Raw genomic sequence first — 51999 nt, forward strand, 5'->3', positions numbered from 1 at the left:
CCCAGCCCGACCAGTTCGCGAACAGTCATGCCTTCGGCCGGTGGGGTGAATTGCGGCATGTAGGCAACGGAACGCGCGAAGTCGCGGTCGCCATAGGCCGACAGGTCCTTGCCAAGGAGATGGATGCCGCCCGATGTAGGGCGCTGCTGCCTGGCCAGCATCTTGACCAGCGTGCTCTTTCCCGACCCGTTCGATCCGACAAGACCGTAGATGCGACCCGGCTCGAGGCGGAGGTCGAGCGGATGCAGAATCTGCTTGCCCGAGGCGGAAAAGCCGACACCTGCCAATTGAAAAAGAGATTCAGCCACTGCTTCCCTAGACGTCAAAACGGGGGCGGCTGGGCCGCCCCCTTCTGAAGAAGTTCTGTTTCCAGATGCCCTGGTCACCACTTTGCGTAGGCTTTGAGGGTGAAGGTTCGGCCAGCACCGTAGCCGCACGAGCCTATGCCCTGGCAGGTCGATACATATTCCTTGTCGAAGAGGTTGGACACATTGAGGGCCACCCCCCAGTTGTCGTGGTCGTAGCGGATGGCCGCGTCGATCAAGGCCACGTCCGGCACCTCAAGCGTATTGGTGCGGTCCGCCCACGATTCGCCCACATATCGGACGCCAGCACCCACGCCGAGACCTTCGAGCGCGCCACTCCTGACCGTGTAGTCCAGCCAGAGCGAGGCCGTAAGGTCTGGAATCTGGATCGGCGTCAGGCCAACTGCCACGGCATCCCAGGTACCAACCGCCTTCGTTACCTCGGCATCGAGATAGGTCAAGCCGCCGAGCACCTTCCAGCCATCCGTCAGATTTGCCTGCACGCCAAGCTCTATGCCGCGCACATTGACTTCGCCGATTGCCTGGGTGACCAACGGATTGCTAGGCGAAGTCGAGGCGACGTTCTGTCTGGTCAGGTCGAAAACAGCCAAGGAAAACAGGCCATCGAAACCAGTGGGAGCGCATTTTATGCCGGCCTCCCATTGCTGCGCCGTTTCTGGATCCACCAGTCCGCCCAGGCCGTCCGGTGTCAGCGTTGGGCTGAACGAGGTCGAGTAGCTCAGATAGGGTGTCAGGCCATTGTCGAATTCGTAGGCGATGCCGGCACGGCCGGAAAACTTGCCCGCGTCGGCCTTCGTCTCGGTGCTGGCGATGCGATTGTCGAGGTTGGTCGAGGCGATATCGTAGCGGCCATTCAGTGTCGCGATCCAGCCATCGCCGAACCGGATCTGATCCTGTGCATAGATGCCAACCTGATTGAGTGTAAGGTCGCTGTCAGACCACAGCGGAGCTGGCGCCTGCGGAACGCCGTAGACCGGATTGAGTACATCGATATCTGTACCGCCTCCGAACGTCTGGACTTCGTCGATATTGTAGTACCTGTAGTCGAGGCCCAGTATCAGCGTGTGGTCGAGCCCGCCTGTTTGGAAACCGCCCTCGAGCTGATTGTCTACGGTGAACGTATTGACCGTGGTGTCATGGCCGAACCGGTACCGCGGCAGCAGTGAGCCGGTAAGGCTTCCGCTCCACGCGTTGCCATACATGCCGTCTTCATCGAGTGAGACGGTCGCGTAACGCAGATTTTGGCGTACGGTCCAGCCGTTGTCGAACGTATGGGAGAATTCGTAACCGATCATTGCCTGCGTGCGGTCGTAGAGTTCCACATCCTTCTCACCGTAGAAGAAGTCGCGCGGAATCCTTATGCCGCCGGGCGCATCAACGACCGTTCCATAGTATGGCAGGAAGCCGGTGCTTGTGTGTGTGAGATCGGTTTTGCCGAACGACGCCAGAACGGTCAGGCTGGTGGCGTCATCGGGCTGCCACTTGAAGCTCGGCGCGATCATGCCGCGCAGGTCCTTCGACTGGTCGGTTTCCCAGGAGCCGCCTGAAATCTTTCCGTTCACGCGGTAGCTGAAAACACCGTCGGGGCTTGCCTCGTCGCCGATGTCGAAGCCGACATAGCCGTTGCCGAAGCTGTTCACGCCGGTTTCAACATAGCGATGCCGTTCGCCGGGGCGCTTGCTGACATAGTTTACGAAGCCGCCTGGATTGCCACCGCCGTAGAGAGCCGAGGAGGGGCCTTTGACGACCTCGATGCGCTCAAGGAAGAACGGGTCCATCAGGAAGGTGCCGAAGCCTGTCTGGTAGAACGACAGGCCGTCCAGGAAGATGCCCGTCTGGTCGGCCTGGAAGCCGCGTACGAATAGCCAGTCCGTATCGGCGTCCGTGCCGAAGGTCGAAGGGTTGACGCCCGGCACGTAGCGGAGCGCCTCATCGACCTTCTGCGGGCTTTGCAGGTACATCTGCTCCTTGCCTACCACCGAAACAGACTGCGGGATTTCTTTCAGCTCTGTCGCGGTTTTAGAGCCGGTGCGGGTCTTCTTGGCGACAACGCCTTTGACCGTGCCAACGCCCGTGCCGTTCTCGGTTCCACCGGCCTGGCCTTCGACGACAACCTCGCCGAGTTCGACGGTCCCGCCTTGTTGTGCGTTTGCCATTACCGGCTGCAGCAATGCCGCTGCCGCCACGCTGCCGGCCAAAAATGCCCGGAACCCGCCAACTCCAATCATCGTGTACACCCCTGCTTGTCCCCTGCGTCCCGGCATGAAGCGATGGGTCGCGTATAACATGACCGGTTACATCAAGTTTTAAAGCGGGGATTGCATGTTTCTTCGCGCAATTGCGCGTTTTTGGCGGTTTGGCTGCGTTCCAACTAATTTGATGCAGAAATGTCACGCACCGCGCGCGTAGTCGCGGCGCCAATCAGCAGGTGTCAGGCCAACCACCTTTTTGAACACCCTGGTGAAATGCGCCTGGTCCGAGAAGCCCGCTACAGAAGCGATCTCGGTTAGTGTCAGGGTGTCGAGCGTCAACATCTGCTGGACCTTGCGAATGCGCGCCTGCATTTGCCAACGGTGCGGCGGCACGCCGGTCGAGGATTTGAAGGCGTGGCTGAAATATGTTTCCGACAGGTCGGCGAGCGCTGCCAGATCGCGCAGCCGGATCGGCTCCAGGCAGTGCGTTTCCATATAGTCGGTGACGATTTTCAACTGGCGGCGCGAGAGTGCAGGCCTGCGATTGCCGCTGTCTTGTCTGATGTCGAACAGAAGCGCGAAGAGGGCGGTTACCAGGTTTTCTCCGTAGAGATCGTGAAGCGGATTCGGATTGGTGCATTCGTCGGCTATGGCCGTGGTAAGCGCGCTCATCTGGCTATCGAGGAAATTTAGCTTCGGATCGAGCAACCGGTCGCGAGAAAGCGCCTTGCCGAACTTCCGCGTCAGGGCGGACTCCGAGAAATGGAGATCGAGGTGCTTGATACGCTTCAAGTTGAGCGCCTTGCCGTCCACGGCAACGGAAGCAGGCACAAAGCTCATGGAAAGCGGCGTCCGGTGTCTGGCGACGGTTGTGGTGTCGACGATACCTATTTCGAAGGCGGCGCCTTCGTCCAGTTCAAGCGCTACGAACAACCTCGGATCGGGGGAGACATAGTAGCCATGGGCATCGTGGGCGCATTTCACAGTCCAGACATCCGCGACGATGTCGTTCCATATGCGTCCGTTCAGGGGTTCAGCGAGCGCGAAGCCGTGGATCCGGCTCTGCATCCTTGGGCTGAAATTCACGCTGAAACTCCTTTGCCGATTTCCCGCGTTCGTTCCGCGTGAATGGGTCCGGCTAGATCAAGCGTGGCTGCCCAGTGTCAAATCTTTCTATTAGAAAAGTATCATCTTCAAACAAGTTTTCAACCCGGCCGCCCCATCAACTGTAACGACTTGAAATCAATGACCGGAAACCAGCCGGGTAGTGGTCGATGGCCGTCATCAAGATATTTGGCTCGGATGTCGGTTTGATTTGGTGGAGTGTCGAACTCTCCGTTCAGCCCGCGTACAGCGCGGCGAATTCCTCGCGCAGCGCATTTTTCTGGATTTTTCCCATGGCGTTGCGGGGCAGAGCGTCCTTGACCAGAACGCGCTTCGGGATCTTGAACTTGGCCAGCACGCTTTCGAGTTCGCCGCGAATTGCAGCCTCGTCGATGGTGCGGCCGGGGCGTGCCGTAACCACCGCCGTCACCGCCTCACCGAAATCGGCATGCGGAAGGCCGATCACCGCTGACTCTCCGATCGATGCAAGCGCGTCGAGCGCGTTCTCGACCTCGGCTGGATAGACATTGAAGCCGCCCGAGATGATCAGGTCCTTGGCGCGGCCGGAGATGGTGAAATAGCCGTCAGGGTCGATGTAGCCGAGATCGCCGGTGATGAAGAAGCCGTCGGGGCGGAATTCCTGCGCCGTCTTCTCCGGCATGCGCCAATAGCCGGAAAAGACGTTCGGTCCCTTGAGCTCGATGACGCCGACCTCGCCCTGCGGCAGCGGCGTCCCGGTCTCCGGATCGGCGATGCGCACAGTGATACCCGGCAGGGCGAAGCCGACAGCGCCCGGCCGGCGTTCTCCGTCATAGGGGTTGGAAGTGATCATGTTGGTCTCGGTCATGCCGTAGCGTTCGAGGATGGCGTGGCCGGTCAGCGCAGTGAAGGCGCGATGCGTCTCCGCCGACAAGGGCGCCGAGCCCGACACGAACAGCCGCATGTGGCTGGCGGCCGCGCGGTCGAACCGGCTGTCGGCAAGCAACCTCGTGTAGAAGGTCGGCACACCCATCATCGTGGTGGCGCGCGGCAGGGCCGACATCACCGCGTCGATGTCGAACTTCGGCAGGTAGATCATCGACGCACCCGACAGCATCACTGTGTTGATGGCGACGAACAGTCCGTGCGTGTGAAAGATCGGCAGCGCGTGCAGGAGAACGTCGCGGGCGCTGAAGCGCCAGCTCTCGACGAGGGCGAGCGCGTTGGAGCGCAGGTTCTCGTGAGTGATCATCGCGCCCTTCGAGCGGCCCGTCGTGCCGGAGGTATAGAGGATCGCGGCGAGATCATCCGAACGGGTCTCGACGGTGGCGAAGTTCGTAGGCATGTCGCCGGCAAGCTGTTGCAGCGTGCCGGTGCCGGCCGCGTCCAGCGTCTCGATGCGCCCCACCGCCGCGCCAAGTGCGGCGCGCAGCGTGGTGAGGCTGGCCGGCTCGCACACCAACAGCGCAGGCTCGGCGTCGCCGACGAAGTAGCTTACCTCGGCCGGTGTGTAGGCCGGATTGAGCGGCAGGTAGACAGCGCCTGCCCGCAGGCAGCCGAGATAGAGCCAGATGCTGTCGACATGCTTGCCGGTCTGCACCGCCACCCGATCGCCCGGCTTCACGCCCAGCGAAGCCAGAAGATTGGCATAGCGCGCCGAGGCCGCCAGCATGTCCGCGTAAGACAGCGACTTGCGGCCATCGGCCTGCATGAACGGCCGCGCCGGATCGGCGATCGCGGCCTCCATGGTGGCGAACAGGTTGCCGTTCATGACTTCATCCCCTCGATAATCGCTGATTCGACCAGCCGCCCGCCGGTCGTTGCAAGCCGGCGCACCGCGGCTGACACGGCGACCGGCTGACCCGAAGCATAGGCCTCATGATTGCGCTCTATCTCGTCAAGTTTGTAAAGATAGTTGACCATGATCCCGTGCGACGAAGCCATGCCGGCATTGCCGGTGTTGGCCAGGAAATTGATGCGCTCCAGCCGTGCGCCGTTGCCGAGATGGAAGCGGGCGACCGGATCTGGCAGGCGGCCCGAAGCGTCGCGCGGGCCGGTGAGATACCAAGCGGCCAGCGGCGCAAGCTTCTCCTCCAGTGCTGCAGCGGTCTCCGGGCTTTTCCACCAGCCGGGCCGCGCAGCCGCCTCGATGCCAAGCCGGCCGGCGTCCTGTCTGGCCAGCCAGCGGGTGAAAAGCGGCACCGGCGACAGCGTGACGAAGCGGGTGAGTTGCGGCAGTTCGTTGCGCAGTTCCTCGACCACTTGCTTGATGAGGAAGTTGCCGAAGGAAATGCCGCGCAAGCCGGGCTGGCAATCCGAGATCGAGTAGAACACGGCCGTGTCGGCCTGCGCGGCCTGGATCACCTTGCGGTCTGGACTTAGGATGGCGTCGATTGACGAGGCTGCGGTCTTGGCCAGCGCCACTTCAACAAAGATCAGCGGCTCGTCGCGCAGGCGGGGGTGGAAGAAAGCGTAAAGCCGCCGGTCGGGCGGGTCGATGCGCCGGCGCAGATCGTGCCAGTCCTCGATCTCGTGCACCGCCTCGTAGCGGATGATGCGTTCGAGGATCGCCGCCGGCGTATCCCAGTCGATGCGGCGCAGTTCCAGGAAGCCACGATTGAACCAGGATCGGAACAGGTGCTGGAAATCCTTGTCGACCGGATCGAGGTCGCGGTTGTCGGGCAACAGCGCCAGCAGGTCTGCCCGCATGCCGATGAGCTCGGCCGTGCCGCGCGAAGTCTGGTTGAGCAGGCGGAAGAGATTCTGCCGGCGCGGCTCCGACAGATGGTGCAGAGCTTCGGCCGCGCGCTCGTCGGGAGCGGAGGCGAAGCGCCGTGCTGCTGCGATCAGCGGCTCCATGTCGGGGCCGAATTCGTCGAGCAATATCCGGAAGAACGCCGGCCGCATGGCTGCGTCCATGTCGCGGTACCGTCCAAGGATCTCGGCTGCCCTGGCCAACGCACCGGCTTCACCGCGTGATGAGAGGAGGCTCGCGCACAGCGCGGTCATCTGCTCGATCGGTGTTGCCGCCTGTGGGATGGCGTTGAAATCGACCAGCGCCTTGCCACGTTCGGTGATGGCAGCCAGCATGTCGCCGAGAAAAGACATCAGGATCCCGCTTGCCAGATCGTTGCGTTGACGGCCGTAAGCATTTTACCGGTCTTTATATCCATATAATGAACTCTATATCCAAATTATGACTGTACGCAAGCAGGACGCTTGGTGGAGTTGGAAGGCGATGGCCCGCTTCGGATAATGGCGCTGGTAGCCCTCTGTTCTACTTGGTTGATTGCGGCACGCGAGAGGCGGGACGCCGGCACACCAGCTTATGTCATGCAGCGCCGTCCTCGTTCGACCGACCTGTCCACGCTGGCGAACAGGCGACACCTTTCATTGCCCCCGATAAGCGAATGTCAGAGTTTGCCGTCAGATGCCGACGCAATCAGGGCAAGCCTTTGTTCATCGGGAAAGCAAAGCGATGCATTCCTGAGAGGGAAGAATTCAGGTCTGGTCTTCGCTGGTTTCCGCCACTCCGTCCCATCGTTGAAATGTCGCGACAGGGAGCCCGATTCCCGCTTGCGGGCAGGGTAGGCACGTGTTACTTTTTAGGATATAGTATCCGTATAGTGGATATAGACCCCGGTCGGTATCCAGATAAAAACGAGGGGAGATACGAGGTTCATGGCCACGCAGGGCGCTATCCTTTCGATCGCTGGCCTGTCGGTGTCCTACGGCACGGTGCATGCCGTGCGGCAGCTCGATATGGAGATCTCGGAAGGCGAAACCGTCGTTCTCCTCGGCGCCAACGGAGCCGGCAAGTCGAGCACGCTCAATGCCATCGTCGGGCTCGCGCCGCGCAGTGGCGGCCGGCTGGTCTTCGCCGGCGAGGACATCACGCGCAAGCCGACCGAGGCGATCATCCGTTCCGGCCTTGCGCTGGTGCCGGAAGGCAGGCGGCTGTTCTCCAACATGACCGTGCGCGAGAACCTGCGGCTCGGCGCGGCTGCGCTGTCCACCGCCGAGTTCGACCGGGAGAGGCAGGCGCTGGAGGACATGTTTCCGATCACCCGCCGCCGCGCCCACGAGCAGGCGGGGCTGCTGTCGGGTGGCGAGCAGCAGCAGGTTGCAATCGCGCGCGCCCTTCTGGCCCGACCGAAGCTTTTGCTGCTCGACGAGCCGTCGCTCGGCCTCGCGCCCATCATCGTCAACACCATCTTCGAGATCATCGCCGAACTGAAGCGGCGCAAGGTCACCATCCTGCTGGTCGAGCAGAACGCCGAGCGGGCCCTGTCGATCGCGGACCGCGCCTATGTGCTGGCCCAGGGCAGGCTCGAGCTTTCGGGCGCCGCCGGCACCATCAACGCAACCACACTCGAGAAAGCCTATCTCGGCGAGCGGGAGCACGCCTAATGCAGCTTGCCTTTCAGCAATTCATCAACGCCCTGTCGCTTGGGTCGATTTATGCCCTGGTGGCGCTCGGCGTCGCCATCCTGTTCAGCATCCTGCGCCTGGCGAACTTCGCCCATGGCGAGCTGATGACGACGGCCGGCTTTACACTCTACATGACGCTTGCCTCCGGCTGGAACTGGGTGCTGGCGGTGATCGCGGCAATCGCGGCGTCCGTTGTCGCAGCATTGATCCTCGAACGCGTCGCCTACCGGCGACTTCGAAACGCACAGCCGCTGACGCTGTTGATGACCTCCTTTGCCGTCTCGGTGGCGCTGCAGAGCATTTTCCTGCTCACCTTCGGCGCAAGGCCGAAGGGCATCGAGCTGCCCGCCTTCGTCGATGCCTCGTTTCGCATCGGCGGCATGCGGGTGCAGTGGCTGGACATCGCTATCATCCTCATCACCGCGACGATCGTGTTCGGCCTGACGCTGTTCCTGCGCAAGACCGTCATCGGCCTCGCGCTGCGCTCCGCCGCCGACGATTTCCAGACGACGCGGCTGATGGGTGTGAAGGCCAACGCTCTGTTCGTCGGCGCTTTCGTGCTGTCGGGCATGCTGGCAGGCATCGCGGCGCTGTTCTACTTCGCGACCGTACCAAACGTCGTGCCGAGTTCGGGCTTCGAGCCGATGCTGAAGGGCTTCATCGCCTGCGTAATCGGCGGTCTTGGCAGCCTGCCTGCGGCGATCGTCGGCGGCTTCTTGCTGGCCTTCCTCGAGGTCGGTTCGGACGCGCTCCTGTCGGACAATTTCAGCCCTTATCTCGACGCCATCGTCTTCCTTATCGCCATCGTCATCCTGCGCTGGCGCCCGGGCGGAATTTTCGGCGTGCGTCTGACTGCGGAGCAGCGGGTATGAACATGCTTTCCGGAAAATGGTGGAAGCAGTCACTCGTCGGCTCGGCGCTGCTGCTGGCCATCTTGCTGGCGATCGTCGCGATCGTGGCGCTGGCCGGTTCGACGACCGACATGCGCATCCTGATGGTGTTCCTTATCAACGTCATCGCCGCGATCTCGCTGCAGACCTATGCCGGCAATTCCGGCAACATTTCCTTCGGCCATGTCGGCTTCATGGCGCTCGGCGCCTACGGGTCGGCACTGTTTACCGCCGACCCGGCAATCAAGGCGATCGGTATTCCGGATGCGCCGGCCTTTATCCGCGAAGCCCAGATCAGCTTCCTGCCGGCGATGCTGATCGGCACGGTGATCGCGGTGGCTGTTGCTGCCGCGATCGGGCGTGTCTTCGTGCGGTTGAGCGGGGCGGCCGCGGCGGTGGCGACGCTCGGCTTCATGGTCATCGTCTATACGCTGCTGTCGAATGCCGAGCAGTTGACCCGCGGCTCGAAAGCTTTCAGCGGCATTCCCGAATACACGACGCTTGGCTGGTGCGTGGCGCTGCTGGCGCTGACCATAGTCGTGGCCCGTCTGCTGCGTGATTCCAACACCGGGCTCGGGCTGCGCGCCTGCGCCGACGACCCCATCGCGGGCCAGGCCGCCGGCGTCGACATCCTCAACAGCCGCTATGTGATGTGGGTAGCCAGCGCCGCAGGTGCGGCAATCGCGGGCGCTCTCTATGCGCACTACATCGGCGCCATCCTGCCCAAGGCATTCCATTTCGAGTTGACGTTCGTGCTGGTCACCATGGTCATCGTCGGCGGCAGATCGATCACCGGCGCGGTGGCTGGCGCCGCGCTCATCACCATCCTGACGGAGGTGCTGCGCCGCTTGGAGAACGGCTTTTCGATCGGCAGCATCAATCTCAGCGAGGCACCGGGGCTTACCACGGCTGTGCTTGCGCTGATGATCGTCGCAACGCTGACGATCAGGCCCCAGGGACTGGTTAGCCGCTGGGAGATCGAGGAACTGCTCCAGCGCTGGCAGCTTCGGCAGAAACCGCAGGCGTCCGCTCGCACGGAGGAGAACCACGCCTGAAGAGCAAGTGCATTCATTCGTCCACATAAAAACGCAAGGGGAACCGACAATGAAGAACAGCACCGCATCCATAATCAAACGAGCCGGCATCGGGCTCGCCGCAGCAACAGCCATGATGGCGTGGTCGCTCGCCGCCCACGCCGCAGACACCTACAAGATTGGCTGGGCGTCCGATAAATCCAACTACCTGTCCTTCGTCGACGAGCCGCTGGCCAAAGGCATGGAAGTCGCCATCGACGAGATCAACGGCAAGGGCGGCATCGGCGGCAAGATGAAGATCGAGCTCGACCGGCGCGACATGAAGTCGGACCCGATGCTCGGCGCAACCGTCGTCCAGGAGCTGATCGCCGCCGGCGCCAATTTCATCGTCACCACCTGCGACACCGACGTCTCGCTGCCGGGCGCGCAGATGGCGGCCAAGGCCTCGCTGCCGGTGATGAGCAGTTGCGGCGCGGACGCCGCCGGGCCGAGCCAGGTGCCGGACGGCTACGGCTTCCTCAATGTGCCGGGCAGCCTGACGCAGGGTGCTTTCCTTGCCGAATACGCCGCCGCACAGGGCTACAAGAAGGCTTTCACGCTGAAGTCCAAGAGCGAGGGCTACACCCACACGCTCGCCAACGCCTTCGAGGAACGCTTCAAGGAACTCGGCGGCGAGATTGTCGGCCAGGCCTTCTATACGCTCGGCGACAGCTCCTATCGTGTCACCGCGACGAAGATGGTCGATTCCGATGCCGACGTCATCATGTCCAACGCCTTCCCGTCGGACAGCACGGCCTTCCTCAAGGACATGGAGCGGCTGGGCAACACCAAGCCGCTGCTTTTGGTCGATGGCAACGACACGCCGGTGATCTTCGACGCGGGCAAGCAACTCGCCCTGTCGGTGATGGCAACCTATGGCGGCGACCGTTCGCCTGGCTCGACCTTCTCGAAGTTCGAGGAGGAATATCGTGCGAAGTTCGGTGCCGATCCGGACTCGCTGCAGACCGCGCTCGGCTACGATCTGGTGATTGCAGTCGCCGCAGCAGTGGAAGCGGCTGGTAGCACGGACGGGCCTGCGGTTCGCGATGCGCTGCACAATCTGGACAACGTCCACGGGGCCACCGGCCTGATTACCTACAAGGACAGCCCGATCGGCAAAGGCATCCCGAAGAAGGACTACGCGCTGGTGAAGTTCGACCTCGACAACAAGAAGTTCATCACCCTGTCGACCGGCTTCCCGGAAAAGTTTCCTCCGGTGAAGTGACGCATTGCGGGCGAGGGCCTTCGCAGCTCCATCGTCCGCTATCCCACTTCGGGCATTGCCGGAATACCTAACCGCCGGCAATGCTCCAGTTTCGCATTTCACGCAGTTCGCCGGGTTTTCCCGCCGGAACTGCCCGGGTCCAACGGTATCATAAAAGATGCATCTTCAAGCCAATGACGTCGTCATGAAGTTCAAGGGGGTGACAGCCCTCGACGGTGTCGACATGGAACTCCGCAAGGGTGAGATCGTCGGCCTGATCGGGCCGAACGGCTCGGGCAAGACGACGTTCCTGAACGTCCTGTCGGGCGTGTTCACGCCGACGAATGGCAATTTTCGCATGGGTGACCGGCAATGGTCGAAGGTGTCGCTGCGCGAAGCCGCGCGGCTCGGCATCCGCCGCACCTTCCAGAACATCCGCCTGTTCCCGTCCTTCACGGTCATGGAGACGGTCGAAGTCGCCTCGGCCTGGCTGGACAAGGGCGACCGGCGGGAGAATGCGCAGATCGCGCTCGACGCGCTGAATTTCGGCCAGTATCGCGACCGCATCGCCTCGGAGCTGTCCTACGGCATGCAGCGACGGCTGGAGATCGCCCGGGCAATCGCCGGCAGGCTGGAGTTCCTGCTGGTCGATGAGCCGACAGCGGGGCTGAACCACGGCGAATCGCAGGACATCGTCGAGGTGCTGCAGCGAATCCGCGACCAACGCGGCTGCGGCATCGTGCTCATCGATCACGACCTCAATGTCATCATGAATGTGTGTGACCGCGTGATCGTGCTGGCAGAGGGCAAGATCATCTCGTCGGGAACGCCGCAGCAGGTGCGCAGCGATCCAAAAGTGATCGCCGCCTATCTCGGGTCGTGAAATGAACGGAGTGACTTCAATGAGCGACCAATCGCAACCCGGCGGACCCGCGCTGCTCGACCTGCTTGTCACCGATGCCCGCCTGCTCGACCGAGAAGGGCGCTTCGACATCGGCATCGCGGGCGGCAGAATCGTCGAGATCGGCAAGGTGTCCGCCTCCTCGGCTGCGCGCCGCATCGATGCGAAGGGCGGGCTGGTGACGACGAGCTTCGTCGATCCGCATTTCCACCTCGATAAGGTTCTGTCGCGCGATTATGTCGGCGCGCTGACCTATAGCGAGGCATTCGCCCGGGCGCGCGAGGCAAAGGCCAATTTCACCGTCGCCGACGTCGAGGCGCGCGTCTGTAAAGCCCTCGACCTCGCGGTGGCGCAAGGGCTGGGCGCGATCCGCTCTCAGGTGGACGTCGATTTCGCCACCGGTCTGGTCTCACTGGAAGGCGTGATGCGGGCACGCGAGCGCTTCAGCGGCCTGATCGACGTCGAGATCGTCGCATTCCCGCAGGAAGGCATTGTCACCGATCCCAAGGCGCCGGATCTTCTCAGGGAAGCGCTGCGCATGGGTATTAGGCTGGTCGGCGGCCTGCCGGAGTTCGAGGCCAATGTCGAGGACCAGAAGACCCATGTCCGGACGATCCTCGACATTGCCGAGGAATTCGACGCGAACGTCGACATGCATTGCGACTACACCGACCTGCCGCATTTCAAGACGCTGGAGATGCTGGCCGACATGGTGATCGAGCGCGGCATGCAGGGGCGTGCGACGGCCGATCACTGCTGCGCACTGGCGGTCTATCCCGACGACGAGGCGGCACGCGTCATCGACAAGGTCGTGCAAGCGGGCATCAGCGTCATTATCCTTCCGATCGCCAACCTGCAGATGCTCGGCGGCAACGGCGTCACCCCGGTCAATCGCGGCTCTTCGCGCGCAAGGGAGTTGCTGGCGGCCGGCGTCAACGTCAGCGCCGGCGCCGACAACATGTACGACATCTGGTTCCGCTTCAATCGCATGGACCCAGTGGACACCGCCTATATGACGTGCCTTAGCACCGGCATGCGTACCGACACGGACGTGCGCGAAGCCTTCGACATGACGACCTCTCGGCCGGCTCGCTTGCTTGGCATCGAGGGCCATGGCGTCGATGTCGGCTGCCGCGCCGACCTGGTGGTGCACAGCGCGGCCAACCTCGTCGACATGTTCCGCAACGTGCCCGGCAGGCGCTGCCACATCAAGGGCGGCAGACTGGTCGGCGGCGTGGAGGGAAGTACATGGACAGCGCGGTGACGGGCATTGCCCCGCGGGGCTGGGAGCTGGAAATTGCGTAACTCCATCCGTTTCCTGCTCGGCAGGGAAATGCGGGAACTCGCAGGCTTTGCGCCGACGACCACCGTGCTCGACTATCTGCGCGGCACGGAACGGCGTTGCGGCACCAAGGAGGGCTGCGCCGAGGGCGACTGCGGTGCCTGCACGGTGGTGGTGGGCGAGTTGCAGGACGGCGCCATGCGCTACCGCGCGGTCAATTCCTGCATCCAGTTCCTTGGAACTCTGGACGGCAAGCAGCTCATCACTGTCGAGGATCTCGCCCAGGGCGGCGAGTTGCACCCGGTGCAGGAGGCCATCGCAACGTCGAACGGTTCGCAATGCGGCTTCTGCACGCCTGGCTTCGTCATGTCGCTGTTTTCGGCCTGGGCCAACGGCCAGCAGCTCACGCGCGTGGCGCTGGACGACACGCTGTCGGGCAATCTGTGCCGCTGCACCGGCTACGGCACCATCGTTGAGGCCGCATCCAGCCTGACCGGCCGCGACCGCAACGACCGCTTTGCGCAGGACAGTGCCGTCACCGTGGAACGGCTTTCAGGTCTGGACGACGGGCAGGACGTGGCGATCGAGCACGGCGGCATGCGGTTCTTCGCGCCTGCGACTACCGAACGGTTGGCGCAGTTGCTTATGGAGCATCCCGACGCGACCATCCTGGCCGGCGGCACCGACGTCGGTCTGTGGGTCACCAAGCAGCACCGCAAGCTGCCGGTCATCATCTCCGTGCTGGGCATCGAGGCGTTGCGTGCCACCAAGCTTGCTGACGGCGTGCTGGCGTTCGGTGCCGGCGTCTCGCTGAATGCTGCGGCGCTCGCTTTGTCTCGGCACATACCGGAGCTGGGCCTTTTGATGCGCCGCTTCGCCTCTGCGCAGATCCGCAACACAGGCACGCTGTGCGGCAACATCGCCAACGGCTCGCCGATTGGCGACCTGCCGCCGGCCCTTATCGCGCTTGGTGCCGAGATCGTCCTGCGCAAAGGCGACCGGCAGCGCGTGATTGCCTTGCAGGACTATTTCCTCGCCTACCAGAAGCAGGACCGTGAGCCCGGCGAATTCGTGGAGGCAGTCCGTGTTCCGCTGCCGCCTGCCGGTGCGCTGTTTCGCGTGCACAAGGTGTCGAAGCGGCGCGACGAGGATATCTCGGCGGTCTGCGCTGCCCACTATGTCGAAGTCGAGGACGGCCGGGTAGCAGCGGTGCGGCTGGCCTATGGCGGCATGGCCGCCACGCCGAAGCGGGCGACGGCCACCGAGCAGAGCCTGCTCGGTCAAGTCTGGGGCGAGCCGGCAATCCGCATGGCGCAGGATGCGATGGCGGAAGATTTCGCGCCGATCAGCGACATGCGCGCCAGCGCAGCCTACCGCATGACGGTAGCGACCAATCTTTTGTGGCGCAGCTTCCTGGAGATGGGGGGAGCCGGCGACACGCAGATCCCTGACGAATGGTGTCTGGCCCATGCCTGAGGTGCTCGAAAAATCTCCAACCGACGAGACGATCAGGGGAGGCGTGCACCAGCGCATCATCCACGATTCGGCGTTCAAGCATGTCACCGGCCTGGCGCAGTATGTCGACGACCTGCCCGAGCCGCGCGATCTGCTCCACGTCTTCATCGCGCAGAGCCAGCGCGCCCATGCGCGGCTCGTGAAGCTCGACGTCGAAGCTGTGCGCCGCGCGCCCGGTGTGTCGGTGGTGCTGACGGCTGCGGACGTGCCCGGCGATAACGATTTCGGCCATGCGCATTGCGGCGACGAGCCGGTGTTCGCTGTCGATACGGTGGTCTATTTCGGCCAGCCGATCTTCGCGGTGGCGGCCGATACCGTCGCCAATGCGCGCGAGGCAGCCCGGTTGGCCGTGGTCGAGTACGAGGACCTGGAGCCCATCCTTACCGTTCGGCAGGCAATGGAGCACAGCTCGTTCCTGGGTGAGCCGATGCGACTGGTGCAGGGCGACTGGGAGGCTGCGCTGGCAGCCGCGCCGCATCGCGCCAAGGGCAGCATCGAAGTTGGCGGGCAAGAACACTTCTACCTCGAGGGGCAGGCAAGCCTCGCCCTGATCCGCGAGGACGGCGACGTCTACATCCATTGCGCCACGCAGGACCCCTCTGCCGTGCAGCACATGGTCGCCCGCGTGCTAGGCCGCGACGCTAATGCGGTGACGATCGAGGTACGACGCATGGGTGGTGCGTTCGGTGGCAAGGAGACCGGCGCGACCCAGTTCGCGGCAATCGCTGCCATTGTGGCGGTCAGGACGCGGCGACCGGCGAAGGTGCGGCTCGATCGCGACGACGACATGGTGATGACCGGCAAGCGGCATGATTTCTGCTTCGACTACGATGTCGGCTTTGACGGCGACGGCCGCATCCTCGGCATCGATATCGTTGCCATGCAGCGCGCCGGCTATTCGCATGACCAATCGCGCCCGGTGCTGCAGCGCACGATCTACAACTGCGACAACGCTTATTTTCTGCCGGCCGCGCGCCTGACGGGCTATGCCTGCCGCACCAACACGCAGTCGAATACAGCCTTTCGCGGCTTCGGCTCGCCGCAGGGCAATCTGGTGATCGAGCGGGTGATGGACGAGATCGCCTATGCGCTCGACAAGCAGCCTTTCGATGTCCGCATGGCCAATCTCTATGGCGAAAGCGAGCGCAACGTCACCCCTTATGACTGGGTCCTCAAGGACAATATCCTGCCGCGCATTGTCGACGAGGCGCTGGAAGTCTCGGATTTCGCCGCCCGCCGGCAGGCAGTTGTCGCGTTCAACCGGGAAAGCCGCATCATCAAGCGCGGCATCGCGCTGATGCCGCTCAAATATCCGGTCGGCTTCTCGGCCCGATTCCTCAACCAGGCCGGCGCACTGGTGCACATCTACCAGGACGGCAGCATCCATCTCAACCATGGCGGGACCGAGATGGGGCAGGGGCTGTTCATCAAGGTGGCGCAAGTCGTCGCCGAGGAATTCCAGGTCGACGTCGATCGGATCAAGATCACCGCCACGGTAACCGACAAGGTGCCGAACACCACGGCGACCGCCGCCTCGTCGGGCACCGACATGAATGGCGCCGCTGCCCAGATCGCGGCGCGGGCGATCAAGACGCGGCTGATCGACTTCGCCGCCGAGCACTACAAGGTCGGCGAGGAGCAGATCGTTTTCGAGCCTAACAGGGTGCGCGTCGGAAACCAGCTGATCCCGTTCGATGCATTGGTGAAACAGGCCTACGAGAACCTGATCTCATTGTCGGCATTCGGATACTACCGCAATCCCGACATCGCCGTCGATCCGGTGACGATGAAGGGTCGGGCCTATCACTACTGCTGCTATGGCACCGCCGTGGTAGAAGTGGCGATTGATACGCTGACAGGCGAGAACCGGGTGTTGCGCGTCGACATCGTCCATGACGTCGGCAAGTCGCTCAATCCTGCCATCGACATGGGCCAGCTCGAGGGAGGATTCGTCCAGGGCATGGGTTGGGTCACCAGCGAGGAGCTGGTCTGGGACGACCGCGGTCGGTTGAGGACCCACGCACCCTCGACCTACAAGATCCCGGTGTGCAGCGACCGGCCGAAGGAGCTGAACATGCGCCTGGTCGACTGGAGCCGTAATCGCGAGAACACGGTCTACCGTTCGAAGGCGATCGGCGAGCCGCCGTTCAACCTGGCGATCAGCGTTTTCAACGCGCTGACCGACGCGGTGGCCAGTGTCGGGGACTATCGCTTCTGCCCCGATCTCGACGCGCCTGCGACACCGGAACGGATCCTGATGGCGTGCGACGGGCTGCGCAGGCGCCTGGCGCAAGAGGGCTGATTTTCGTCGCGGCGCGCGAATAGCGTCATGGATCAGACAGGATGGCGACAAGCGCAAATCCTTTGAAGGATTTTCTCGACCGGGCGGGCGAAGCCGTGATGGTCGAGGTCGTCGGCGTCGCCGGCTCCACGCCGCGCGAGACGGGTGCCTATATGCTCGTCGCGAGGGACGCTGTGCACGGAACCATCGGCGGCGGACACCTGGAATATATTGCGATGGACAAGGCCCGCGAGATGCTGCGCCGGCCTTTCGCCTCGTCTGCCCCCGTCGAACTTGATCTGGCGCTGGGGCCTGAGATCGGACAGTGCTGCGGCGGGCGGGTCCGCATCGCGTTACGCCCTGCCGGCCACGCACTCGCAGCCCGCCTCGTCGATCAGGCCGAGGCGCTGGATAGCCGCATGCCGCACGTCTATCTCTTTGGCGGCGGACATGTCGGCAACGCCATGGCCCGAACACTGGCGCTGCTGCCGGTGCGAGTGACCATCGTGGAGACGCGTGCCTCGGCGCTCGAAGACATCCCGATGGGCGTTGCGTCGGCGCTCACGCCGGTTCCGGAGGCGGTCGTCCGCGAGGCGCCGGCCGGTGCCGCCTTCGTCATCCTGACGCACGACCACGCTTTGGATTTCCTGATTGCAGCAGAGGCGCTCAAGCACGGCGAAGCCGCCTATGTCGGCATGATCGGCTCGAAGACCAAGCGGGCAACCTTTCGGAGCTGGTTCCTGAAAAGCGGCGGCGGCACCGAAGCCGGTTTCCGCCGCCTCGTCTCCCCGATTGGTGGCGACGCGGTGAAGGACAAGCGGCCTGCTGTCATCGCTGCCCTTGCTGCCGCGGAAGTGATGGTCGCGCTCGACATGTGGGAGCGCCGACCCGCGCTCCAGCCGGCGGCGCTGTAACGCTTTCCAAGCGACTTTTTCATGCATCGGAGGCCAGTTCCGAACGCCCGTGGCAGGCCTCTGTAGCGCAGGGGCGACCAACGAACCGGATTGTCTTTGGCCGATCCAAAAAACCGCTTGCCACGCGAATATGATATGCGGTAAATGAATGTCGTATCCGTATAGTGGATATTTGGAGAGCGCAATGAATGTCAGGGTAGCCATCGACACGGGCGGGACGTTCACCGATGTGGTGGCGATCGACCAACGCACAGGAACGATCACTGCGATCAAGACGCCATCGACACCGAGCGACCCGAGCGTCGGCCTGCTCGACGGCGTCCGCAAGGTTTTGGAGAAGGTCGGCGCTGAGCCGAAAGACCTCGCCATGCTGCTGCATGGCTCGACGGTTGCGACCAATGCCGTGCTCGAGCACAAGTTCGCCGGTCTCGGCCTGCTGGTGACACGCGGTTTCCGCCACATGATCGAGATCGCGCGCCAGTCGGTGCCCGATGGCTACGGCAACTCCTTCTTCTGGGTGAAGCCGCCGCGGCTGGTGCCGCTGCACCTGGTGCGCGAAGTGCCCGGCCGGATGAAGTTCGACGGCAGCGAGATCGAGCCGATCGACGAGGAAGAGACGCTGAAGGCGGTGCGCGAGCTCGTCGAGGACGGTGTCAAGTGCATCGGCGTGTGCCTGCTGCACTCCTATGCCAATGATGAGCACGAACGGCGCATCGGTGCGCTGATCGAGAAGCATTTCCCGGGCGTCTTCGTATCGCTCTCCTCGATCGTGTTGCCGGAGTACCGCGAATACGAGCGCGCCATGACCACGCTGGTCGACGTGCTCGTGAAGCCCTATTGCAAGACCTACCTGCAAAGCGCGGCCGACCGGCTGCGCTCCCAGTCCGGCGATATCCCCTTCCTCATCATGCAGTCGAACGGCGGCGTGGTGAAGCACTCGACGGCCGGTGAGAAGCCTGTGACCATGCTTCTCTCAGGTCCGGCCGCCGGCATTCTCGGCGCCATCCACATGGCGACGCTGGCCGGCTACGACAACATCCTCACCTCCGACGTCGGCGGCACCTCGACAGATATCTCCATCATCGAGAAGCAGATGCCGATGTACACGTCGGAATCGATGATCGAGCACTATCCGGTCAAGACGCCGATGCTCGACATCGTAACCGTCGGCTCGGGCGGCGGCTCGATCGCCTGGACGGACCCCTATGGCAGCCTGAAGGTTGGCCCGCAGAGTGCGGGTGCCGATCCGGGGCCGATCTGCTACGGTCGCGGCGGCACGCAGCCGACCGTTACCGACGCGGCGATCGTGCTCGGCCGCCTGCCTACCGCGCTGATCGGCGGCGAGATCCAGCTCGACCTCGCATCGGCAAAGAAGGCCTATGAGGCGCTCGGCCGCCATCACAACATGAGCGCGGAAGAGGTTGCCGCCGGCGTACTGGAGATTGCCGCGGTCAACCAGGTGTTCGGTATCCGCAAGGTCACCACCTCACGCGGCCGCGATCCCGGCAACTACGCCATGGTCGCCTTCGGTGGCGCCGGTGGCCTGTTCGCAACCGAGGTAGCCGATTTCCTCGGCATGCAGACCGTCATCTCGCCGCCCGATCCGGGCAATCTCTGCGCGCTCGGCTTGCATGTCTCCGACGTGCGCCGCGACTACATCCGCACCATGGTGCGGCGGCAGTCGTCGGCCGATGTTGCCGAGATCGTCTCGGCCTGGAATGCGCTCGCCGATGAGGGCCGACGCGATATCCGTGCCGAAGGCATTGCCGATGCCGACATCAAGATCGAGTACGTCGCCGACGTGCGCTATTTCGGCGAGGGCCACGAGGTGCAGGTCACCGCTCCGGAAGCCGTTTCTGGCGAGGCTGCGGTGGCGCACATATGGAAGGACTTCCATCGCGTCCACGACGAGTCGTTCGGCTTCCACTATGAGGGCGAACAGGACGTCGAACTGGTGAACCTGCGGGTTCGCGCCGTCGGCGTGCAGAACCGCCCGCAGATCAATGCCAGCGAGAAGTCTGGGCAGGTGGCGAAGCCGTTCGGTTCGCGCAAGGTCTACTGGAAGGGTGCTGGCTGGGTGGACAGCCCACTTTACGAGCGCACGGAACTCGTCGCCGGCCAGGCGATCCCGGGACCTGCCATCGTCCAGGAATACGGGTCGACCGTCGTCGTCCCCGGCGGCTGGACCTGCACGGCCGACCGCTACCGCAACCTCATTCTCACCGCCAGGGAGACGCAGTCGTGAGCAGCCAGAAGAAAGCGAAGCTCGGCCCGATTGAGCTGGAAGTCATCCACGGAACCATCCGTGCTGCCGAATTGGAGATCGAGGCGGCAGTGGAGCGCACCGCGCGCTCGCCGATGATCCGCGATCAGCACGACTATCGGGTCGCGCTGTTCGATGCGAAAGGCCGCAAACTGACCGGCCGATCCTATTCGGCGATCGTCGAGCCGGTGTTCGAGTATTTCGGCGAGGACAAAATCTTCCCCGGCGACGTGTTCTTCTGGAATGACCCTTATAATTCCTGTGGCGGCATTGGCCATGTGCCGGATCTGTGCACCACAGTGCCGATCTTCCACGAGGACAGGCTCATCGGCTTCAGCCAGGTGTTTGGCCATCACGACGACATCGGCGGTGCTGTGCCGGGCAGCTTGCCGGTGCACGCCACCGATAGCTGGATGGAGGGCGTGCTGATTCCGCCGATCAAGCTCTATGAGCGCGGCGTGCTCAACGAGGCCGCCTTCCGCATCATCACCCGCAATTCGCGCCTGGAGGATCACCTTGCCGGCGACCTCGACGCCGAGATCGGTGCCTGCAAGCTTGGTTCGCGCCGCATCGTCTCGCTGGCCGAGCGCTATGGTGTCGAAACGCTGGAAGCCGCCTTCGAGCAGATCCTGAAGAACGCGGCCGAAATCTTCAGGCGCGAAATTCTGCCTAAGATCAAGGATGGCGTCTATCACTACGAGGATTATATCGAGGCTGACGGCGTCGAGGACGGCAAGATCCACGCGCTCCGCCTCACCATGACCAAGACCGCCGACAAGATCGTGCTCGACTTCAACGGCACCGATCCGGAGGCCAAGGGACCGATCAACTGGTCGCTGGACGAGGTCGAAGGCCGCTATTTCCGCAAGTGGCTCGCGCCGGTGCTGCGCTCGCTGGCGGCTTCGCCGGAGCGTGCCGCCGAGATCGATTCCAACGAAGGCGTGCTGGACGTCATCGATGTGGTGTTCCCGCAGAAGGGCACGCTGATCACGCCGACCTTCGGCAAGCCGACGGGCATGCGCTTCTTCCTGATGCTGCGCTCGCTCGGCGTGTTCGCCGCGTGTCTTTCGAAGGCAACGGACGGGCGTATGCCGGCCGACCACGAGACGATCCGTATCTGGGGCCTGACCGGCGGACGGAACCGCGACGACTTCTTCCTGTTCCGCGAGGTTCTCGGTGGCGGTGGCCCGGGGCGGCCGTGGGCCGACGGTTCGGACGTCGTCCACATCGTGCCGAACTCACGCAACCTGCCGGCCGAGTTCTCCGAGACGCGATACCCGATCATGGTCGAGCAGCTTGCGCTCAAGGAGGATTCCGGCGGGGCCGGCTTCCGCCGCGGTGGCTTCGGCTACGACAAGAAGATCCGCGCGCTGGACGAATGCCGGCTGATCTCCAATGCCGACCGCTCGATCCTTGGCTGCTACGGTGTCAACGGCGGCCAGACCGGTCAGATCTACCAGGTGTCGGTGATCGAGAACGGCGACGAAACGATCCATCCCGGCATGTCCGATACGGTCGTGGTCAAGCCCGGCGCCTCGGTGCGTGTTGTTACCACCGGCGGCGGCGGTTGGGGCGACCCGCTGGCGCGCGAGGCCGACAAGGTGGTCTATGACCTGCAATGCGGCCTGATCTCTGAGCAGAGTGCACGCGACAACTACGGCGTCGTCGTCACGCTCAAGGGCCGTCAGTGGACCCACGACGCCGCCCAGACCCAGGCGCGGCGCGAGAAGCTGCGCAAGGAGCGCGGCATTCCGCCGATGTTCGACCGTGGCGAAACTTTCCGCGCCATGAAGGCCAAGGGCATGGTCCGCTATCCGGACAACTGGACGGACCCGGACGAGGGCTGGAACGCCGTCGGCGAGGGGGCATCCTTCCCCCAGGCTGCGGAGTAGGCGAGGGACGGACGACGAGGGCGCTTCCCGATGGAGGCGCCTTCGACACGAAAGCAAGCCGACAAAGGCGCAGAGCGCCATAGTGCCAGGGAGACGATCATGGAACGCCGTATGTCCTACATGACCCAGATGGAGATCGCAGACGCGATCGCCGCCGGCAGAGCCGTGATCGTGCCGACCGGCGCTACCGAGGCGCACGGCCCGCACATGCCCGTCGACACCGACACGCACCAGGTCGACCACATCGCCGTGTTGCTCGCCAAGCGCATCGACGCGATCGTGGCGCCGCCGGTCGCCTATGGCGTGTCGATGACTTTCGAGCATTTCCCCGGGACGATCTCGTTGTCGATCCCGACCTACCAACTCATGTTGTTTGAGATCGGTGCGGCCTTGGTCAAACAGGGCTTCAACCACATCATCCTGCTCAACGGCAACCGCCCGAGCGGCACCGCCAACGACCAGGTGGCGCGCCACATGATCGACCAGCTCGATGGCGACCACGACTTCAAGGTCTCGGCCGTCAGCTACTGGGAACCAGCGGCCGACAAGATCCATGCGCTGCGCAAGTCGGTCGTCGGCGGCATGGGTCATGGCTGCGAGCTGGAAGCGTCCTTCCAGCTGGCGACACGGCCCGAATTGGTGAAGATGGACCGGCTGAAGGGCGCGAAATACGGCCCCGTCGGCTGGGATCTCGTCGCACCGACCAACCCGACGCGCACCTATGCGCGGCGGCCGCGCCCGGGTGCCGGCCATGCGGCGATATTCGGCGACCCGACGGTGGCTACGGCCGAGATGGGTCAGAAATCGATCGCAATCATCGTCGACGTGCTGGAGCAGACCTTCACGAACTTGCAGGGCTCGTATCAGGACCGCAAGGATCGACCGGCCTGAAGCGGCCGGTCAGGGATGCCAGCCGAGCTCGATCGAGAGCGTGTGCGTCATCAGCAGCAGCGCTTCCTTGAGCCCGTCCATCAGGGCCTGATCGCGCGCCACCTTCTTGAGATAGACGAAGCTAATGCAGCCCACCACCGTGCCCTTGCTGCCGAAGACCGGCGCAGCGATGGAGCCGGTGAAGCTCTGCACGTCGCCCTCGGTCTGCGCAAATCCGGCCTTGCGCACCTCGTCGAGGCGCTGGCGCAGCACGGCAGGGTCGGTGATGGTCAGCGTCGTGAGCGGTTCGAGCGGCTCGGCGCAATAGGCGGCAACGAATTCGGGCGTCTCATGTGCCAGCAGCACCAGACCTTTCGAACCGGCGTGGAGCGGGATGTGGTAGCCGTACTGCGCCTTCGATATCTCCTGCAGTTGTCGCTTCTCGGCATGGATGACGACGGAGAAGCTGCCGATGCGCTCGACCACCTGCACGTCGACGCCACGGATGTCGCGGTCGCGGGCGAGGTAGGAGATTGCCGATTTCAGCATCTTGTTGTTGGCAAGATAGGCCGAGCCCAGATGCCACATGCGCGGCCCGATCTCGTAGTGGGAGGTCTCGGGGTTGAGCATCAGGAACTGCGCTTTCTCGAGCTTCTTCACGGTGCGGTGCGCCGTCGCCCAGGGAAGGTTCATGTCGCGCATGACGTCGACCACGCGGCACGGTCGCGCCGCTATCAGGTCGAGCACCGCGAAGGAGCGCTCAAGCCCCTGCTTGGCTTCGGACGAGCGTGCATCCATCGCCGTCGGCTTTTCTACGCCGTAGTCGATTGCCTGCAGGGTTTCCGTCCGTTCTTCAGTCGCTGTCTTCTTGGCCATGGAAACCGTCTGCCGATTGTTCGTCCTGTAGACAAGCTATCCACTAAATCGATGATTTACCAGCCAGCACCGGCACGATGAAGGAGCATTGAGATGGGGCAGCCGCTTTGGGCCGAAGACGCGGTCACCATGGCAAGCCTGTTGCGCGCGGGCGAGATCAGCCCCTTCGATCTGCTCACCGCAACGCAGGAGCGGGTGGCGGCGGTGAACCCGGTGGTCAACGCCCTTCCGACCCTCTGTTTCGACCGCGCTCGCCGGCGGCTCGGCGAGGCCGGCGACCTGTCTGGATCGACGCTTGGCGGACTGCCGTTGCCAATCAAGGATTCCTACGCGGTTGCCGGCGTGCGCACCACCTTCGGCTCGCGCGTCTATGCCGACGCGGTGCCAGACCGGTCGGATTTCCTCGTCGAGGCGCTGGAGGCTTCGGGCGGCGTCGTCTTCGCCAAGTCGAACACGCCCGAATTCGAGGCCGGTGCCAACACCTTCAACGATGTGTTCGGTGTGACCCGCAACCCGTGGGACACCCGCCTGTCGCCCGCCGGTTCGTCGGGCGGGGCGGCGGTGGCGGTGGCTACCGGCATGGCGGCGATTGCGCAGGGCTCCGACTTCGCCTGTTCTGTGCGCTATCCGGCTGCCTTCTGCGGCATTGTCGGCCTGCGGCCGAGTCCCGGCATCGTGCCGCAGGGGCCGGGCGGCGTGCCGGGGCAGACGCTGTCGGTGATCGGCCCGCTAGCGCGCAGCGTCGCTGATGCCGGCCTTGGGCTCCAGGCGATGACCCGCTTCGATGCGCGCGACCCGCTGTCGCGACCGTTGGCGGCGACCGATTTCGCCGCTGCGGCACGGCAGCCGCGCAAGCCGCAGCGTGTCGCCTTCTCGGTTGACCTCGGCGTTGCCGACATCGAGCCGGAGATTGCTGGGGTGGTCATCGAAGCTGTGCGCCGGTTGGAACATTTGGGTGCAACCGTCGCCGAAGCCGCGCCCGATCTTTCGGCTGCGGAGAATGCGTTCCGCACGCTTCGTGCCCACCAGTTCGCATCTGCTCGGGGTGAACTGATCAACGGACCCGAGCGGGGCCAACTCAAGCCTGAGGTGATCTGGAACATCGAGCAGGGCCTGAAGCTTACCAGTGCCGACATCGCCGCCGCAGTGCGCGGTCAGGCGCACAGCCGCGCTGCTCTGCTCGGCCTGCTCGAGCAGCACGGCTTCCTCATCGCAGCGGCGGCACCGGTCGCCGCCTTCCCCGTCGAGGAGCGTTATGTTGGGCGCATCGCCGGTCGCGATCTGGCGAGTTATCTCGACTGGCTCGTGCTCGGCTACGCCATCACCATCACCGGCTGTCCGTCGATCGCCATCCCCTGCGGCTTCACAGCGGCTGGCCTGCCGGTTGGGCTGCAGATCGTCGCGCCGCCTTATCGCGAGGCCGAACTGCTGTCGGTCGCAGCTTGGTGTGAAGACGCGCTCGGGTGCCGCATGATCCGGCCGATCGATCCGCGTGTCCCCGTAGCCGATTGATGAAAGCGGGGTCGGCTCGGAAGGGACAAGGTTGCTTCCGCAATCGTGATAGTGGGAGCGCTTATAGGCTGCGGCAACTTCCTTTGCCTGCAACGGCTGATCAGCTATCGGCCAGTTTCTCCAGCCGCTCGGCTTCGGACAAATCCTCGACCGTGTTGGCGTTGAAGAACGGATCGACCGGTTCCGCCGGCCAGGTCACGGTTGCAAGTTTGTAGCGGGCGGCCCACTGGCTCACCTTGCGCATGCCTTCCTCGACTAGCGCATGCCGAAGCTCATCGCGCAAGGCAACGCTCCAAAGACCGATCACCGGATGAGAGCGGCCTGCCGAGGCCGCTACGACGAGTTGGGCATCGTCCTTCAACCGGGCACCGTGGAAGCGTGCGACCAGATCCCGCGGCAGAAACGGACAATCGCCGGCAACGCTCGCCACCCACTGGATTTGTGGCTGGTTTGCCGCGGCCCAGTCCAGTGCAGCGAGAACGCCCGCCAGCGGCCCCGGATAGTCCGCAATCGTATCGGCCACGACTGGAAAACCGAAAGAAGCAAAGCGGGCTGGATCGCCATTGGCGTTCAGGATCAGGCGGTCGCATTGCGGTGAAAACCGCTCGATGACGTGATCGAGTATGGAGCGCCCGCCAATCTCACGCATCGGCTTGTCGCCGCCGCCCATGCGACGCGCCAGTCCACCAGCCAATATGACGCCCAGCGTCTGCAAAGGGTCAGTGGTCATGTTCGGCGTCCTTGCGCGTGGGTCGCCACGGTGCGTTTTCGGCGCTCCAAGCATACCGGTCGAAAATGATCCGCCTTTCGCCAGAAGGCGTGACGAGCCGCTTGCCCTGGGCACGCCCGCCAAGCATCAATTCACTCTGCCGGACCGGCGTTCGAGACGGCGTGTTGCGGGGGGTCGAAAACAGGGTGAACCGCATAACGCATCGCGTGTGTCGTGCCTCTTCCCGTCGTCCCTAGCGCTTTGGCCTGTGCTTGGGAAGCGGTTTGAAAATCCTGCGAAATTTTTCTAAGTACCCAACATCGGCAGGAGCCGGGTGATTGTACTTGGCGCTCCTCCAGAGCAAAGAATATTTTCCAGCCATGATAACGACCAAGCTTGATCTCACCGGGTTGAAATGCCCACTACCGGCTTTAAAGACCCGCAAAGCCTTGAACGCTGTCGCCCCGGGCGACCGGTTGGAAGTTCATTGTACGGACCCGCTGGCAATCATTGATATTCCCAATCTCGTCAACGAGACCGGGGACCGCATCGAAAGCACCGAGCGCGACGGAAACCTGGTCGTTTTCTTGATTGAGAGGCGACCGGACGGCTCGGCCAATCCGGCGCGATGATGGCAAGTCCGGTCGGGCGGCCGCTTACTTGATCTTGATGTGGGAATGTGGGGTTTCTCCGTCGTGATCATGCATCTCGGCCTCGAGTTCGGCCGGGATCATGATGAGACGTCCATGGCGCACGCCTCTTTCGGCAATGATCTGATTTGCGACTGCCTGGACCTGAGCGGATTTGCCCTTCAGGACAGTCGCTTCCATGCAATGATCGTGATCCAGATGGACGTGAAGTGTCGAAAGGACAAGCTGGTGGTTGTCGTGGAACGTCCCCACGAGCCGCTTCGACAGGTCACGTGCGGAATGGTCGAAAACATAGACAACGGCCGCGACGCAATCCTCCGCGCCGGATGCATCCAGTATCGCTTCCTTCAAGCCGGAGCGGGTCAGGTCGCGAATGGCCTCCGAGCGGTTCTGGTAACCTCTGGTCCGGATGATCTCGTCAATTTCGGCCACCAGATCATCGTCCAGGGTTACGGTAATGCGCTGCACATGTTCCTCCAGATCGTGATTGGTACCAGCCATTTCGAAAACGGCGCTTGCCTCAGTGAAGGCGTTCGATGCGTTCAGTTCAAGTGCCTCGGACGGAATATTCCGGATCCGGCATCGCGTGGAACGGCTTTCGTGCGCGCAGCGTGAATAGATCGGCGGCATTTGTTGTCGGATAGACGGCCACTGCAGCAACCGCCGCTTTGACACGGTGTCAATGTTTTCACCCGGAACCTACCCGTTCGGGGTATGACGATATTTCAAAAATATCATACTATGGCCTGGGTTGCGTTTCTGACTTTTGGGAGGGAGTGGAATGCGAGTATCCCGATATTTCTGGGCAGCGGCAGCTGTGGCTTGCCTCACGATCAACGGCGCGTTTGCCGATACGCTCAAGTTCTCATGGCCTTCCAATGTCGGTCCGCTCAACCCGCATCTGTACAGCCCGAACCAGATGTTCGCGCAAGCGATGGTCTATGAGCCGTTGGTCAAATACCAGGCCAACGGAACGGTCATTCCATGGCTGGCTGCGTCATGGGAGGCTTCGGACGATGGCCGTATCTATACGTTTGCGTTGCGCCCGAATGTCAAATTCTCCAATGGCGACCCCTTCAATGCCGCGGCCGTCGTTGCCAACGTAAACGCTGTGCTGGCCAACCGGGCCCAGCACGATTGGCTGGAACTCGCAAACCAGATCGTCTCTGCGGAGGTGGTGGACGACCTTCATGTGCGGCTGACGCTCAACGACCCGTACTATCCGCTGTTGCAGGAACTCTCGCTTGCCCGACCGTTCCGTTTCGTCGCGCCCTCTCAGTTTGAAAATGGGGGAACCAAGGACGGCATTAACGCGCCGATCGGTACCGGTCCCTGGAAACGGGTCGAGACGCGCTTGGGTGAGAAGGATGTCTTTGCCCAGAACGAGAATTATTGGGGCGAAAAACCGGCTTACGACGAGATCGAGGTCAAGCTCATTCCCGACCCGAATACCCGCGCCATCGCCTTCGAGACCGGCGAGATCGACCTGATCTACGGCGTTGGCGGACAGATATCTCCAGATACGTTCCACCGCTTCAAGGAGATGGGCACGCTCACGGCGGAGTTGTCCAACCCGATGGAGACAAATGCGCTAGCCCTGAACACCAATCGTGAGCCCACCAAAGACCTGGCCGTTCGCCAGGCCATAAACCATGCCGTCGACAAGGATACGATGATTGCCACGGTTCTTTATGGAACGGAAAAGCGCGCAGACACCTTGTTTGCGCCGAACGTGCCCTATGCCGATATCGGCCTGAAGCCTTATTCGTATGATCCGGCGTTGGCAGCCGAATTGCTGGAAAAGGCCGGTTGGAAACTGGAGTCGGGGGCCACCGTGCGTAGCCGTGACGGTCAGCGCCTTTCGATCGAGCTTTGCTATGTCGGGACCGATGCCGTGTCGAAATCGATGGCCGAGATCGTTCAGGCCGACCTCGCAAAAGTGGGTATTGAGGTCGCTCTCGTTGGCGAGGAAGAAAGCAGCATCGACGCGCGCCAGAATGACGGGCGCTTCGGCATGATCTTCAATCGCACCTGGGGTGCTCCGTACGATCCCCATGCGTTTGTCAGTTCGATGCGTGTTCCCTCCCATGCCGATTACCAGGCGCAGCTTGGCCTGCCGGACAAGGCCGAGATCGATGCGATGATTGGCAAGGTGCTGGTCTCCACCGATGAAAAGCAAAGGCAGGACATGTATCGGGGCATCATGACGCGGCTGCATGACGAGGCGGTCTATCTGCCGCTTACCTATGTAACGGCCATCGCAGTCGCCCGGCCGGAACTTGGTCCAATCCCGTTCGGGGCCATGTCCAGCGAAATTCCGTTCGAGAAAATCCACCCCAAGGGGATGTAACCAATGTTGGCGTTCACACTGCGCCGGCTCATCCTTCTGGTGCCGCTGCTGCTTGCCGCTTCGCTGGTGATATTCCTGCTTCTCAGGCTTGGCCCCAGCGACCCCGCGATGGACTACCTGCGCCTTTCGCGCGTTCCTCCGACGCCACAAGCTTTGGAGGAGGCCCGGCGGATGCTGGGCCTCGACCAGCCCATCGCAGCCCAGTACCTGGATTGGCTGTGGCGGGCACTTCATCTGGACTTCGGAAATTCATACGCTACCCAGCGGCCGGTGCTGCCGGACCTTCTCTACTATCTCCCTGCGACGCTCCAGTTGGCAGGCGTTGCGTTGGTCCTGACACTGGGCATTTCCTTCCCGCTTGGAATGTGGGCTGCTCGCTACCGTGATCGTTTTCCCGATCAAGCCGTTCGCCTGTTGGCCTTTTTCGGTGTCTCGATGCCGAACTTCTGGCTGGGATTCCTGCTTGTTCTTGTGTTCTCGGTCTATCTGGGCTGGCTGCCTCCGATGGGCATGGGTGGTTGGACCCACATCGTGATGCCGGCATTTGCGATCTCGTTGATGTCGCTGTGCATCAATGCACGGTTGCTGCGGGCCAGCATGCTGGAGGTCAAGGGGCAGCGACACGTGACTTATGCTCGTCTTAGAGGGCTTTCCGAGATCTCCGTCGAACGCTCGCATGTGCTTCGAAATGCACTTTTGCCGATCATCACCGCGACCGGGATGCACATTGGCGAACTGATCGGCGGCACGCTCATCATCGAGAGCATTTTTGGATGGCCCGGTGTCGGGCGCTTCGCCGTGTCGGCAATTTTCAATCGCGACTATCCGGTTATCCAGTGTTTCACATTGTTGATGGTGGGCATATTCGTGATCTGCAACCTCATCGTCGACATCGTCTATGCCTGGGCTGACCCGCGCATCCGGCTTTCCGCGGAGGGTGTCCAATGAGTGATCTGGCTATTGAACGCACAATTGCCCCGCAATGGCTTGGGGTGAAGCTGAACTGGCCGACGAAGGTCGCTCTCGGCATTATCGCGGTTCTCGTGATCTGTGCCGTCGCAGGGCATTGGTTGGCTCCGTACGACCCCAACGCCACGAACCTCGTCGGTCGTCTTCAATCGCCGAATGCGGAACATTGGCTGGGCACCGACCACCTTGGCCGCGACATCCTTTCGCGTCTCATCGTAGGCTCCCGCGTTTCCCTGGGTTCAGTGGCACTATGTCTGGTCCTGATACTGGGGCTTGGGATACTGGTTGGCGGTGCGTCGGGTTTTATCGGCGGGCGGACCGATCAGATCATCATGCGTTTCACGGATGTTTTCCTGACATTCCCGACGCTGGTCCTCGCGCTGTTCATGGTCGGCATGCTGGGAACCGGTCTTGTGAACGTCATCGTGGCAATCGCGCTGTCACACTGGGCATGGTACGCGCGCATTGTTCGCGGCATCGTGCTGTCGCTGAAGCATCGCGATTTCATCCTCGCATCGAGGCTTGCCGGCGCAACCCGTGTGCAGGTGTTTATCAAGCACCTGTTGCCGGCAACACTGTCGCAATTGCTGGTGCTGGCGACGCTCGATATCGGCCACATGATGCTGCATGTGTCGGGCCTGTCGTTCCTTGGACTGGGCGTGACCGCGCCAACTCCGGAATGGGGCGTGATGATCAGCGATGCCCGCCAGTATGTCTGGACCGAGCCGCTGCTCGTATTCTGGCCCGGGCTGGCACTATTTTTCAGTGTGATGGCATTCAACATACTTGGTGACGCCATCCGCGACAGACTCGATCCTCATCTATGCGCGGAGCACGGACATTGACCAGTTCGACGCTTGCAATCGAAGGAATCTCCGTTGAAACCACGCGGCATGGCTCGCCATTGGTGCTGGTGGACAATGTGTCATTCACGCTGAGCACTGGCGAGGTGCTGGCATTGATCGGCGCGAGCGGATCGGGAAAGTCCCTGACCTGCGCCGCAAGTCTGGATGTCCTGCCGCCCGGCACCCGGATGATAGCCGGTTCGGTATCGATCGATGGTTCGGTTTTGCAGCGCTCCAAGTTGCGGGCGAGACACATTGCAACGATCATGCAGAACCCGCGCAGCGCCTTCAATCCGGTGCGAACCATGCAGGAGCATGCGCGGGAAACCCTTTCGGCGCTTGGCATCTCAACGGCGGAAGGGGACCAGCGTATCTTGCGCGCAATGAAAGCGTCCGGCCTTGATGAGCCGGAACGGCTGCTTCGCCTGCATTCTTTCGAAATGAGCGGGGGCATGCTCCAGCGCATGATGATTGCGTTGGCGCTTGCGACAGAAGCCCCGTTTCTCTTTGCCGACGAGCCCACCACCGATCTCGATCTCATCGTGCAGCGGGAAATTCTCGACCTTCTCGATCATCTGAAACGGGAGCGGCGTCTCGGCATTCTCCTCGTAACCCACGATATGGGGGTCGTGGCGAGGTTGGCCGACAGGGTGGCGGTGATGGATGGCGGGCGCATAGTCGAGACCGCGCCGGTCACAGACATTTTCCTGCGGCCCCGCCACGTCATAACGCAAAGGCTCGTTGAAGCTCACCTTTCCCTCTACAACCGGAGCGAGGTCGCGGCATGAACCTGCTTGAAGCACGCGGGATCTCCAAGGCCTACCGGACGTTTTCGCTGGTGGGCGCCACCAAGGCAAAGCCGGTTCTCGACGACATTTCGATAGAGATAGCGGCCGGCGAAACCGTTGCCCTGCTTGGGCGCAGCGGATGCGGCAAAAGCACGCTTGCGAGGCTGCTCGTCGGATTGGAACGGCCGGACAGGGGCGACATCCTATTTGGCGGACGCTCTTTGACCTCCCTCGACAAGGCCGGATGGCAGAACCTGCGCAAAACCGTCCAGATGGTTTTCCAGGACCCGCTCGGTGCGGTCAATGCGCGTTCTACCGTGAAGGATATCGTAGCCGAGCCGCTGAACTACCTCTGCGGCCTGACGGGGCAAGCGGCGGCCGAAAGGGTCCGAGATCTGCTTTCATCGGTCGGACTGAATTGGGCCGAGGCGAACAAGTTTCCTCACCAGTTGAGCGGCGGCCAGTTGCAGCGCGTGTGCATCGCCCGGGCTCTGGCTCCTGATCCGAAGCTCATCGTCCTCGACGAAGCGGTGTCGAACCTCGACCTGCATCTGCAAATCCAGATGCTCGATCTCTTCGAGGAACTGAGGCGCACCAAGAATGTCTCCTACCTCTTTGTCACCCATGATCTGCGGCTGGTCGAGAAATTCCGCGCGCGGGTGCTGGTGATGGACCAGGGCCGCATCGTCGAAGAAACGCCGGTTTCGGGCAGCCTTGGATTCTCTTCGTCCGAGGGGCGGGCGTTGAGCGCGGCCGTTTTGCCACCGATGCCTAGGCAGTTGCTTGCGGTAGACGGCTAGGCGAGGTTCTCGCGACGCACCGATTTGCGCGCCGGAAGCCGTGTTGGCCGGCAATTCTGACCAAGCTCTCTACTCCCCCTTTCAGGGTATAACCCTCGATATCGCTTTGCCGTAGCCTGCATTCTTAGCCAGCGACGAACTGTTTTCGCCAAACAAGACTTCGCGAAAATTGTGCTTGCCGTTTCGCTTCTGTGTCGTCGCAAAAGGACCGGCAAAGTCCTCGGTGACGGATTGCTACGCCCGAATTCGCAATTCGCCGTGCCTTGCAAGAAGTGCCAGCCGGAGATTTGCCGTCAAAACCGAAGCGGAGAGGCCAATGACGGCACTCCAGCATCCGACTGTTGCAGACCAGTGAGGCCCCCGATGGATACGGAGACCCGTCTCAAGATCGCAACGCCGCCAGAAGCCATGCCCACGGCCACGGCCGACACCGGACACAGGCAACGCCGCCGACCCGATGCCCGCATCGATACATTGGGCCTCGGTGGCGGAGATGAGCGATCAGCATCCACTGGCCGCTTCGACAAAGATGCCATGCTGCAAGTCGCCATCGGGCGGGCTGTACGCGATCACAGGCGGCGCTACGAACTCAATGGAGTTGACCTCGCCAAAGCCGCCGGCATTTCGCTCGGGATGTTGTCACGTATCGAGAACGGAACGGTCTCTCCGTCACTGGCGACTCTCAATGCTCTTGCTTCCAGTCTTGGAATTTCCATGACCGACCTGCTTTGCGGATATCGGGAGCAGAGGGAGGCGGTTTTCTTTCCGGCTGCTTCCGGTGGGGTCGACGCGTTCCAGGGGTCCTCTTCATTTGGCCTGAAGTGGGATTGCCAGACGACCAACATTTCGTTTGTCCACCTGACCGAACCATCTGAACGAATGCCGATGCCGCAGCACCAGGGGCTGCGCTTCCTGTACGCGCTGGAAGGGGAGCTTATCTATCGGCACGGCCCCAAACGCTTTCGAATGGCATGTGGTGACAGCCTGCTCTGCGATGCGGCGCTGCCCCAGGAAATCGAGCGCCTGAGCGCAACTCCGGTGCGTGCCATTTCGCTTGTTTCATTTCGATGACCGCTTGAGCCGGAGGACGCGCTTTCCGCGGCCATCCTACCCGGACTGGTAGATATACAGCCTTATGCCCGGTGGCATTATTGGCCGAACGAAGATCCAAGCCTGAACTTAACATGCGGAAGGACAGCCAATCATGCATCTGACTCTGCGAGAGGAGGAACGGATTCAAATCTGGGGGGCAGCGGAAATGGCGCGCCGCCGTTTGGATAAGGGACTTCGGCTGAATTATCCCGAGGCTGTTGCGCTGATTTCAGACGAAATTCTGGAGCGCGCACGCGAGGGCGTAATCCCCATGCTGACGGACATGATGGAGTACGGAGCAACCATCCTGAAACGCGAGCATGTCATGGAAGGCGTGCCCGAAATGCTGACTATCCTGCAGGTCGAAGCTCTTTTCCCCGACGGGACCAAGCTCGTCACCGTCATGAACCCGGTTCGTGACTGACGACAAGCCGTCATCGAGTCGCTCTCGTTTGCCAACTAGATTTCCTGGAGTGTTTAATCATGACAGCCAAGTGGTCACGTCCTCCGCTGCCGAAATCCGTCATTGCCGCAGAATCATTCGATGTCGGTGAGCCGTCAAAGGTCGGCCTGATCGAATTTGCGGATGGCGATATCGAGATCAATGCCGGTCGGCGCACCATCGAACTGGTGATGGTCAACACAGGCGATCGCCCGATCCAGATCGGTGCCCACTATCATATCGCGGAATGCAACCGCGCCATGGCCTTCGACCGCGAAGCGGCATTTGGCATGCATCTCGATATTGCAAGCGGCACTGCGGTGCGCTTCGAACCCGGCCAGAGCCGCAAGGTCCAGCTAACGACCTATGCCGGACGAGAGGTAGCTTACGGCATGAACAACATGACGAATGGCACGGTTCGCTCGGACATCATCAAGCAGCAAACGGTCCGGCGTCTCAAGGAACATGGCTATTGCTTTGAAGGTGAAAGATTTCCCGTCAACACACCGCCAGATGCTCGCTTTGCGAAGTCATCCAAGAAAGCCACGAAGTAGAGCAAACGGGACGATACGGGAGATCAATCATGAGCATCAAGCTATCGAGACCTGAATACGCGGTCCAATATGGTCCGACCAAAGGCGACAAGATCCATCTCGCCGACACCGGGTTGGTTGCGGAGATCGAGCACGACTACACCACCTATGGCGACGAATTGGTGTTCGGCGGCGGCAAGACCATCCGCGACGGCATGGGCCAGGCTTCCAAGTGGAAGGCCAGCGACGGCGCACTCGACCTTGTGGTCACCAATGCGGTCATCATCGATCCTGTGCTGGGCGTCGTAAAAGGCGACATCGGCATCAAGGACGGACTGATCGTCGGCGTCGGCAAATCCGGTAATCCGGACACGATGAACATCACTCCGGGCCTGATCGTTTCGCCGAACACCGATATCCTGTCGGTCGAGGGAATGATCGTCACGCCGGGCTTCATCGACATCCATCCGCACTTCGATTCGGTCCAGCAGCTTTACGAATACCAGGCCGCGGGCTTCACGACAGTGATCGGTGGCGGTTCCGGACCCAAGACGGTGGGCATCGAATGCCCCGGTGTGTTCAACCTGCATCGAATGCTGGAAGCGATGGCGGATATTCCGCTGAACTTCGGTAACTTCGGCAAGGGCAATTCCGCGACCAAGGGTTCCATCGAGGAACAGGTCATCATCGGCGGCGCGACGGGCTTGAAGATCCACGAAGACTGGTCGTCGTCGCCTGCGTCGATCGAGGCCTGCATGGACCTAGCCGATGAACTCGATTTCCAAGTCCAGGTTCACGCCGATACTCTCAACGAGACTGGGTACTACGAAGACACACTGGCGGCCATCAACGGCCGCGTCATGCACATCTACCACGCGGAAGGCGCAGGCGGCGGCAACGCTCCCGACATCATGCGCTGCGTCATGGAACCGAACTGCCTGCCCAGCTCAACCAACCCGACCAATCCGTTCTCGATCAACACATACGATGAAGAAATCGACATGTTGATCACCTGCCACAACCTCAACAAGCAGGTGCCGACGGACATGGCCTTCATCCAGGGCCGTGCACGTGCCGAAACCATGCGTGCCGAAGACGTGCTGCACGATCTCGGTGCCATCAGCATGATCGGCTCCGACAGCCAGGGCGTCGGCCGCGCCGCGGAAAGCGCACAGCGCGCCTTCCAGCTTGCCGCAGTCAACAAGGTGCGCTTCGGGCGCTTGCCTGAAGATGGCGTGGGCAACGACAACTTTCGCATCAAGCGCTATCTGGCGAAGGTAACGATCAATCCTGCGATCACCTTCGGCGTGGACAGCTATGTCGGTTCGATTGCACCCGGCAAGCTGGCTGATCTTGTGCTGTGGCGTCCGAAAATGTTCATCGCCAAGCCAGAGACATCCGTGAAGGGCGGCTTCATCTCGCACGCCGTGATGGGTGATCCGGCCGGTTCGCTGATGACCTGCCAGCCACTCAAGTATCGTCCGCAATACGGCTCGCTTGGGGCCAACCCGTCGCGGACCAGCTACTCTTTCGTCACGAAGGCAGCGATCGATGCGGGTCTGGAGGGTCGTCTGCGCAGCCACCAGACGCTGATGCCGGTAAGGCGGACCCGCACGATCTCGAAGCGGGACATGATCCACAACAACTACATGCCCAACATCGAGATCGATCCCGAAACATACAACGTCTATGTCGATGGCCAGCGGATCACCGTCAAACCGGCCAAGACCCTGCCGTTGACGCAGCTGTACTATTTCAGGTGATGCCATGACCATCATTACCAGCGTGATCGGGCACGTATCGGAACTCAAGGCATCGAAGGAGATCGATCCGCTGGAATTAACCTCGGATGAACGTGCGTCGCCACACTTTGCGGCGACCACGCGCTCCGGGCGGGAAATCCGCATATCCTTGCCTCGCGGAACGGAGCTTCAGGACGGAGACGTGCTGGGCTTTGACGATGACACAGCCATCGTCGTCAAGGCGAAGGACGAAGACCTCCTGTTCATCAAGCCCGGGTCCGATGCCATTTCATGGTGGGCCGCTTGCTACCAGCTCGGCAATTTCCATCGGCCGGCGCGGTTTCGTGAAGATGGCGTGCTGACCCCGAATGACCCGCTTGCAGCGCAGATGCTGCAACGGCTGGGGATAGCGGTCGAGCGCATTCACGCACCGTTCGTCGGTCGCCGGTTTGGCGCTGCAGGCGCCCATCACCATCACAGCCATCATCATGAAGCGGACGGCCATCATGCGGACCGCCACCATAACCACTAAGGACGCGGTGCAAACCGAAGGCTCGAACAGTAACGGCGGCGATCGGCTACTGGCACTTTTGCAAGTGACGAACGCCGCCTTTCCTACAGGAGCTTTTACGCATTCCTACGGCTTCGAAACCTGGTTGCATGACGGCACCATTTTGAAGGCCGCAGATGCGGAGCAGCGCTGCACCGACTGGCTCCGTTTCAATCTGGCAACTGGCGATGCTGCAGCTGTGGCGCTCGCCTATCGTTGTTGCGTCTTCGACAAGATGGAAGGCATCGAGGCAATCGACCGCCAGGTGGGCGCGATCAAACTCAGCCGGGAAACGCGCGCCGCGTCGGTCATGACCGGTGCTGCCCTGGTTGCATCCGGTAAGGATATTTTCGATCTGCCGCAGATCAGCCAGCTTGCCGAAAAAATCGCGGCAGGCGAGTGCGAGGGGCATCACGCCATCGTCTACGGTGCACTGGCATGCGGGCTGGGCTTCAGCGAGAAGGAAGCGGTGACAAGCTTCCTTTGGGCGAGCTTTTCCAGCCTGGTCGGTGTTGTCCAGCGACTGGTGCCGCTTGGGCAGACCGAGGCGCAGCGCATGGTCGCGAACGCGGCCGCGCTGGTCGAGCATTGTTCGGAAATCGCCCGCACCCGTGAGCTGCGCCATCTCTCGTCATCATTCGTCACTCTCGACATCGCGTCGATGCGCCATGAACGGCTGCAAACCCGGTTATGCATCTCGTAGAAGTGTGAAAGGATCAGCCTATGCGCAAACCTGTCCGTCTTGGCATTGCCGGCCCCGTCGGTTCTGGCAAGACCACGCTTCTCATCCAGCTCTGTCGAGAGATGGGCAAGCGCTATTCGATGGCGGTCATCACCAACGACATATTCACCCAGGAAGATGCGGAGATTGTCGCGCGCAGCGGGGCGATCGACCTGGAACGCATCGTAGGCGTGGAAACGGGTGGCTGTCCCCACACTGCCATTCGCGAAGACGTCTCAATGAATCTGGTGGCGGTCAACAATCTGGTCAAACGCTTTCCTGATCTTGACCTGATCCTGATCGAAAGCGGTGGCGACAATCTCGCCGCGACGTTCAGCCCCGAGCTTGCAGACAGCCACATATATGTGATTGACGTCGGTGAGGGCGAAAAGATCCCGCGCAAGGGTGGACCTGGAATAACCCGCTCGCCGCTGCTGCTGATCAACAAGATGGATATCGCGCCTTACGTCGGTGCGGATCTGTCGGTCATGGACCGGGATGCCCGTAAGATGCGCGGCAGCAAACCGTACATCTTCACCAACATGAAGTCAGGCGCCGGGCTTGAAGCCGTCATTACCTGGGTCGAGCACAGCGTGCTCATGTCTGAAGTCGCTTGAGGTCTTATCATCATGCAAATCGTTTATCCCGACAGCAACTGGGCCATTGGCAAGCATGCCTTGATGAACTTGCATGTCATCAAGCGTAACGGCCGGACTGAAATCGACCCGAAGAGCTGGCGCATACCTTACCAATGGCAAGGCTGCCACTATCAGGACAACGACGACCAGCCGTTTCTGCTCACCATAAACAGCGGTGGCGGCTTCGTTGAAGGCGACTCGGCCCAGCTCTACGCAACGATGGAAGAATCCACGCGCGCGCTCATCACGACGACTGCCGCGAGCAAGTTCTACAAGTGCCCGCAAGGAGAGACATCCCGCGAGGAAATCCGCATCGGCGTTAGCAAGGATGCGTTGCTGGAATACGTACCGGACGAAGCCATTCTGTTTGCGGATTCGAAAGTGGAAAGGCGCACACGTATCGACCTCGACTCCACATCGCATCTTTTTGCCACGGACATGATCGCGGCTGGCCGCGTCCACTACGGTTCAGGCGAGGCATTCAAATTCCAGGCGCTTGAATCCGAGTTCGAAGTTCGTGTCGATGGCGAGGTAATTCTGCTCGATCGCTTGATTGCGCAGGATGTCGAGGAGGTGGATGCCCTGCGCCGCCTGTGGGGAGGCTCTTCCCAGATGGCGACCGTCATCGCTGTAAGCGCCAATCTGCCCCGAGGCATCGAAAGCAAGATCGAAGAAGAAATCTCCAATTGCGAGGTTTCTTCCGCAGGTGCGACCCGCATCGGCAATGCCGTCATTTGCCGCATTCTTGCAGCGGAGGCATGGGCTTGCCATGAAGCCGTCTACAAGTGCTGGAGCCTGGTGCGTCCGCACTTGGCTGGCAAGGCGGCGCGCCCTATCCGCAAGTGCTGAGCAGGCGCCGATAGTTTAGTTGAGACCGTGAACTACCGAGTGCGGGGGTATCGCCATATCGCCCGGATATGGCACGGATTTGCATGTCCTGATCGATGAGTGCCGGCCATCAAAAACCCTCCCACTTAGGGTAATGGCAGGCTCGAAATCACAGCCGTACACTCTCTGTAGGTCGACATACAAACTCTCATGTTTTGGTCATGGCCTGCCACCAGAGGGATAAACAATGAAACTGGTTTCCACCCATCTCAAAAAATCCATAGCATTACTTGCCTGCATCGCAGGCGTTCAGTCCTTTTGGGCCGCTACTCCAGCCGCGGCCCAGGATGAAATCGTGCTTTGCACGGTAGACGATCTTTCGGGCGACTTCTCCATCATGTCCACGCCCAAGACCTACGGTTATCGTCTCGCAGTGCAGGAAATCAACGATGCGGGCGGCATTGAAGTCGATGGCGCCAAGAAGAAGATCAGGCTCGTCTCCTATGACGGTCAGTCGGACGTGAAGCGCTACCAGGAATTGTCGCAGCGCTGCATCTTCGAAGACGAGGCCAATGTCGTGATGGCCGGCTATACCGGCGCGGAACGTGAGGCTGCCCGCAAGGAAGTCGTCCGCAACAAGGTCATCTACTGGCACAACAACCAGGGCGAAGGCGGCATTGCCGACAAGTACTCGTTCTTCTCAGGCCCTACGCCTGAACAGCAGGTCCTGCCTGCTCTCAAATACATGATCGAGAAAATGGGCCCGCGGATGACGTTCATCGGCGCGGACTACAATTTCTGCCGGGCGATCGGACAGTGGGTTCGCGTTGCGGCCGGGCTTTATGGCGGCAAGATCGAAATGGAAGAATATTTTCCGTTCGGCGTGTCGCAATGGCAATCCACCATCGACAAGATCAAGGGCATCAAGCCTGACTTCCAGGTCCACTGCCTCGTCGGCGCCGAGCAGGTGCAGTTCTATCCCCAGGCCCGCGCTGCCGGTCTGGTAACCCCGATGTGGTCGAACGTGACGATTTCGGACGGTTACGAACACAAGCGCTTCGCCCCGCCGTCGCTTGCCAACATGTATGTTCCCCCAGGCTATATCGAGGACGTTCCTGGTGAGGCCAGCAAGGCGTTTGCAGGCAAGATCCGCGCAATGTTCCCGGATACTGTCTATGTGAACGAACATGCTGCATTCGGCTACGTCGCGGTCAAGGCTATGGCCGAAGCCTGGAAGAAGGCGGGCACGACGGATACGGATGCCGTTATCAAGGCGCTGGAGGAAGATGTATCAATTCCTGATGCGCCCGGCGGCCCGTGGACGCTGCGCGGTTCGCAGCATCACGCCGCAATGCCGACCTACCTGTTCAAGGTCAACGACAACCACGAACTTGAACTCGTAACCGAACTTGGCGTGAGCGAGCCTACCTTCCTTACCGATGTGGGCGTCGACATGCGCAAGGAAGCCCCCGGTCGTCAGTTCCTGCCGCCGGACAACCCCAAGTGGGCTGACTTCTTCAAGAACTGACATTGATGTTCATGCGTGCCGGCGACTTGCGCGTCGGCACGCCTTCTATAGCTTGCCGGGCAGTGCGGTGCGGAGGTCTTCGTGGATATCCTTGGCCAGATTATCAGCTACATATACCAGTATTTTGACAACTTGGGCTTTCTGCTCCTTTCCGGCGTTGGCTTGATCATCATCTATGGCATGATGGGCGTCATCAACATGGCGCATGGCGAACTCATGATGATCGGCGCCTATGTCGCCGTTACAGCCTTCCATGCCGGCGTTCCCGCGCCAATCGCCGTAATGCTCGGCGGGTTGGGGGCAGGTGTGGCCGGTATCATCATCGAGCGGCTCGTCATTCGCCACTTCTACAATCAATTGCTGTCGTCGCTGGTCGTCACGTGGGGCGTCAGCATCATCATCAGCCAGGGCACGCTTCTGCTGCTGGGGCCTTCCATCATGAACATGCCCACGCCGCTTGGCAGCTTCAGCGTCGGCCCGTTCGCCTTCGGCGTCTACCGCGTCGTCATGTTCATCGTCGCGCTCGGCCTGATTGTCGGGGTCTGGTCGATCTTTCGCTGGACTAGGCTCGGCGCACAGGCGCAGGCGACGATGGAAAACCCCGCCATGGCAGATGCGCTCGGCATCGAAACACGGCGCGTGTACACATTGACCTTCGGTCTTGGTTCAGCGCTTGGCGGTGTCGCAGGGGCGATGTTTGCGATGACCGCAACCATCTCTCCCTTCTTCGGGCAGAACTATACGCCAATGGCCTTCATCACCGTCGTGATAGGCGGCGGGGCAAGCCCTATACTTGGCCTTGCCTATGCCGGCGTCTACCTGTCCGCCGTCCAGACATTCGCGTCCAACATATTCAACGAATATATCGGATACGTCTCGGTGATGGCCGCCGCGCTCATCGCGCTCCTCGTCATGCCATCCGGCATTTCCGATTTCATTGAACGACGCCGTACCCGCGCGACGCAGAGGTAACCATGCAACAAACCCAATCGAATGGATTTGTGCGCTTTCTGCGCTCATTCAACGGCCAGCAAACACTCGGCAACAGCCGCTTCTTCTGGTGCGCCTGGCTTGTCGTGGTCGTGTTGCTCGTGCTGCTGCCGTTCTTCGGATCGCGCTATCAGATCATCACCGCCAGCAACTTCCTCATCTCCTCGATCCTGGCGCTCAGCCTGTGCCTGATCTGGGGGTACTGCGGCATACTGAGCCTCGGGCAGGCGGCGTTCTACTGCATAGGCGGCTACGCCTACGGCATCGTGGCGATGAACCTCATCGAAGCCCACGGCAATACAGACCTGGCCATCCTTGCCGGCATGGTTGCGCCGGCGATATTCGCCGCGCTGCTCGGCTTTCTGATGTTCTACAGCCGCCTGAAGGGCGTGTATGTCGCCATATTGATGCTGGTGACTTCGCTGCTTCTGGGGCTGTTCATGCGACAGACTGCAGACCCGAGTTATGTCATCGGATCAGCTTACCTTGGCGGCATGAATGGACTGAGCCCGGCCAAAGCCTCCGACCCGTCGCTGCCGAACATTATCCTTGGTCTCGGCGAAAGCGTCATGGAGTTCGACGGGCGCGGGCGCGAGTTCTACTGGCTCGTCCTGGCAGTCGGCATCCTGGTCTATCTTGGCCTGCGGTGGATCGTGAATTCGAGCTTCGGCTACGTGCTCGTCGCCGTGCGGGAAGATCCGGAACGGGCCGAGACTTTTGGCTACGACGTGCGTCTTGTCCAGCTTGGCGTGTTCTGCCTTTCCGCGGCGATAGCCGGTCTTGCCGGCACGCTCTATACGGCGTGGGGCACCTACATTCACCCGGATGGCTTCAGCGTTGCCGCAAACATCCTCGTCGTCATCTGGGTGGCGGTTGGCGGGCGCAAGGATTTGACATCGGTAATCGTGAGTACGGTTGCACTCAACTGGATTTCGATCGAGCTTTCAACGCTTGGTGAAATTTCCATGCTCGTCCTCGGCTGCATCCTCGTGGTGGCAATGATGGCCGCGCCGGAGGGCGTGGTGAGCGGCCTTGGTCAGGCCATCGGACGCCTGATCCGCAAGCCGGTTGCAGCGACGACCAAGATCAACTCACAGCCGCCTGCTCATAGTTTTAGCCTTCCCAAGGTGGAGCGGACACCATGAACGCCCAGTCGAAAATCGAAATGAGCGAACCCGCCGGGCCGTCCATTCTTGAAGTGCGCGATGTTCACAAGGTCTTTGGTGGCGTGCGCGCCCTGAACGGGTTGTCGCTATCGATCACGGAAGGCGAGATACACTGCATCCTGGGGCCTAACGGCGCGGGAAAGAGCACGTTCTTCAAAATGCTCATGGGGACGGATACGCCGACGTCGGGCCAGATTCTCTACAAGGGACGCGACATAACCCGCGTCCCGGCTTTTGGACGCGCGCGCCTTGGACTGTCGGTCAAGTTCCAGAACATCCGGGTCTTTGCCGATCTGACGGTTTTCCAGAACCTGTTCATTCCTCTGCGGCGTCACTACAGCGCACGCCAGATACCCGAGCGGGTCGAGGCGCTTCTGGCCCAGATCAGCCTTGCCGGGACCGAACACCGTTTGGCGAAGGAACTGTCGCACGGCCAGCAGCAGTGGCTTGCCATTGCCATGTCGATGGCCTTTGACCCGGAGATCCTGCTTCTTGACGAACCGACCGCCGGCCTCTCGGTGGAAGAGACGGAAAAGACCGCCGCGATCATTCGACAGCTCAACGCCCAGAAAGTCACCACGATCGTGATTGAGCACGACATGGGCTTTATCCGGGATCTTTGTGCCCGCACCAGCGTGCTGCACTACGGCAAGCTTTTTGCGCAGGGAAGCTTTGATGAAATCGCGGCCGATGCCGACGTGCGGCGCATTTACCTCGGTACTTTGTGAGTGAGGAAGGTCTTATGACACAGCTTCAGGTTTCCTCACTCAAGTCGGGGTACGGGTCCGTCCAGATCGTGAATGATGTCTCGTTCGACATCAAGCAGGGCGAAATCGTCGCGGTCATTGGGCGCAATGGCGTCGGCAAGACCACGCTGATCAAGACGATCATCGGCGCGTTGCCCACCATCTCCGGTTCCATCTCCTACAAGGGTCGCGATATCACGAAGCTCGGCGCGGCAGCCCGCGCCAGGCTCGGCATAGGCTATGTCCCGCAGGGCCGCGGCATCTTTACCCGCATGACCGTGGCGGCGAACTTGGGTCTCGGCTCCGGCGTTGGAAATGCTGCGGTACCGGATTTGAAACGGGCGTTTTCATTCTTCCCCATTCTGGAGAAGCGGTTGTCCCAGCTTGCAGGCTCGATGAGCGGCGGCGAACAGCAGCAGCTTGCAATTGGCCGCATACTGGCCGGCAAGCCGGAGATCATCCTGTTCGATGAACCTTCCGAGGGCATCCAGCCAAACATCGTCCAGGAGATCGGCACGATCATTCGACGCCTCAGGGACGAGCAAGGCCTGACCATCATGATTGTCGAGCAGAACCTCCAATTGATCCGCTCCGTCGCCGACTATTGCCTTGTGATGGACAAGGGCCAGCTTATCGACCGGATCCAGCCGGACGACCTCGAAGACCCTGAGGTCGCACAACGCTACCTCGCCATCTAACCGGCGAAACGAACGGAAACGATTGCCTGAAGTGAGCGGCCGATATCAGATCAGGCCGAGACGGATAGCCATGGCCACGGCTTGAGAGCGGTTCGTCGCCTCAAGCTTTGCGATGGCGTTCTTGATGTGGAGCCTGACCGTCTCGATTGACCTGTCGAGGATGATCGATGTTTCTTCGGACGTTTTTCCTGCCGCCGCCCAGCGCAGACATTCAATCTCGCGAGGCGTGAGGTTGTTCCAGCGCACGATCTCGATCTGGCTTTCGAATTTCAGATCGAAGATGGCCTTCGTGAATACGTGCATGAGGCTGAAAAGCGGCTCGCGCACTTCGTCGAGCATGGAATTCCACTGGACGTTTTGACGGTCCACGATGGCGCTCATGACAGCGAAACGCCCGAAGGGAAGGTGGGCCGGAACAGTTACACCGCGCGACAGGCCGAAGTCGTTCAGGTATGAGCAGGCTTCCTTTTGGACCGTGACGAGGTTTTCGCTGGTCTGGACCCGCATCCAGTCAATTGGAAGGGTCCCTTCAAAACATGCCCGGTAGTAAGGGTCCACCTTCATGAACTTGTTCCAACCGTCTTCCCAACCCTTCGGGAAGTTGCGAACGTTCAATTTGAGTGGCAACCAGTCGCCATTGGGAAGCCGGGGCGGCACCGGCTGGTAAGCATACAGCACTTGCGTAAAGCCGAACTCGGCCACGACTTCCATCAGCACATCAAGTGCTTCACCAAAGTCGCTCGATGCTTCAAGACGGCGTTTCACATCAACCGTAGAACGGCCGAGAGTAGAATGGATCATGCGTGGCAAGGCCCATGTATACACCAGTTCTAGTTGTGAATGCTATGCTCTTCGAAGACTATCAATTTCTCTTTTCTAATGAAAGCAATAATTTCCAATTATTTCGTTGGCTTGATTGTATGATGTTTTGAGAAATACATCATATCCGCATACTGACCAGGCCTGAGACGACTGTCACGAGACAGCAAGGGCCGGCAGCGGAAAAGGGGCGTCCGGCCACTACCGTACGCTTAATGACGTCGTCGAACTCAGGCCTTGCCGTGCGGTGGCGGCGCTTCCTGCGAGGCGTCACGTGTAGGCTCGAAGGAAGGTACGTCGTCCTTTCCTTCGATGCGATCGCGGTAGAGGACTGCGCGTACCAGAAGCATCAGCGAAACCGGTGTCGTGATCATTATGAAGATCGCGATCAGCACCTCGTGCATGACCGGGCGGGACTGAAGTGCCGAAAAGCAGATCATCGAGGCAAGCAGGATGCCGCCGGCGCCCCATGTCGTACCGAGCGTCGGCGCGTGGACGCGCTGGTAAAAGCTTTCGAACCTCACAAGGCCGATCGCGCCCAAGAGGGTGAGGCCAGAGCCGAGAATGAGAAAGAAGCCCACAATCAGGGCAACCCAGACCGGAAGGTCGGCAAAGGGGTTCATTCGATCACCTCGCCGCGCATGAGGAATTTTGCCAGCGCCACGGTGGATACGAAGCCGAGAAGCGAGATCACAAGCGCCGCCTCAAAGTAGATCGTGGAGCCGGTGCGGATGCCTATGGTCAGCACCAAAAGCATCGCAGCGACGTAAAGGGCGTCGAAACCGAGGACGCGATCTTGGGCGCGCGGCCCGCGAGCCAAGCGCAGCAGCGCGCAGGCCATAGCACTTACCAGAAATATCTGTGCGATGGTGACGGCCCAGACAATGATAACGCCACTCATTCGAAAATCTCCAACAACGGAGCCTCATAGCGCTGCTTGATCAGATCGACCCATGTTTGCTTGTCAACCAGATCAAGGACATGGATGCGCAAACGTCCGCTGCCTGCATGGTACTCAACCCATGCCGTTCCCGGCGTGCTGGTAATGATGCAGGCCAGAACCGCAAGGCCGGTCGGGTCGCGTAGTTCAAGCGGGATCATCACGAAGCCGGACTTGAACTGTCTTCGCCTGCCTTGCAGGATGATGCTTGCGACCTCGATGTTGGAACGCAGCACGTCGGCGAGCACAAGCAAAACCAGCTTCGGGATCAGGCCCCAGCGCCGTAGTTGCGGTTTGTCGGGCTGGAGCGCAACCATAGCGCGCGATGCCAATAGCGCAACGATACTGCCCAGAACGAGATGGCCGGCGGACAAGCCATTGAGCAGAAGCCACATCACCAGAAGGGATGTCGTGAGCAAAGGGTAGGGCAGCAAACGGCTCATTGTTGCGCCCCCGATCCGGGACTGGGTACGCGGGGAGCCGCCAGCACATCGCGTATATAATGGGCCGGTGAATGCAGGGATTGCGCGGTAGCATCCATATAGCGCATCGCCGGACCGCCTTGCACGGTCAGCGCAAGGCACAGCATCAGCAAGAATGCCACCGGAGCGATTTCGATGAGCCGCACGCGCGGCACGGTTTCATCTATCGGAGCCCAGAAGGTGCGGATGCCTGTGCGTGTCATGGCGATCAGCGCGGATAGGCCAGCGAGAATAATCACCGTCACCAACGCCCATGCCGTGCCGGCAACGCTGCCGCCTTGGCCTGGCCCCTCCGGATTGAACAGCGCGCTCAGGATGGCGAATTTCCCGATGAAGCCCGAAAGCGGCGGCAGACCGGCCAGCAGTAGTGCGCAGCCTGCAAAGCAACTGCCCAGAACGGCGAGGGTGGCGGGAATGGTGACGCCGACCTCCTCCTGGACGTCGTCTTCGTCCATGTCGTCGCCGTAGGCTTCCATCGTAACCGCAAGCACGTTGGCCGCTGGATTCTGAGCCCGCTCGATCAATTCGATCAAGAGAAAGAATGCGCTGATCGCAAGCGTTGAGCTGACCATGTAGTAGAGCGCGCCCGAGGTGACGGTAACGCTTTCAGTTCCGATTGCCGCCAAGAGGGTGCCTGACGAAACCAGCAGATAGAAGCCGGCGAGCCGGCCCATGGCCTGCGAGGCCAGCACGCCGATTGCACCGAAAACGATGGTCGCCATGCCGCCGAACAGCAGCCACGAGCCGCCGAAGCCTGAAGATGCCCCGGCATCCGCTCCGAACAGCAGCAGCGACAACCTCAATATGACGTAGATGCCGACCTTGCTGAGGATGGCGAAGATTGCGGCAACCGGCGCGGCCGCTGCCATATAGGCATTGGGCAGCCAGAAGCCGAGCGGCCACATGCCGGCCTTGATAAGAAAGGCGACGCCGAGGACGGCGGCGCCTGCCTGCAAAAGCATCCTGTCGTTTTCAGCCACTTCCGGGATTCGGACGGCGAGATCGGCCATGTTCAGCGTTCCCGTGACGCCGTAAATCAGGCTCACCCCGATCAGGAAGAGAGACGCGCCAGCCAGGTTGATGACGATGTAATGCAAGCCTGCCTTCACCCGAAGCGCGCCGGAACCGTAGAGGACAAGTCCGTAGGATGCCGCCAGCAGCACCTCGAAGAATACGAACAGGTTGAACAGGTCGCCGGTCAGGAATGCACCGTTGAGGCCCATCAGCAAAAGCTGGAACAGCGTGTGGAAATGCGGCCCGCTGCGGTGCCAGCGCGCCAGCGAGAAGACAAGTGCTGCCGAGGCGAGAACGGAGGTGAGCATCAGCATCAGAGCCGAAAGCCGGTCGAGAACCAGCACGATGCCGAACGGTGCGGCCCAGTTGCCGAGCAGGTAGACGCCGGTGGTTGCAGCATTGGCATCCGCCGGTGGAGCGTCTGCAAGATGGAGCAGCACCAGTGCAACGACCGTCAGCGCCAACGTCGAGGCGACGTTGATCATTGCCTTAAGCACGTGGCGGCGTTCGTCGAACAGGAGCAGAATTGCGCCGGTAACCAGCGGCAGCACGATCGGCACGATCAGGATCTGGTCGAGCCAACCCATCAGTTCGGCTCCCTGCCATCGACGTGGTCGCTGCCGGTCAGCCCGCGCGAAACGAGCAGCACCACGAGGAACAGGGCCGTCGTTGCAAAGCCGATAACGATGGCGGTCAGCACAAGGGCCTGCGGGATGGGGTCGGCGTAATCGGCAGGATTGACGGTCCCGCCCGATCCGAGCACCGGTGCTGCGCCGACACGCAGCCTGCCCATCGAGAATATGAACAGGTTGACGCCATAGGATATGAGCGAAAGGCCGATGATGACCTGGAAGGTGCGCGGCCTAAGCAGCAGCCAGACGCCTGAGCCGATGAGAACGCCGATGGCAAGGGCAAGCGTAAGTTCCATCACGCGCTCTCCGACGCAGCTTCGGCGGCGACGCGCGAGGCACGAAGTCGGCGGATCGACTGGTGGGCAAGCGCGATGAGCATCAGCACGGTTGCGCCGACGACCAGCGAGAAAACGCCTAGATCAAACAGGGCAGCCGTTGCTGCCGGCACTGCTCCGATAAAGGGCAGGTCCAGATATTGGGAATGCGATGTCAGGAACGGATAGCCGAAAACCCATGAGCCCATGCCGACCAGGGCTGCAAACAGAAGGCCGAAGCCGATCCAGTTGACCGGCAGAACACGCAGCCTGTCTTCGACCCAGACCGTTCCCGCCGCCATATATTGCAGGATGAATGCTGCCGCCATCGCCACGCCGGCTGCAAAGCCGCCGCCCGGAAGGTCGTGCCCGCGCAGGAAAAGATAGGCCGCCAGAACGATGATCACCGGGAACAGCCATTGCATGATGACGGATGGCACCAGAAGGTAGTCGCTGACCGTGTCGCCCGCTTCGCGGTCCGGCCGGGCTTCGTCGAAATCTTTCTGGATGCGCTGTTGTTCCGGCCGCTCGACGCTGTCAGGGGCAGGGCGGAAACGCCGGAGCAAGGCAAACACCGTCAGGGCCACCACGCCCAGCACGGTGATCTCGCCGAAGGTATCGAAGCCACGGAAGTCTACCAGGATGACGTTGACGACATTCTTGCCGCCGCCTTCGCTGTAGGCATTTTGCAGGAAGTAGTCGGCGATCGTTGCGGGCGGCGCGCGTGTCATCACGGCATAGGAAATCAGCGTGACGCCCAGACCCACGGCAATGGCGGTGACGAGATCGCGGACGCGACGCAAGCGCGCGCCGATGGTGACCGCATCGGCCAACTTGTCCTCGAAGCGTTTCGGCAGCCAGCGCAGGCCGAGCAAAAGGAGGACGGTCGTCACGATCTCGACCAGCAACTGGGTAAGTGCGAGGTCGGGGGCCGATAGCCAGAGGAAGGTGAGGCAGGTGACAAGGCCCGCTCCGCCCAGAAGGATTGTCGCGGCCAACCGGTGAAACTTGGCCTGATAGGCCGCGCCGAGTGCGCAGGCGATGCCGATTGCCCAGATCGCGGCGAAGATCGGATCGATATTGGTCCAGCTAGGTGGACCGGGATCGAAGCCGAGCGAATAAAGCGGCCAAAGCGCGGCGATGAAAGCCACGATGACCAGCAGGCGAAGCTGTGGCTGAAGCCGGCGGGTGCCAAGCTGGCTTTCGATGAAGCGCGCCCATCTCCAAGAGACGGTGACCATCGTGCGCTCAAAGATGCGTTGGCCTTTCAGCTTGCGGAAGATCGGCGGACCTTCCTCGCAACGGGCCAGATAGCCTTTCAGCAGCAGATAAAGAATAGCGCCCGCGACCAGAGCAACGACGCTCATGATCAGCGGCAGCGTGAAGCCGTGCCAGACGGAAAGGCTGTATTGCGGCGTTGCCGGGCCCAGCACCGAGGTAACCGCGGTGTGGAGGAACGGTCCGATGGTGATGCCCGGGACGATGCCGACTATCAGGCAGGCCAGCACCAGCAACTGCATCGGAAAGCGCATTAGGAACGGCGCTTCGTGCGGCGTGTGCGGCAGGTCTTCCGGCGGTGGGCCAAAGAAGACGCCGTGAATGAAGCGGATCGAATAGGCAACCGCAAACGCGCTGCCGAGAACCGCAGCATAGGGCGCGGCCGTATCGAGGATCGATATCTGATGCGTTTCGACCGCCTCGGCGAAGAACATCTCTTTTGAAAGGAAACCGTTGAGCAGCGGGACGCCGGCCATTGCGGCGCTTGCCACCATGGCAAGGGTGGCGGTGATCGGCATGAACCGGAACAGGCCGCTCAAGCGCCTGATGTCGCGCGTGCCGGTTTCATGGTCGATGATACCGGCAGCCATGAAGAGCGATGCCTTGAAGGTGGCATGGTTCATCATATGGAAGATCGCGGCGACCGCACCAAGCGGGCTGCCGAGGCTGAGCAGCATGGTGATCAGGCCGAGATGGCTGATGGTCGAATAGGCAAGCAGTCCTTTTATGTCTTGCTGGAAGATCGCGAAGTAGGCGCCGAGGACAAAGGACATCATGCCGGCAAGGCCGACGATCCAGAACCATTCCTGGCTTCCGGCCAGCACCGGCCAGAGCCTTGCCATCAGGAACACGCCGGCCTTCACCATGGTGGCCGAGTGCAGGTAGGCCGACACCGGCGTCGGTGCGGTCATGGCGTTTGGTAGCCAGAAATGGAATGGAAACTGCGCGCTTTTGGTCAGCGCGCCGAGCAGGATAAGGACCAGTGCCGGCACATAAAGTTCGTGCGAGCGGATCAGGTCGCCTGAAGCCAGCACGCGCTCGAGATCGTAGCTGCCGACGATATGGCCGATCAAAAGCACGCCGGCCAGAAGGGCGAGACCGCCAATGCCGGTAATGGTCAAGGCCATGCGCGCACCGTCGCGTGCACTGGCATTGTGGTGCCAGTAGCCGATCAGCAGGAAGGAAAAGATGCTGGTCAGTTCCCAGAAGATGACGAGCAGGATGAGATTGCCCGAGATCACGATCCCCAGCATGGCCCCCATGAAGGCCAGTAGGAACGAGAAGAACCTCGGAACCGGATCCTCGGGCGACATGTAGTAGCGTGCGTAGAGAACGACGAGGAAGCCGATGGCGCTGATCAGCATTGCAAACAGCCAGGCAAAGCCGTCCATGCGCAGTGTGAAATCGAGGCCGAGCGTGGGGATCCATTCGAGGTCGGCGCGGATCGCTCCGCCCGCGGCAATCGCTGGATATGCCGCCGAGGCCAGAAGCAATTCACCAAGCGCGACCGTCCCGGCCAACCAAACTTCAGCGTTGCGTGCGTTGGAAGGCAAGAACGCAGCAATGATGCTGCCGACGAACGGCATGACAATCATCAATAATAGCGATGTGTCACCCATCATTCCGTGCAGTTGCTCATATAGGAAATCAGCACCCATTGCCTGATTTCACCCATTATGGTTGACTTGGGTGCAATTCTGCAAGGCACTAATTTGATGAATCTACTTCCAGAGCAATGCCGGGCGGCTCGTGGCCTGCTCAACTGGACGCAGGAACACCTAGCGAGCCTTGCCGGCGTGTCGCGAAGCACGATCAAGGATTTCGAGTGCCACCGCCATGCGCTGCACCGCGCCTCGGAGGATTTGCTCGTCAAGGCGCTTGAAGAGGCGGGCGTGCAACTTCTGTCTTCAGAAAGCGAAGGGCCGGGCGTGCGCCTCAGGCATCACAAGTGATGTCCGGATTCTGATGGTGCCGGACGCCGCCGCTTTTGTCTTGCGAGCCGTGCGGCGCTGAAATTCGCTTTGGTCTGGAAATGGGTAGTCGACGCCGCTGGGGGCCACGGCGCCGGCTGGGTAGCCTGTTCCCAGGCTGAGGTCTCTGCCCTTTCTTTACGACCGTGGTTTTTCTTTCTTCGGGTCGTAGTGGGCGAAGGTTACGACTGTTGCGGGGAGGCGTTTCTGGTGGCCGTCGAGCTTGCCGATCTCGACCTGTGTGCCGGGTGCGGCATGGG

46 protein-coding genes and 2 pseudogenes (1 of these 48 running past the window's edge) are annotated in these 51999 nt (G+C 61.4%); 33 read left to right on the forward strand and 15 right to left on the reverse strand.

Translation table 11 applies throughout. The features are described 5' to 3' along the window. The 5 genes from ACODTY_RS15580 to ACODTY_RS15600 form a co-directional block, all read right to left on the reverse strand. Positions 1-308, reverse strand: partial view of an ATP-binding cassette domain-containing protein gene (locus ACODTY_RS15580; RefSeq protein WP_488995124.1) — the 5' end (the start) only. The gene continues 472 nt to the left of window position 1, outside the view; 308 of the gene's 780 nt are visible here — the first part of the coding sequence; the start codon lies at positions 306-308; the stop codon falls past the left edge of the window. 74 nt (positions 309-382) lie between these two features. Continuing rightward, positions 383-2482: a TonB-dependent siderophore receptor gene (locus ACODTY_RS15585; protein WP_488995125.1), complete on the reverse strand. Its 2100-nt coding sequence runs from the start codon at positions 2480-2482 to the stop codon at positions 383-385. Between the two features lie 234 nt (positions 2483-2716). Then, entirely contained in the window at positions 2717-3604 is an 888-nt protein-coding gene (locus ACODTY_RS15590) for an AraC family transcriptional regulator (RefSeq protein WP_488995126.1), read from the reverse strand. A 253-nt stretch (positions 3605-3857) separates the two neighbouring features. Continuing rightward, on the reverse strand, positions 3858-5372 hold the full coding sequence (locus tag ACODTY_RS15595; RefSeq protein ID WP_488995127.1) for a malonate--CoA ligase: 1515 nt from the start codon (positions 5370-5372) through the stop codon (positions 3858-3860). Then, on the reverse strand, positions 5369-6715 hold the full coding sequence (locus ACODTY_RS15600) for a malonyl-CoA decarboxylase domain-containing protein (protein WP_488995167.1): 1347 nt from the start codon (positions 6713-6715) through the stop codon (positions 5369-5371). The genes ACODTY_RS15595 and ACODTY_RS15600 overlap by 4 nt, the downstream gene beginning before the upstream one ends. Before the next feature lie 567 nt (positions 6716-7282). Here ACODTY_RS15600 and ACODTY_RS15605 point away from each other — a divergent pair. The 12 genes from ACODTY_RS15605 to ACODTY_RS15660 all read left to right on the forward strand — a co-directional run bounded on the left by ACODTY_RS15605 (position 7283) and on the right by ACODTY_RS15660 (position 23138). After that, on the forward strand, positions 7283-8011 hold the full coding sequence (locus ACODTY_RS15605; protein ID WP_488995128.1) for an ABC transporter ATP-binding protein: 729 nt from the start codon (positions 7283-7285) through the stop codon (positions 8009-8011). Further along, positions 8011-8904: a branched-chain amino acid ABC transporter permease gene (locus tag ACODTY_RS15610; RefSeq protein WP_488995129.1), complete on the forward strand. Its 894-nt coding sequence runs from the start codon at positions 8011-8013 to the stop codon at positions 8902-8904. The genes ACODTY_RS15605 and ACODTY_RS15610 overlap by 1 nt, the downstream gene beginning before the upstream one ends. Further along, a complete protein-coding gene (locus tag ACODTY_RS15615; protein ID WP_488995130.1) occupies positions 8901-9977 on the forward strand; it encodes a branched-chain amino acid ABC transporter permease in 1077 nt (358 codons plus the stop codon). The genes ACODTY_RS15610 and ACODTY_RS15615 overlap by 4 nt, the downstream gene beginning before the upstream one ends. A gap of 49 nt (positions 9978-10026) precedes the next feature. Beyond that, the gene (locus ACODTY_RS15620) at positions 10027-11220 is read left to right on the forward strand and encodes an ABC transporter substrate-binding protein (protein WP_488995131.1); all 1194 of its coding nucleotides are present in this window, start codon (positions 10027-10029) and stop codon (positions 11218-11220) included. A gap of 184 nt (positions 11221-11404) precedes the next feature. Next, positions 11405-12082, forward strand: a complete 678-nt coding sequence (locus tag ACODTY_RS15625) for an ABC transporter ATP-binding protein (RefSeq protein ID WP_488995132.1) — start codon at positions 11405-11407, stop codon at positions 12080-12082. A 19-nt stretch (positions 12083-12101) separates the two neighbouring features. Beyond that, on the forward strand, positions 12102-13364 hold the full coding sequence (locus tag ACODTY_RS15630) for an amidohydrolase family protein (RefSeq protein WP_488995133.1): 1263 nt from the start codon (positions 12102-12104) through the stop codon (positions 13362-13364). Positions 13365-13397: 33 nt separating this feature from the next. Next, entirely contained in the window at positions 13398-14858 is a 1461-nt protein-coding gene (xdhA, locus tag ACODTY_RS15635; RefSeq protein ID WP_488995134.1) for a xanthine dehydrogenase small subunit, read from the forward strand. After that, entirely contained in the window at positions 14851-17199 is a 2349-nt protein-coding gene (gene xdhB / locus ACODTY_RS15640; protein WP_488995135.1) for a xanthine dehydrogenase molybdopterin binding subunit, read from the forward strand. The genes xdhA and xdhB overlap by 8 nt, the downstream gene beginning before the upstream one ends. 41 nt (positions 17200-17240) lie before the next feature. Further along, positions 17241-18092 carry a xanthine dehydrogenase accessory protein XdhC gene (xdhC, locus tag ACODTY_RS15645; protein WP_488995136.1) on the forward strand — a complete coding sequence of 284 codons (852 nt, stop codon included), beginning with the start codon at positions 17241-17243 and terminating at the stop codon, positions 18090-18092. 184 nt (positions 18093-18276) lie between these two features. Next, positions 18277-20337 carry a hydantoinase/oxoprolinase family protein gene (locus ACODTY_RS15650; protein ID WP_488995137.1) on the forward strand — a complete coding sequence of 687 codons (2061 nt, stop codon included), beginning with the start codon at positions 18277-18279 and terminating at the stop codon, positions 20335-20337. Then, entirely contained in the window at positions 20334-22247 is a 1914-nt protein-coding gene (locus tag ACODTY_RS15655) for a hydantoinase B/oxoprolinase family protein (protein ID WP_488995138.1), read from the forward strand. Before ACODTY_RS15650 ends, ACODTY_RS15655 begins: the two co-directional genes overlap by 4 nt. Positions 22248-22346: 99 nt before the next feature. Continuing rightward, a complete protein-coding gene (locus ACODTY_RS15660; protein ID WP_488995139.1) occupies positions 22347-23138 on the forward strand; it encodes a creatininase family protein in 792 nt (263 codons plus the stop codon). Between the two features lie 9 nt (positions 23139-23147). Here ACODTY_RS15660 and ACODTY_RS15665 read toward each other — a convergent pair whose 3' ends face one another. Continuing rightward, complete coding sequence (locus tag ACODTY_RS15665) at positions 23148-23993, reverse strand: IclR family transcriptional regulator (protein ID WP_488995140.1); 846 nt, start codon at positions 23991-23993, stop codon at positions 23148-23150. Between the two features lie 93 nt (positions 23994-24086). On the opposite strand from ACODTY_RS15665, the gene ACODTY_RS15670 reads away from it, so the two are divergent. Beyond that, positions 24087-25505 carry an amidase gene (locus ACODTY_RS15670; protein WP_488995141.1) on the forward strand — a complete coding sequence of 473 codons (1419 nt, stop codon included), beginning with the start codon at positions 24087-24089 and terminating at the stop codon, positions 25503-25505. 100 nt (positions 25506-25605) lie between these two features. Here the strand turns inward: ACODTY_RS15670 and mobA are convergent, their stop codons facing one another. Further along, a complete protein-coding gene (gene mobA, locus ACODTY_RS15675; protein ID WP_488995142.1) occupies positions 25606-26235 on the reverse strand; it encodes a molybdenum cofactor guanylyltransferase MobA in 630 nt (209 codons plus the stop codon). A gap of 359 nt (positions 26236-26594) precedes the next feature. On the opposite strand from mobA, the gene ACODTY_RS15680 reads away from it, so the two are divergent. After that, a complete protein-coding gene (locus tag ACODTY_RS15680; protein ID WP_488995168.1) occupies positions 26595-26846 on the forward strand; it encodes a sulfurtransferase TusA family protein in 252 nt (83 codons plus the stop codon). Between the two features lie 24 nt (positions 26847-26870). Here ACODTY_RS15680 and nikR read toward each other — a convergent pair whose 3' ends face one another. Next, positions 26871-27332 carry a nickel-responsive transcriptional regulator NikR gene (gene nikR, locus ACODTY_RS15685; RefSeq protein ID WP_488995169.1) on the reverse strand — a complete coding sequence of 154 codons (462 nt, stop codon included), beginning with the start codon at positions 27330-27332 and terminating at the stop codon, positions 26871-26873. Positions 27333-27645: 313 nt separating this feature from the next. Here nikR and nikA point away from each other — a divergent pair, with 313 nt between their 5' ends. From nikA to ACODTY_RS15775, 18 genes and pseudogenes are all read left to right on the forward strand, one after another. Then, entirely contained in the window at positions 27646-29214 is a 1569-nt protein-coding gene (gene nikA, locus ACODTY_RS15690; RefSeq protein ID WP_488995143.1) for a nickel ABC transporter substrate-binding protein, read from the forward strand. Between the two features lie 3 nt (positions 29215-29217). After that, positions 29218-30162 carry a nickel ABC transporter permease subunit NikB gene (gene nikB / locus ACODTY_RS15695; protein WP_488995144.1) on the forward strand — a complete coding sequence of 315 codons (945 nt, stop codon included), beginning with the start codon at positions 29218-29220 and terminating at the stop codon, positions 30160-30162. Then, positions 30159-31028, forward strand: a complete 870-nt coding sequence (gene nikC / locus ACODTY_RS15700; RefSeq protein WP_488995145.1) for a nickel ABC transporter permease subunit NikC — start codon at positions 30159-30161, stop codon at positions 31026-31028. Before nikB ends, nikC begins: the two co-directional genes overlap by 4 nt. Beyond that, positions 31025-31816, forward strand: a complete 792-nt coding sequence (locus tag ACODTY_RS15705; protein WP_488995146.1) for an ATP-binding cassette domain-containing protein — start codon at positions 31025-31027, stop codon at positions 31814-31816. The genes nikC and ACODTY_RS15705 overlap by 4 nt, the downstream gene beginning before the upstream one ends. Continuing rightward, a complete protein-coding gene (gene nikE / locus ACODTY_RS15710) occupies positions 31813-32616 on the forward strand; it encodes a nickel import ATP-binding protein NikE (protein ID WP_488995147.1) in 804 nt (267 codons plus the stop codon). The genes ACODTY_RS15705 and nikE overlap by 4 nt, the downstream gene beginning before the upstream one ends. Before the next feature lie 363 nt (positions 32617-32979). Then, complete coding sequence (locus tag ACODTY_RS15715) at positions 32980-33687, forward strand: helix-turn-helix domain-containing protein (protein WP_488995148.1); 708 nt, start codon at positions 32980-32982, stop codon at positions 33685-33687. Between the two features lie 133 nt (positions 33688-33820). After that, entirely contained in the window at positions 33821-34132 is a 312-nt protein-coding gene (locus tag ACODTY_RS15720; RefSeq protein ID WP_056236984.1) for an urease subunit gamma, read from the forward strand. A 146-nt stretch (positions 34133-34278) separates the two neighbouring features. Continuing rightward, positions 34279-34563 (forward strand): annotated as a pseudogene (locus tag ACODTY_RS15725) (urease subunit beta); the annotation flags it as partial. Positions 34564-34733: 170 nt separating this feature from the next. After that, complete coding sequence (gene ureC / locus ACODTY_RS15730; protein WP_488995149.1) at positions 34734-36446, forward strand: urease subunit alpha; 1713 nt, start codon at positions 34734-34736, stop codon at positions 36444-36446. Between the two features lie 4 nt (positions 36447-36450). Beyond that, positions 36451-36957, forward strand: a complete 507-nt coding sequence (locus ACODTY_RS15735) for an urease accessory protein UreE (RefSeq protein WP_488995150.1) — start codon at positions 36451-36453, stop codon at positions 36955-36957. Next, positions 36932-37678, forward strand: a complete 747-nt coding sequence (locus tag ACODTY_RS15740; protein ID WP_488995151.1) for an urease accessory protein UreF — start codon at positions 36932-36934, stop codon at positions 37676-37678. The genes ACODTY_RS15735 and ACODTY_RS15740 overlap by 26 nt, the downstream gene beginning before the upstream one ends. A gap of 20 nt (positions 37679-37698) precedes the next feature. Continuing rightward, a complete protein-coding gene (ureG, locus tag ACODTY_RS15745; protein ID WP_488995152.1) occupies positions 37699-38313 on the forward strand; it encodes an urease accessory protein UreG in 615 nt (204 codons plus the stop codon). Between the two features lie 12 nt (positions 38314-38325). Further along, the gene (locus tag ACODTY_RS15750) at positions 38326-39183 is read left to right on the forward strand and encodes an urease accessory protein UreD (RefSeq protein WP_488995153.1); all 858 of its coding nucleotides are present in this window, start codon (positions 38326-38328) and stop codon (positions 39181-39183) included. A gap of 226 nt (positions 39184-39409) precedes the next feature. Further along, on the forward strand, positions 39410-40690 hold the full coding sequence (locus tag ACODTY_RS15755; protein WP_488995154.1) for an ABC transporter substrate-binding protein: 1281 nt from the start codon (positions 39410-39412) through the stop codon (positions 40688-40690). A gap of 81 nt (positions 40691-40771) precedes the next feature. Beyond that, positions 40772-41662, forward strand: coding sequence for an ABC transporter permease subunit (locus ACODTY_RS15760; RefSeq protein WP_488995155.1), 891 nt, complete (start codon positions 40772-40774; stop codon positions 41660-41662). Positions 41663-41664: 2 nt separating this feature from the next. Further along, on the forward strand, positions 41665-42825 hold the full coding sequence (locus ACODTY_RS15765) for a branched-chain amino acid ABC transporter permease (protein ID WP_488995156.1): 1161 nt from the start codon (positions 41665-41667) through the stop codon (positions 42823-42825). After that, a complete protein-coding gene (locus tag ACODTY_RS15770) occupies positions 42822-43574 on the forward strand; it encodes an ABC transporter ATP-binding protein (RefSeq protein ID WP_488995157.1) in 753 nt (250 codons plus the stop codon). The genes ACODTY_RS15765 and ACODTY_RS15770 overlap by 4 nt, the downstream gene beginning before the upstream one ends. A gap of 74 nt (positions 43575-43648) precedes the next feature. After that, a pseudogene (locus ACODTY_RS15775) lies at positions 43649-44290 on the forward strand (ABC transporter ATP-binding protein); the annotation flags it as partial. 45 nt (positions 44291-44335) lie between these two features. Here ACODTY_RS15775 and ACODTY_RS15780 read toward each other — a convergent pair. The 7 genes from ACODTY_RS15780 to ACODTY_RS15810 all read right to left on the reverse strand — a co-directional run bounded on the left by ACODTY_RS15780 (position 44336) and on the right by ACODTY_RS15810 (position 51391). Further along, positions 44336-45091 carry a helix-turn-helix transcriptional regulator gene (locus ACODTY_RS15780; RefSeq protein WP_488995158.1) on the reverse strand — a complete coding sequence of 252 codons (756 nt, stop codon included), beginning with the start codon at positions 45089-45091 and terminating at the stop codon, positions 44336-44338. Positions 45092-45339: 248 nt separating this feature from the next. Continuing rightward, a complete protein-coding gene (gene mnhG, locus ACODTY_RS15785) occupies positions 45340-45732 on the reverse strand; it encodes a monovalent cation/H(+) antiporter subunit G (RefSeq protein ID WP_488995159.1) in 393 nt (130 codons plus the stop codon). Then, the gene (locus ACODTY_RS15790; protein ID WP_488995160.1) at positions 45729-46010 is read right to left on the reverse strand and encodes a K+/H+ antiporter subunit F; all 282 of its coding nucleotides are present in this window, start codon (positions 46008-46010) and stop codon (positions 45729-45731) included. Before ACODTY_RS15790 ends, mnhG begins: the two co-directional genes overlap by 4 nt. After that, positions 46007-46492: a Na+/H+ antiporter subunit E gene (locus tag ACODTY_RS15795; protein ID WP_488995161.1), complete on the reverse strand. Its 486-nt coding sequence runs from the start codon at positions 46490-46492 to the stop codon at positions 46007-46009. The genes ACODTY_RS15790 and ACODTY_RS15795 overlap by 4 nt, the downstream gene beginning before the upstream one ends. Further along, positions 46489-48132 carry a monovalent cation/H+ antiporter subunit D gene (locus tag ACODTY_RS15800; protein WP_488995162.1) on the reverse strand — a complete coding sequence of 548 codons (1644 nt, stop codon included), beginning with the start codon at positions 48130-48132 and terminating at the stop codon, positions 46489-46491. The genes ACODTY_RS15795 and ACODTY_RS15800 overlap by 4 nt, the downstream gene beginning before the upstream one ends. Then, positions 48132-48473, reverse strand: a complete 342-nt coding sequence (locus ACODTY_RS15805) for a Na+/H+ antiporter subunit C (protein WP_056242787.1) — start codon at positions 48471-48473, stop codon at positions 48132-48134. The genes ACODTY_RS15800 and ACODTY_RS15805 overlap by 1 nt, the downstream gene beginning before the upstream one ends. Continuing rightward, complete coding sequence (locus tag ACODTY_RS15810) at positions 48473-51391, reverse strand: monovalent cation/H+ antiporter subunit A (RefSeq protein WP_488995170.1); 2919 nt, start codon at positions 51389-51391, stop codon at positions 48473-48475. The genes ACODTY_RS15805 and ACODTY_RS15810 overlap by 1 nt, the downstream gene beginning before the upstream one ends. 93 nt (positions 51392-51484) lie before the next feature. On the opposite strand from ACODTY_RS15810, the gene ACODTY_RS15815 reads away from it, so the two are divergent. Beyond that, the gene (locus ACODTY_RS15815; RefSeq protein WP_488995163.1) at positions 51485-51721 is read left to right on the forward strand and encodes a helix-turn-helix domain-containing protein; all 237 of its coding nucleotides are present in this window, start codon (positions 51485-51487) and stop codon (positions 51719-51721) included. The last annotated feature ends 278 nt before the right edge of the window (positions 51722-51999 follow it).

Source organism: Mesorhizobium sp. FG116 (assembly GCF_057809835.1).

What these genes read in the sequence shown, in the direction of transcription:
- ACODTY_RS15585 (WP_488995125.1), bottom strand. Translation starts at nt 2,482, where the DNA reads ATGGCAAACGCACAACAAGGCGGGACCGTCGAACTCGGCGAGGTTGTC.
- ACODTY_RS15595 (WP_488995127.1), bottom strand. Translation starts at nt 5,372, where the DNA reads ATGAACGGCAACCTGTTCGCCACCATGGAGGCCGCGATCGCCGATCCG.
- ACODTY_RS15605 (WP_488995128.1), top strand. Translation starts at nt 7,283, where the DNA reads ATGGCCACGCAGGGCGCTATCCTTTCGATCGCTGGCCTGTCGGTGTCC.
- ACODTY_RS15610 (WP_488995129.1), top strand. Translation starts at nt 8,011, where the DNA reads ATGCAGCTTGCCTTTCAGCAATTCATCAACGCCCTGTCGCTTGGGTCG.
- ACODTY_RS15615 (WP_488995130.1), top strand. Translation starts at nt 8,901, where the DNA reads ATGAACATGCTTTCCGGAAAATGGTGGAAGCAGTCACTCGTCGGCTCG.
- ACODTY_RS15620 (WP_488995131.1), top strand. Translation starts at nt 10,027, where the DNA reads ATGAAGAACAGCACCGCATCCATAATCAAACGAGCCGGCATCGGGCTC.
- ACODTY_RS15625 (WP_488995132.1), top strand. Translation starts at nt 11,405, where the DNA reads ATGAAGTTCAAGGGGGTGACAGCCCTCGACGGTGTCGACATGGAACTC.
- ACODTY_RS15630 (WP_488995133.1), top strand. Translation starts at nt 12,102, where the DNA reads ATGAGCGACCAATCGCAACCCGGCGGACCCGCGCTGCTCGACCTGCTT.
- xdhB (WP_488995135.1), top strand. Translation starts at nt 14,851, where the DNA reads ATGCCTGAGGTGCTCGAAAAATCTCCAACCGACGAGACGATCAGGGGA.
- xdhC (WP_488995136.1), top strand. Translation starts at nt 17,241, where the DNA reads ATGGCGACAAGCGCAAATCCTTTGAAGGATTTTCTCGACCGGGCGGGC.
- ACODTY_RS15650 (WP_488995137.1), top strand. Translation starts at nt 18,277, where the DNA reads ATGAATGTCAGGGTAGCCATCGACACGGGCGGGACGTTCACCGATGTG.
- ACODTY_RS15660 (WP_488995139.1), top strand. Translation starts at nt 22,347, where the DNA reads ATGGAACGCCGTATGTCCTACATGACCCAGATGGAGATCGCAGACGCG.
- ACODTY_RS15665 (WP_488995140.1), bottom strand. Translation starts at nt 23,993, where the DNA reads ATGGCCAAGAAGACAGCGACTGAAGAACGGACGGAAACCCTGCAGGCA.
- ACODTY_RS15670 (WP_488995141.1), top strand. Translation starts at nt 24,087, where the DNA reads ATGGGGCAGCCGCTTTGGGCCGAAGACGCGGTCACCATGGCAAGCCTG.
- mobA (WP_488995142.1), bottom strand. Translation starts at nt 26,235, where the DNA reads ATGACCACTGACCCTTTGCAGACGCTGGGCGTCATATTGGCTGGTGGA.
- ACODTY_RS15680 (WP_488995168.1), top strand. Translation starts at nt 26,595, where the DNA reads ATGATAACGACCAAGCTTGATCTCACCGGGTTGAAATGCCCACTACCG.
- nikA (WP_488995143.1), top strand. Translation starts at nt 27,646, where the DNA reads ATGCGAGTATCCCGATATTTCTGGGCAGCGGCAGCTGTGGCTTGCCTC.
- nikB (WP_488995144.1), top strand. Translation starts at nt 29,218, where the DNA reads ATGTTGGCGTTCACACTGCGCCGGCTCATCCTTCTGGTGCCGCTGCTG.
- nikC (WP_488995145.1), top strand. Translation starts at nt 30,159, where the DNA reads ATGAGTGATCTGGCTATTGAACGCACAATTGCCCCGCAATGGCTTGGG.
- nikE (WP_488995147.1), top strand. Translation starts at nt 31,813, where the DNA reads ATGAACCTGCTTGAAGCACGCGGGATCTCCAAGGCCTACCGGACGTTT.
- ACODTY_RS15715 (WP_488995148.1), top strand. Translation starts at nt 32,980, where the DNA reads ATGGATACGGAGACCCGTCTCAAGATCGCAACGCCGCCAGAAGCCATG.
- ACODTY_RS15720 (WP_056236984.1), top strand. Translation starts at nt 33,821, where the DNA reads ATGCATCTGACTCTGCGAGAGGAGGAACGGATTCAAATCTGGGGGGCA.
- ureC (WP_488995149.1), top strand. Translation starts at nt 34,734, where the DNA reads ATGAGCATCAAGCTATCGAGACCTGAATACGCGGTCCAATATGGTCCG.
- ACODTY_RS15735 (WP_488995150.1), top strand. Translation starts at nt 36,451, where the DNA reads ATGACCATCATTACCAGCGTGATCGGGCACGTATCGGAACTCAAGGCA.
- ACODTY_RS15740 (WP_488995151.1), top strand. Translation starts at nt 36,932, where the DNA reads ATGCGGACCGCCACCATAACCACTAAGGACGCGGTGCAAACCGAAGGC.
- ureG (WP_488995152.1), top strand. Translation starts at nt 37,699, where the DNA reads ATGCGCAAACCTGTCCGTCTTGGCATTGCCGGCCCCGTCGGTTCTGGC.
- ACODTY_RS15750 (WP_488995153.1), top strand. Translation starts at nt 38,326, where the DNA reads ATGCAAATCGTTTATCCCGACAGCAACTGGGCCATTGGCAAGCATGCC.
- ACODTY_RS15755 (WP_488995154.1), top strand. Translation starts at nt 39,410, where the DNA reads ATGAAACTGGTTTCCACCCATCTCAAAAAATCCATAGCATTACTTGCC.
- ACODTY_RS15765 (WP_488995156.1), top strand. Translation starts at nt 41,665, where the DNA reads ATGCAACAAACCCAATCGAATGGATTTGTGCGCTTTCTGCGCTCATTC.
- ACODTY_RS15770 (WP_488995157.1), top strand. Translation starts at nt 42,822, where the DNA reads ATGAACGCCCAGTCGAAAATCGAAATGAGCGAACCCGCCGGGCCGTCC.
- ACODTY_RS15780 (WP_488995158.1), bottom strand. Translation starts at nt 45,091, where the DNA reads ATGATCCATTCTACTCTCGGCCGTTCTACGGTTGATGTGAAACGCCGT.
- mnhG (WP_488995159.1), bottom strand. Translation starts at nt 45,732, where the DNA reads ATGAACCCCTTTGCCGACCTTCCGGTCTGGGTTGCCCTGATTGTGGGC.
- ACODTY_RS15790 (WP_488995160.1), bottom strand. Translation starts at nt 46,010, where the DNA reads ATGAGTGGCGTTATCATTGTCTGGGCCGTCACCATCGCACAGATATTT.
- ACODTY_RS15795 (WP_488995161.1), bottom strand. Translation starts at nt 46,492, where the DNA reads ATGAGCCGTTTGCTGCCCTACCCTTTGCTCACGACATCCCTTCTGGTG.
- ACODTY_RS15800 (WP_488995162.1), bottom strand. Translation starts at nt 48,132, where the DNA reads ATGGGTTGGCTCGACCAGATCCTGATCGTGCCGATCGTGCTGCCGCTG.
- ACODTY_RS15805 (WP_056242787.1), bottom strand. Translation starts at nt 48,473, where the DNA reads ATGGAACTTACGCTTGCCCTTGCCATCGGCGTTCTCATCGGCTCAGGC.
- ACODTY_RS15810 (WP_488995170.1), bottom strand. Translation starts at nt 51,391, where the DNA reads ATGATGGGTGACACATCGCTATTATTGATGATTGTCATGCCGTTCGTC.
- ACODTY_RS15815 (WP_488995163.1), top strand. Translation starts at nt 51,485, where the DNA reads ATGAATCTACTTCCAGAGCAATGCCGGGCGGCTCGTGGCCTGCTCAAC.